This is a genomic window from Hymenobacter sp. HSC-4F20 (assembly GCF_019599275.1).
Taxonomy (GTDB): Bacteria; Bacteroidota; Bacteroidia; order Cytophagales; family Hymenobacteraceae; genus Hymenobacter.
Genome location: NZ_JAHZTD010000003.1, coordinates 457,339 through 512,291 on the forward strand (window position 1 = coordinate 457,339; position 54,953 = coordinate 512,291).

55 protein-coding genes (1 of these 55 running past the window's edge) are annotated in these 54,953 nt (G+C 58.0%); 35 read left to right on the forward strand and 20 right to left on the reverse strand.

The genetic code is table 11. The features are described 5' to 3' along the window. From K3G63_RS17940 to K3G63_RS17950, 3 genes are all read left to right on the forward strand, one after another. Window positions 1-1,359: the 3' portion of an insulinase family protein gene (locus tag K3G63_RS17940; RefSeq protein ID WP_310794608.1), read on the forward strand. Its footprint begins 1,746 nt before the window's first position; the window shows 1,359 of its 3,105 coding nt (coding positions 1,747-3,105); the start codon falls outside the window, past its left edge; the stop codon is at window positions 1,357-1,359. A gap of 201 nt (window positions 1,360-1,560) precedes the next feature. Next, window positions 1,561-2,823: an NADP-dependent isocitrate dehydrogenase gene (gene icd, locus K3G63_RS17945; RefSeq protein ID WP_183404619.1), complete on the forward strand. Its 1,263-nt coding sequence runs from the start codon at window positions 1,561-1,563 to the stop codon at window positions 2,821-2,823. Between the two features lie 81 nt (window positions 2,824-2,904). Next, a complete protein-coding gene (locus K3G63_RS17950; protein ID WP_220615488.1) occupies window positions 2,905-3,399 on the forward strand; it encodes a hypothetical protein in 495 nt (164 codons plus the stop codon). A gap of 516 nt (window positions 3,400-3,915) precedes the next feature. Here the strand turns inward: K3G63_RS17950 and msrB are convergent. Beyond that, entirely contained in the window at window positions 3,916-4,506 is a 591-nt protein-coding gene (gene msrB / locus K3G63_RS17955) for a peptide-methionine (R)-S-oxide reductase MsrB (RefSeq protein ID WP_220615489.1), read from the reverse strand. Window positions 4,507-4,655: 149 nt separating this feature from the next. Between msrB and K3G63_RS17960 the strand changes: the two genes are divergently transcribed. After that, window positions 4,656-5,000: a hypothetical protein gene (locus K3G63_RS17960; RefSeq protein ID WP_220615490.1), complete on the forward strand. Its 345-nt coding sequence runs from the start codon at window positions 4,656-4,658 to the stop codon at window positions 4,998-5,000. A gap of 215 nt (window positions 5,001-5,215) precedes the next feature. On the opposite strand, the gene K3G63_RS17965 is transcribed toward K3G63_RS17960, so the two are convergent. Next, window positions 5,216-6,709 (reverse strand): beta-lactamase family protein, encoded by a 1,494-nt coding sequence (locus K3G63_RS17965; protein ID WP_259404551.1) that lies wholly within the window; start codon window positions 6,707-6,709, stop codon window positions 5,216-5,218. Window positions 6,710-7,031: 322 nt separating this feature from the next. Here K3G63_RS17965 and K3G63_RS17970 point away from each other — a divergent pair, with 322 nt between their 5' ends. Then, the gene (locus K3G63_RS17970; RefSeq protein WP_220615491.1) at window positions 7,032-7,334 is read left to right on the forward strand and encodes a DUF3817 domain-containing protein; all 303 of its coding nucleotides are present in this window, start codon (window positions 7,032-7,034) and stop codon (window positions 7,332-7,334) included. Window positions 7,335-7,629: 295 nt separating this feature from the next. Continuing rightward, entirely contained in the window at window positions 7,630-8,478 is an 849-nt protein-coding gene (locus K3G63_RS17975) for a M12 family metallopeptidase (RefSeq protein WP_220615492.1), read from the forward strand. Between the two features lie 77 nt (window positions 8,479-8,555). On the opposite strand, the gene K3G63_RS17980 is transcribed toward K3G63_RS17975, so the two are convergent. Beyond that, on the reverse strand, window positions 8,556-9,419 hold the full coding sequence (locus tag K3G63_RS17980) for an SDR family oxidoreductase (RefSeq protein WP_220615493.1): 864 nt from the start codon (window positions 9,417-9,419) through the stop codon (window positions 8,556-8,558). Between the two features lie 107 nt (window positions 9,420-9,526). Then, window positions 9,527-10,051, reverse strand: a complete 525-nt coding sequence (locus tag K3G63_RS17985) for a DinB family protein (protein ID WP_220615494.1) — start codon at window positions 10,049-10,051, stop codon at window positions 9,527-9,529. A gap of 135 nt (window positions 10,052-10,186) precedes the next feature. Here K3G63_RS17985 and K3G63_RS17990 point away from each other — a divergent pair, with 135 nt between their 5' ends. Both K3G63_RS17990 and K3G63_RS17995 read left to right on the forward strand, forming a co-directional pair. Then, window positions 10,187-11,383 (forward strand): pyridoxal phosphate-dependent aminotransferase, encoded by a 1,197-nt coding sequence (locus K3G63_RS17990; RefSeq protein WP_220615495.1) that lies wholly within the window; start codon window positions 10,187-10,189, stop codon window positions 11,381-11,383. A 188-nt stretch (window positions 11,384-11,571) separates the two neighbouring features. Continuing rightward, on the forward strand, window positions 11,572-12,063 hold the full coding sequence (locus tag K3G63_RS17995) for a hypothetical protein (protein WP_220615496.1): 492 nt from the start codon (window positions 11,572-11,574) through the stop codon (window positions 12,061-12,063). Window positions 12,064-12,504: 441 nt separating this feature from the next. Here the strand turns inward: K3G63_RS17995 and K3G63_RS18000 are convergent, their stop codons facing one another. Continuing rightward, window positions 12,505-13,545: an NAD(P)-dependent alcohol dehydrogenase gene (locus K3G63_RS18000; protein WP_220615497.1), complete on the reverse strand. Its 1,041-nt coding sequence runs from the start codon at window positions 13,543-13,545 to the stop codon at window positions 12,505-12,507. 164 nt (window positions 13,546-13,709) lie between these two features. On the opposite strand from K3G63_RS18000, the gene K3G63_RS18005 reads away from it, so the two are divergent. Beyond that, window positions 13,710-14,600: a multidrug resistance efflux transporter family protein gene (locus K3G63_RS18005; RefSeq protein WP_220615498.1), complete on the forward strand. Its 891-nt coding sequence runs from the start codon at window positions 13,710-13,712 to the stop codon at window positions 14,598-14,600. 63 nt (window positions 14,601-14,663) lie between these two features. Here the strand turns inward: K3G63_RS18005 and K3G63_RS18010 are convergent, their stop codons facing one another. Both K3G63_RS18010 and K3G63_RS18015 read right to left on the reverse strand, forming a co-directional pair. After that, window positions 14,664-15,389 carry a DUF1990 domain-containing protein gene (locus K3G63_RS18010; protein WP_220615499.1) on the reverse strand — a complete coding sequence of 242 codons (726 nt, stop codon included), beginning with the start codon at window positions 15,387-15,389 and terminating at the stop codon, window positions 14,664-14,666. Further along, complete coding sequence (locus tag K3G63_RS18015; protein WP_220615500.1) at window positions 15,382-15,951, reverse strand: hypothetical protein; 570 nt, start codon at window positions 15,949-15,951, stop codon at window positions 15,382-15,384. The genes K3G63_RS18010 and K3G63_RS18015 overlap by 8 nt, the downstream gene beginning before the upstream one ends. A 120-nt stretch (window positions 15,952-16,071) precedes the next feature. Here K3G63_RS18015 and nfi point away from each other — a divergent pair, with 120 nt between their 5' ends. From nfi to K3G63_RS18030, 3 genes are all read left to right on the forward strand, one after another. Continuing rightward, window positions 16,072-16,758 (forward strand): deoxyribonuclease V, encoded by a 687-nt coding sequence (nfi, locus tag K3G63_RS18020; RefSeq protein ID WP_220615501.1) that lies wholly within the window; start codon window positions 16,072-16,074, stop codon window positions 16,756-16,758. Between the two features lie 325 nt (window positions 16,759-17,083). Further along, a complete protein-coding gene (locus tag K3G63_RS18025; RefSeq protein ID WP_220615502.1) occupies window positions 17,084-20,230 on the forward strand; it encodes a TonB-dependent receptor in 3,147 nt (1,048 codons plus the stop codon). 20 nt (window positions 20,231-20,250) lie between these two features. Continuing rightward, a complete protein-coding gene (locus K3G63_RS18030) occupies window positions 20,251-21,915 on the forward strand; it encodes a RagB/SusD family nutrient uptake outer membrane protein (RefSeq protein WP_259404552.1) in 1,665 nt (554 codons plus the stop codon). 104 nt (window positions 21,916-22,019) lie between these two features. Here the strand turns inward: K3G63_RS18030 and K3G63_RS18035 are convergent, their stop codons facing one another. Both K3G63_RS18035 and K3G63_RS18040 read right to left on the reverse strand, forming a co-directional pair. Continuing rightward, a complete protein-coding gene (locus tag K3G63_RS18035) occupies window positions 22,020-22,934 on the reverse strand; it encodes a glutamate--tRNA ligase family protein (protein WP_220615503.1) in 915 nt (304 codons plus the stop codon). A gap of 157 nt (window positions 22,935-23,091) precedes the next feature. Beyond that, window positions 23,092-23,436, reverse strand: coding sequence for a helix-turn-helix domain-containing protein (locus K3G63_RS18040; RefSeq protein WP_220615504.1), 345 nt, complete (start codon window positions 23,434-23,436; stop codon window positions 23,092-23,094). A 156-nt stretch (window positions 23,437-23,592) separates the two neighbouring features. Here K3G63_RS18040 and K3G63_RS18045 point away from each other — a divergent pair, with 156 nt between their 5' ends. The 5 genes from K3G63_RS18045 (at window position 23,593) to K3G63_RS18065 (ending at window position 28,918) form a co-directional block, all read left to right on the forward strand. Continuing rightward, window positions 23,593-24,306 carry a pirin family protein gene (locus K3G63_RS18045; RefSeq protein WP_220615505.1) on the forward strand — a complete coding sequence of 238 codons (714 nt, stop codon included), beginning with the start codon at window positions 23,593-23,595 and terminating at the stop codon, window positions 24,304-24,306. Window positions 24,307-24,488: 182 nt separating this feature from the next. Continuing rightward, window positions 24,489-25,067, forward strand: a complete 579-nt coding sequence (locus tag K3G63_RS18050; protein WP_220615506.1) for a nitroreductase family protein — start codon at window positions 24,489-24,491, stop codon at window positions 25,065-25,067. 3 nt (window positions 25,068-25,070) lie between these two features. After that, window positions 25,071-25,781, forward strand: coding sequence for a pirin family protein (locus tag K3G63_RS18055; RefSeq protein ID WP_220615507.1), 711 nt, complete (start codon window positions 25,071-25,073; stop codon window positions 25,779-25,781). 199 nt (window positions 25,782-25,980) lie between these two features. Beyond that, window positions 25,981-28,422, forward strand: a complete 2,442-nt coding sequence (locus K3G63_RS18060) for a prolyl oligopeptidase family serine peptidase (protein ID WP_220615508.1) — start codon at window positions 25,981-25,983, stop codon at window positions 28,420-28,422. Window positions 28,423-28,624: 202 nt separating this feature from the next. Continuing rightward, on the forward strand, window positions 28,625-28,918 hold the full coding sequence (locus K3G63_RS18065) for a YMGG-like glycine zipper-containing protein (RefSeq protein WP_220615509.1): 294 nt from the start codon (window positions 28,625-28,627) through the stop codon (window positions 28,916-28,918). 78 nt (window positions 28,919-28,996) lie between these two features. Here the strand turns inward: K3G63_RS18065 and K3G63_RS18070 are convergent, their stop codons facing one another. Beyond that, complete coding sequence (locus K3G63_RS18070; RefSeq protein ID WP_220615510.1) at window positions 28,997-30,049, reverse strand: methyltransferase domain-containing protein; 1,053 nt, start codon at window positions 30,047-30,049, stop codon at window positions 28,997-28,999. Between the two features lie 146 nt (window positions 30,050-30,195). Here K3G63_RS18070 and K3G63_RS18075 point away from each other — a divergent pair, with 146 nt between their 5' ends. Further along, the gene (locus tag K3G63_RS18075) at window positions 30,196-31,128 is read left to right on the forward strand and encodes a D-2-hydroxyacid dehydrogenase (protein ID WP_220615511.1); all 933 of its coding nucleotides are present in this window, start codon (window positions 30,196-30,198) and stop codon (window positions 31,126-31,128) included. 53 nt (window positions 31,129-31,181) lie between these two features. On the opposite strand, the gene K3G63_RS18080 is transcribed toward K3G63_RS18075, so the two are convergent. Next, the gene (locus K3G63_RS18080; RefSeq protein ID WP_220615512.1) at window positions 31,182-32,354 is read right to left on the reverse strand and encodes a T9SS type A sorting domain-containing protein; all 1,173 of its coding nucleotides are present in this window, start codon (window positions 32,352-32,354) and stop codon (window positions 31,182-31,184) included. A 191-nt stretch (window positions 32,355-32,545) separates the two neighbouring features. On the opposite strand from K3G63_RS18080, the gene K3G63_RS18085 reads away from it, so the two are divergent. From K3G63_RS18085 to K3G63_RS18100, 4 genes are all read left to right on the forward strand, one after another. Next, entirely contained in the window at window positions 32,546-33,061 is a 516-nt protein-coding gene (locus K3G63_RS18085) for a hypothetical protein (protein ID WP_220615513.1), read from the forward strand. 19 nt (window positions 33,062-33,080) lie between these two features. Next, a complete protein-coding gene (locus K3G63_RS18090) occupies window positions 33,081-33,854 on the forward strand; it encodes a hypothetical protein (RefSeq protein ID WP_220615514.1) in 774 nt (257 codons plus the stop codon). Beyond that, entirely contained in the window at window positions 33,854-34,531 is a 678-nt protein-coding gene (locus K3G63_RS18095) for a hypothetical protein (protein WP_220615515.1), read from the forward strand. The genes K3G63_RS18090 and K3G63_RS18095 overlap by 1 nt, the downstream gene beginning before the upstream one ends. A 139-nt stretch (window positions 34,532-34,670) precedes the next feature. Further along, on the forward strand, window positions 34,671-35,240 hold the full coding sequence (locus K3G63_RS18100; protein WP_220615516.1) for a hypothetical protein: 570 nt from the start codon (window positions 34,671-34,673) through the stop codon (window positions 35,238-35,240). Between the two features lie 90 nt (window positions 35,241-35,330). Here K3G63_RS18100 and K3G63_RS18105 read toward each other — a convergent pair whose 3' ends face one another. Then, window positions 35,331-35,471 carry a hypothetical protein gene (locus K3G63_RS18105; protein ID WP_220615517.1) on the reverse strand — a complete coding sequence of 47 codons (141 nt, stop codon included), beginning with the start codon at window positions 35,469-35,471 and terminating at the stop codon, window positions 35,331-35,333. A gap of 187 nt (window positions 35,472-35,658) precedes the next feature. Here K3G63_RS18105 and K3G63_RS18110 point away from each other — a divergent pair, with 187 nt between their 5' ends. Further along, entirely contained in the window at window positions 35,659-36,243 is a 585-nt protein-coding gene (locus tag K3G63_RS18110) for an HPP family protein (protein ID WP_220615518.1), read from the forward strand. A 9-nt stretch (window positions 36,244-36,252) separates the two neighbouring features. Here the strand turns inward: K3G63_RS18110 and K3G63_RS18115 are convergent, their stop codons facing one another. From K3G63_RS18115 to K3G63_RS18125, 3 genes are read right to left on the reverse strand one after another with little or no spacing between them, the layout of a single operon-like run. Then, window positions 36,253-37,011, reverse strand: coding sequence for a DUF72 domain-containing protein (locus K3G63_RS18115; protein ID WP_220615519.1), 759 nt, complete (start codon window positions 37,009-37,011; stop codon window positions 36,253-36,255). A gap of 3 nt (window positions 37,012-37,014) precedes the next feature. Beyond that, entirely contained in the window at window positions 37,015-37,512 is a 498-nt protein-coding gene (locus tag K3G63_RS18120; RefSeq protein ID WP_220615520.1) for a DUF2243 domain-containing protein, read from the reverse strand. Then, window positions 37,505-37,738, reverse strand: a complete 234-nt coding sequence (locus K3G63_RS18125) for a hypothetical protein (RefSeq protein WP_220615521.1) — start codon at window positions 37,736-37,738, stop codon at window positions 37,505-37,507. The genes K3G63_RS18120 and K3G63_RS18125 overlap by 8 nt, the downstream gene beginning before the upstream one ends. A 312-nt stretch (window positions 37,739-38,050) precedes the next feature. Here K3G63_RS18125 and K3G63_RS18130 point away from each other — a divergent pair, with 312 nt between their 5' ends. Then, window positions 38,051-38,347, forward strand: coding sequence for a hypothetical protein (locus K3G63_RS18130; RefSeq protein ID WP_220615522.1), 297 nt, complete (start codon window positions 38,051-38,053; stop codon window positions 38,345-38,347). 85 nt (window positions 38,348-38,432) lie between these two features. Here K3G63_RS18130 and K3G63_RS18135 read toward each other — a convergent pair whose 3' ends face one another. Further along, complete coding sequence (locus K3G63_RS18135) at window positions 38,433-39,188, reverse strand: DUF72 domain-containing protein (protein WP_220615523.1); 756 nt, start codon at window positions 39,186-39,188, stop codon at window positions 38,433-38,435. 228 nt (window positions 39,189-39,416) lie between these two features. On the opposite strand from K3G63_RS18135, the gene K3G63_RS18140 reads away from it, so the two are divergent. The 3 genes from K3G63_RS18140 to K3G63_RS18150 all read left to right on the forward strand — a co-directional run bounded on the left by K3G63_RS18140 (window position 39,417) and on the right by K3G63_RS18150 (window position 42,842). Further along, a complete protein-coding gene (locus K3G63_RS18140) occupies window positions 39,417-41,540 on the forward strand; it encodes a prolyl oligopeptidase family protein (RefSeq protein ID WP_220615524.1) in 2,124 nt (707 codons plus the stop codon). A gap of 98 nt (window positions 41,541-41,638) precedes the next feature. Further along, entirely contained in the window at window positions 41,639-42,454 is an 816-nt protein-coding gene (locus tag K3G63_RS18145; protein WP_220615525.1) for a DUF3891 family protein, read from the forward strand. Then, entirely contained in the window at window positions 42,441-42,842 is a 402-nt protein-coding gene (locus tag K3G63_RS18150; RefSeq protein ID WP_220615526.1) for an NUDIX domain-containing protein, read from the forward strand. The genes K3G63_RS18145 and K3G63_RS18150 overlap by 14 nt, the downstream gene beginning before the upstream one ends. A 104-nt stretch (window positions 42,843-42,946) precedes the next feature. Here the strand turns inward: K3G63_RS18150 and K3G63_RS18155 are convergent, their stop codons facing one another. Together K3G63_RS18155 and K3G63_RS18160 are read right to left on the reverse strand one after the other, a co-directional pair. Further along, window positions 42,947-43,333 (reverse strand): DUF3037 domain-containing protein, encoded by a 387-nt coding sequence (locus K3G63_RS18155; protein ID WP_220615527.1) that lies wholly within the window; start codon window positions 43,331-43,333, stop codon window positions 42,947-42,949. Further along, entirely contained in the window at window positions 43,311-44,102 is a 792-nt protein-coding gene (locus tag K3G63_RS18160) for a HipA family kinase (protein ID WP_220615528.1), read from the reverse strand. Before K3G63_RS18160 ends, K3G63_RS18155 begins: the two co-directional genes overlap by 23 nt. A 215-nt stretch (window positions 44,103-44,317) precedes the next feature. Between K3G63_RS18160 and K3G63_RS18165 the strand changes: the two genes are divergently transcribed. Next, window positions 44,318-45,271: a 1-phosphofructokinase family hexose kinase gene (locus K3G63_RS18165; RefSeq protein WP_220615529.1), complete on the forward strand. Its 954-nt coding sequence runs from the start codon at window positions 44,318-44,320 to the stop codon at window positions 45,269-45,271. Between the two features lie 126 nt (window positions 45,272-45,397). On the opposite strand, the gene K3G63_RS18170 is transcribed toward K3G63_RS18165, so the two are convergent. Together K3G63_RS18170 and K3G63_RS18175 are read right to left on the reverse strand one after the other, a co-directional pair. Further along, window positions 45,398-45,649 (reverse strand): hypothetical protein, encoded by a 252-nt coding sequence (locus tag K3G63_RS18170; protein WP_220615530.1) that lies wholly within the window; start codon window positions 45,647-45,649, stop codon window positions 45,398-45,400. Between the two features lie 671 nt (window positions 45,650-46,320). Next, a complete protein-coding gene (locus tag K3G63_RS18175) occupies window positions 46,321-46,812 on the reverse strand; it encodes a hypothetical protein (protein ID WP_220615531.1) in 492 nt (163 codons plus the stop codon). Window positions 46,813-47,593: 781 nt separating this feature from the next. Between K3G63_RS18175 and K3G63_RS18180 the strand changes: the two genes are divergently transcribed. From K3G63_RS18180 to K3G63_RS18210, 7 genes are all read left to right on the forward strand, one after another. Next, window positions 47,594-47,788: a hypothetical protein gene (locus K3G63_RS18180; RefSeq protein ID WP_220615532.1), complete on the forward strand. Its 195-nt coding sequence runs from the start codon at window positions 47,594-47,596 to the stop codon at window positions 47,786-47,788. A 109-nt stretch (window positions 47,789-47,897) separates the two neighbouring features. Continuing rightward, the gene (gene bla, locus K3G63_RS18185) at window positions 47,898-48,827 is read left to right on the forward strand and encodes a subclass B3 metallo-beta-lactamase (protein ID WP_220615533.1); all 930 of its coding nucleotides are present in this window, start codon (window positions 47,898-47,900) and stop codon (window positions 48,825-48,827) included. 84 nt (window positions 48,828-48,911) lie between these two features. Then, window positions 48,912-49,487, forward strand: coding sequence for a hypothetical protein (locus K3G63_RS18190; protein ID WP_220615534.1), 576 nt, complete (start codon window positions 48,912-48,914; stop codon window positions 49,485-49,487). A gap of 45 nt (window positions 49,488-49,532) precedes the next feature. Continuing rightward, entirely contained in the window at window positions 49,533-49,997 is a 465-nt protein-coding gene (locus K3G63_RS18195; RefSeq protein ID WP_220615535.1) for a hypothetical protein, read from the forward strand. 351 nt (window positions 49,998-50,348) lie between these two features. Continuing rightward, on the forward strand, window positions 50,349-52,964 hold the full coding sequence (clpB, locus tag K3G63_RS18200; RefSeq protein WP_220615536.1) for an ATP-dependent chaperone ClpB: 2,616 nt from the start codon (window positions 50,349-50,351) through the stop codon (window positions 52,962-52,964). Window positions 52,965-53,113: 149 nt separating this feature from the next. Beyond that, window positions 53,114-53,443, forward strand: coding sequence for a hypothetical protein (locus K3G63_RS18205; protein ID WP_220615537.1), 330 nt, complete (start codon window positions 53,114-53,116; stop codon window positions 53,441-53,443). Between the two features lie 175 nt (window positions 53,444-53,618). After that, window positions 53,619-54,830 (forward strand): hypothetical protein, encoded by a 1,212-nt coding sequence (locus K3G63_RS18210; RefSeq protein ID WP_220615538.1) that lies wholly within the window; start codon window positions 53,619-53,621, stop codon window positions 54,828-54,830. The last annotated feature ends 123 nt before the right edge of the window (window positions 54,831-54,953 follow it).

Here is a 54,953-nt window from a genome sequence, read left to right on the forward strand (position 1 = left end):
AACCTCTTCAACCTGTACTACGTGCTCGACCTAGGCACGAACCACGACCCCAAGCTGGGCCTCGCCACCGACTACCTGCAGTACCTGGGCACGGGCAAGTACAACGCCGCCCAGCTCCAGCAGGAATTCTACAAACTCGGCTGCTCCTTCTCGGTGCAAAGCGGCCAGGACCGCACCTTCGTCAGCCTCTCCGGCCTCGACACCAACTTTGAAGCGGCGCTGATTCTGTTTGAGAACCTGTTGCATGCTCCCAAACCCGATGCGGCTGCCCTTAAGAACATGGTGGCTGGGGTGCTCAAAGCCCGCCAGGATGCTAAGCTGAACAAAGGCGTGATTCTAAACCAGGCCTTGGTGAACTACGCCAAGTACGGCGCGAAAAATCCTTTCACTAGCCAACTCAGCGAGAAAGAGTTGAAAGCTTTAAAGCCCGAGCAACTCACTGCGCTGATTCAGAAGCTCCCGACCTATCAGCATCGTATTCTATACTACGGTCCACGTCCTTTGTCAAGCAAACAGGGCAAAATCGAGGGTTCGGAGAACCGCGTAGCTACCTCACCTGTATTTGGCTTGGAGCAAGAACTACAAGTTCTATACACAACTCCTATCAAGGAGCTACCCTCGCTGACTACCCAGAAGTTTCGCTCCAACGTTAGGAATTCTGTAGAAGGTCCAGCCCGAACCCTTACCCCCGTTCCGGCCAATAAGGATTTTGCTGAGCAACCGATGACGGACCGCAAGGTGTACTGGGTGGACTACAACATGGTACAGGCCGAAATCTTGTTTTTGAGCAAGGGGCCGGTGTTTGACAAGGGCCTGCTGCCGACGACCAGCCTCTACAACGAGTATTTTGGCGGCTCGATGGGTAGCATTGTGTTCCAGGAGTTGCGCGAGTCGAAGGCGCTGGCGTACTCGGCTTCCTCGCGGTTTGCCTCAGCCGATAAGGTAGGGCGCAGCTCCTACAACCTCAGCTACATTGGCACCCAGAGCGACAAGCTGCCCGAGGCTATGGCCGGCATGAACACCCTGCTCAACGATATGCCCGTGGCCGAAGCCAACCTGCAGATTGCCAAGCAGAGCATCCGCAACAGCATTGCCACCGAGCGCATCACCAAGTCTGACATTCTGTTCAGCTACGAGCGCGCCAAGCGCCTCGGCCTCGACTACGATGTGCGCCGCGACGTGTACGAGCAGACCTCCAACATGAGCTTCCAGGATCTGCAGAAATTCCAGCAGGCCCGCGTGAAAGGTCAGCCCCAAACGATTCTGGTTATCGGTTCTAAAGACCGCCTCAACTTCAAGGAGCTGGCCAAATACGGCCAGGTCCAGCAACTCACGCTGAAAGAGATTTTCGGCTACTAGGTCCCATGTCGTTACTACCATCTTGCCTGTCATCCTGAGCGCAGCGAAGGACCTCTACCGCTTCATTGTAGGGCTACTCAATTACTAACGGTAGAGGTCCTTCGTCGCACTCAGGATGACAGGTGGGGTAGCAGAAGCAACATTTTTCAAAACCCACAATCCTAAATACCTGTCACGTAACACCTGACAATCTTTTCAACAATGGCAGAGAAAATCACCATCAAGAACGGCAAGCTGAATGTGCCCGATCAACCCATCATCCCGTTCATCGAAGGCGACGGCACGGGTCCGGACATCTGGGCGGCTTCCGTCCGCGTGTTCGACGCGGCAGTAGAAAAAGCCTACGGCGGCTCGCGCAAGCTGGTGTGGAAAGAAGTAATGGCCGGCGAGAAGTCGTTCAAGCAGACTGGTAACTGGCTGCCCAACGAAACCCTGGATGCCTTCCGCGACTACCTCGTGGGCATCAAAGGCCCCCTGACTACCCCCGTAGGTGGTGGCATTCGTTCGCTGAACGTTGCCCTGCGCCAGGAACTGGACCTGTACGCCTGCGTACGTCCGGTACGGTGGTTTGAAGGTGTACCTTCGCCGGTGAAGCAGCCGAACCTGACCGACATGGTGATTTTCCGCGAAAACACCGAGGACATCTACGCCGGCATCGAGTACATGAACGGCACGCCCCAGGCTCAGAAAATGCTGGAATTCCTGCAGGATGAGATGGGTGTGAAGAAAATCCGCTTCCCCGAGTCGTCTTCGTTCGGCATTAAGCCTGTGTCGAAAGAAGGCACCGAGCGTCTGGTGCGCGCTGCTATTCAGTACGCCATCGACAACAACAAGCCTTCGGTGACCATTGTGCACAAGGGCAACATCATGAAGTTCACCGAGGGTGCCTTCAAAACCTGGGGTTACGAGCTGGCAGAGCGTGAGTTCGGCGACAAAGTGTACACCTGGGCTCAGTACGACAAGGTAGCGGCCAAGCAAGGCCAGGAAGTAGCCGACGCCCAGCAGAAAGCTGCTCTGGAAAGCGGCAAAATTCTGGTAAAAGACAGCATTGCTGACGCCTTCCTGCAGCAGATCCTGCTCCGCCCCGCCGATTACTCGGTAGTGGCTACCCTGAACCTGAACGGCGACTATATCTCCGACGCCCTGGCCGCCATCGTGGGTGGTATCGGCATTGCGCCCGGTGCTAACATCAACTACGTAACGGGCCACGCCATCTTCGAAGCTACCCACGGCACCGCGCCCAAGTACGCTGGCCTCGACAAAGTGAACCCCGGCTCGGTTATCCTCTCGGGTGCCCTGATGCTGGAGCACATGGGCTGGCAGGAAGCGGCCGACCTGATCTACAAAGGCCTGGAAGCTGCCATTGCCTCGAAGCGCGTAACCTACGACTTCGAGCGCCTAATGGACGGTGCTACCCTGCTGAAGTGCAGCGAGTTCGGCGACGAGATTATCAGCCGGATGTAGTAGCTTGGCACTAGCCAATTAAACCACGAAACCCCGCGTTGGCTGCAAGGCCGGCGCGGGGTTTTTGTTTCATTAACCTACATGAAAGCTTTATATCCAACTGCACTGTTCATTTTATTATCGACAACTACTTGCACTCAACCTGCACATGCACCCGCTGATTTTACGCTTAGAATAGAAGATTATACTGACACTATCAACACATTTCAGGGTACGTTTACTAGGCGAGGAATAGCTTCAAATAAAGCAGGAGAGGTATTCAGAGATACCACTGTCCATTTTGATTTCACCTCCCAACAAAAGGACTCTATCTATAGAATGATGGGAAACACACATTTCTTTACTCTGCCGGCAGTTTTAACTCCACAGTGTAATGGTATAATTCACCCTTCATCAACTGATAATCTAGCCACTCGCTGTAACGGTGTTGAACATAAAGTGAGATTTGAAAATGGCTGTGAAACAGCAGACAATAGGGTAAAAGAATTTCAACGACTTCTGAGCTTTATTTATAAAATGGTATACAGAAATCCACAGATTAGGGCGTTGCCTAATTCTGAATTATTCATATTATAACTACTTACTTCAATCAGATTCTAAGCACACAGCCAATATGACTATGTGCTAAAGAGTCACTAAGGACAACCTATTATCCCTTTTTTTGCATCTTCCGTATGTTTGTGCATCTGATAGATAGTCGGTCTGCCAGATGCACAAACGGCGCCCAGAGCCGAAGCTCTGACCGCCGCCATCCTGAGGATGTCCGAGCCAGTGGCTGACCACAGTTCGAATTGTGCCTGTTAGAACTGCTTTCGTCAGTTTCAACACGACGTGAAACCAATTGGCTTTGTCAACTGATTTCTTTTTCGCACGTTTACCCATAACTGATCAGGTTGAGGGTGCGCTAATCACTCACTTCCTGAAGCCCCGGTTGTTCCCGCAGCCGGGGCTTCGTCTTTTCAGACGACGCGTTGGCGGGGTGACAACCGTGCGAATACAGTAAAGACTGCAACCGCCGGAGTAGCCCAACAACAAACAGAGCGCCCCAGGTGGAGCGCTCTGTGAGGTTTAAGCCAGGTGTAGGGGTAGGCACTAGTTGCCTAGCACACCGAATGCAGGACTTTTACTGGGCACGAAATCGAGGACGATGGAATTCATGCAGTAGCGCTGGCCGGTGGGCGGCGGGCCGTCGTTGAAGATGTGGCCGAGGTGGGAGTCGCAGCGGCCGCAGAGCACTTCGGTGCGCTCCATCCCGAGGGTATTATCGGCCTCGTAGCGCACGGCTTTGGTGCGCAGAGGCTCGAAGAAGCTGGGCCAGCCGCACTCACTGGCAAACTTGGCCGTGGAGCGGAATAGGGCGTTGCCGCAGGCAGCGCAGTAGTAGGTGCCTTTGGCCTCGGCGTTCCAGTATTTGCCGGTGAAGGGGCGCTCGGTGTCTTTGCCGCGGGCTACGCGGTACACCTCGGGCGTGAGCACCTGCTTCCACTGCGCATCGGAGAGGCGCAGGCGGGTAGTATCGGTACGGGAGTAGTAGGGGTTGCGGCCGGTGGCAGAGGTAGCGGGCTTGGCGGCCGTTTTGGTGGCGGCTGAAGCTTTTGCTTTAGCAGGCGAGGTTTGGGCCTGCCCCTCGCAGGAGAAACAGCAGGTGGCGGCCAGCAGCAGCCCAACAATGCGGAATAGCATGGTGCAAATACTAGAGGTGTAGCTACACATACGCAGTTGCTACCCCCATCGGTTCCTCCACACCTGAACCGTTGGGGCCACTGCCTGGAACTAGCACCATTGTTGCGCTCCTAGGCGGGTTCTTCCTTTCTATTCCTCTGCTTATTTCTATGAAATGCTCCCTATTTCCTACCATCCTGCTGCTAGGCAGCCTAACGGCAGCGCAGGCCCAAACCTCCGTAGTGGTTAACCCTGACGGAACCCACTCGGTGCTACACCAAACCGGCAGCTCAGCGGTACTGGTTAATCCGAACGGTACTCATACTGTGGTACCCAATGTGGAAAGCAACCCCACGGTCATCGTCAATCCCGATGGTACGCACTCGGTGCTCCACCGCCATGGCAGCACTAACCTGCTAGTCACACCCAACGGCGCCCACCAGGTTCTGACCACCACTACCCCCGACACCACGCATTACCTGCGTCTGCTGCGCATCAAGAAACGGAAGAAGTAACCACGGAGAATTCCGGAAAGGCTCGTCATACAGAGACGGAGCCGAAACATGGCATCTCACGTTCTTCTACAAAAGGTCCTGTCGAGCTGGTCGAGACATCTCGCGTGCTGACGTTGGGTTAGTATCTCAACGTCAGCACGCGAGATGTCTCGACCAGCTCGACAGGACGTTCTTTACACTCTATATCTATAGCTACTGCAAACCCAACACTCCTGCTAGTTCTGTTGCTTTTTGAGGTAGGCGGCGGCAGCGGCGTTTTTGGGGTTGAGAGCCAGGGCGCGCTTGTAGTTTTTGGTGGCTAGCTCTTGGTTACCCAGGTCAGCGTAGGTTTCGGCGAGGCTGTCGTAAGTGTTGGCGCTCTGGGGGTAGAGGCTGACGTTGAGCTTGAACACCTCTACGGCTTCCCGCGCCATGTTCTGGCGGAGCAGCAGGTAGCCCCAGGCGTTTACTTCATCCTCAGGCAGCTGGTAAGCGGCGTTTTTCTTTTTCTCCTGGTTTACCAGCGCCGAGGCCTGGGCAAAGCCGCGCTTGCGCAACTCGGTGTGCAGGGCCCGGATGGTAGGCGGCAGCCCGAACCCGGCCACGGCGCGCATATCGGGGAGGTAATGGGCGGCTATTTCATCCATAAATACGTCGGGGTTGGCTCCGATGAGGTTAGTCAGGACTACAATGGCCAGGTCATCGTCGGGGTAGATGAACAGGGCGGAGCGGCCCCCTCCTACTGGCGCCACAGCGCGGTGCTCGGGGCGCGTTACCGTGGGCCAGCCCAGGGCGTAGCCGTTCAGCATGCGACTAAAACCGCGCTGGGTGCCGTTGTTGAGGTTGCCGGGCGTCCAGAGGGTAGGGAGACTGGCGGGTTTCAGGAGTTGGCCTTGTTGCAGGGCGATAATCCAGCGGGCTACCTCTTCGGCCGTAGAACTCATGCCGGCCGCCGTGCGCAACATAGGCGGAAACGTCTCGAAGGTATTGCGCAGCTGGTTGCCCCGGCGCATCTGCCCGTTGCTGTTGTGGTAGTAGGTGTAGCCCCGGGCTGCGTGGGGCAGCACGTCGTGGGCGTCGCCGAAGGTGGTGCGCGGCATCCCCACTACCTTCAGCTGGCGCTCCTGGATAAACTCGATGAACGGCTGCCCGCTGAGCTTATCAATGATTTTGCCCAGCAGCAGGTAGTTGGTTTGGTTGTAGGCAAACTTCTCGCCGGGCGCGAAGTCCATCGGCTGGGTTTGCACCTTGGCCCAAGCGGCGCTTTCATTTTCCTCGGTCACCATCTCATCGTCGGGCATGATGTCGGGCAGGCCGGAGGTGTGGGTAAGCAGCTGCCGGACCGTCACGGACTGCCAGGCGGCGGGCAGCCCATCGAGGTAGCGCGAGGCGGGGGCCGTCAGGTCCAGCTTGCCGGCTTCTACCAGCTGCATCACCGCTACCCCCACAAAGGCCTTGGTAATAGAGTTGATGGTAAACCGCGTCTGGCCGGTTACCGGCACCGAGTCTTGCACATTAGCCAGCCCGTACTGCCCCGTCCGGATGATTTTACCATGCCGAATAACCGCTAGCTGCAGCCCAGGAATGCGGAGTTGGCGCATTTTGGCTTGCAGAAACAGGTCGAGGCTATCGGGAGGGGTAGCCGCTTGCGCCTGAGAGGCAGTGCCAAAGCTCAGGAACAGTACAAGCCAGACCAGCGGGGCCCAAGTGGTTGTGCGTGGCGTTTTCATGGGAGAGAAATAAGGAAAGCGTACAGATGCGGTGCGCCCGGCGGGGCTACGTTCGGACAGATGTAGCGTCGTAATATAGGGTTGCCTCTATTTTGAATTTTACTGCTGGTATAGATCCTCTAGGCAGGAGGCTTGCCCCCCCCACTATATGAGAGCTGCGCATCACGCGAGGCAGATGGTACAAACCGTATAGCTACTGCTTCAAAAACTTCTTTACATCAGCAGCGTGGCGCTCGGCTGGGGTAGCCGACCTTTCGCCTAGGATCAAAGGGCCAACCGGCGCGACTGGCGTAACTTGCAGCTTCACTTGGTTACCGGCTGTATGCTTTCTTCTTTGCTGCGAACTTCTCTGGGCCGCCTGCGGGCAATTGGGTTTCTGGAGGGCATTTCCTTTCTGGTGCTGCTGGGCATTGCCATGCCCTTGAAATACCTGGCCGGGCAACCCGCGGCTGTGCGCTACGTGGGCATGGCGCACGGGGTGCTATTTGTGGCCTATGTGTTGCTGGTGCTACAGGTGAGCTTGGAGCATAGCTGGTCGTGGAAGAAGGCGCTGCTGGCCCTAGCTGTGTCGGTAGTGCCTTTCGGCACGTTCTGGGCCGATAAGAAGCTTTTCCGCCCGGAGTAGCGGGCTGCGCTACCTGCCACCACTCAGGTGCCCTCTCCAGGGGAAGCCTGCACCTGAGTGGTGGCCACAACCGGCCTTCTCACTAGCCGTCTAACCACACCCGCCAGCGGCCAAGCGGTGCTCCTTCAGGAAAGACAAGCCAGCAATATTTTAACAAACAGCCAATTTTATTGAATAAACATCAATAAAATTGGCTGTTGTTTTGCAATACTCGCATTTATTCACAACTTACGCTACAGGAGTTTCTCTTGCTTGCGCCGATCTTCACTTATCCACAACCATAACACTTGTATTCATGCTCACATCACACGCAACCCGCTTGGCCCTAGTAGCAGCTATTGGCGCCTTTTCCGTAGCCAGCTGCAGTCAGGAGAATGACTCGGCGGCGGTGCAGCCCGCAGCCAGCAGCAGCCAGAGCGCTAAAGTGGAGGAAGCCTACCCCGGCCAGAACGGGAATAGCCAAGCAGGCTACCTCAGCGGTCAGCCCATTGAGTACCGCAGCATCAACGGCGAAAACATTTACGAAGGCGACATTATCCTGACCTCTGAGCAGGTGGCCAACACGGGAGCCCGGCCGGAAAGCGCCGGCCGCACATCGGGACGCTGGCCCTCGGCGGTGGTGTACTATACCATTGACGCCGCCCTGCCCAGCCAGAACCGCGTAACCGACGCCATTGCCCACTGGCAAACCAACACCGCCATCCGCTTCGTGAAGCGTACTACCCAGGCCAACTACGTTACGTTCCGGGTAGGCTCAGGCTGCTCCTCCAACATTGGCATGATTGGCGGCCGCCAGTATATCAACCTGGCCTCGGGTTGCTCCACGGGTAACACCATTCACGAAATTGGTCATGCCCTGGGCCTGTTCCACGAGCAAACCCGCAACGACCGGGACACCTACGTGAACATTCTCACCCAAAATATTCAGGCAGGCTACGAGAATAACTTCTCGAAGTATTCGGCATCAGGGTACGCCGGCACCGACTACGGAGTGCTTGACTTTGGCTCCATTATGATGTACGGCTCGTTCTCCTTCTCCTCAAATGGGCAGCCCACCATTACCAAGAAGGACGGCTCTACTTTCGACATCCAGCGCAGCGCGCTTTCAACCGGCGACAAGGCTGGTATCGACGCCATGTACTAACCTCTTAACAAGAAGTTACCTTACAAAAAAGGCACCCACTGGTGGGTGCCTTTTTTGGTGATTATGCCCGTGGCTGGCTAGGTATTCAGCACCTCTCCGCCGTTGGGGTGAATGGCCTGTCCCGTGATGTAGGAGGCATCTTCAGAGGCCAGGAACACGTAGGCGGGGGCTACCTCGGAGGGCTGGCCGGGGCGCTTCATGGTCGTATCCTTGCCGAAGGAAGCTACTTTCTCGGCGGGAAACGAAGCCGGAATGAGCGGTGTCCAGATAGGGCCCGGAGCTACGGAGTTTACCCGGATCTTTTTTTCAGCCAGTTGCTGGGCAATGGAGCGGGTGTACGCCGTAATGGCTCCCTTCGTGGAGGTATAGTCTACGAGCTGCTGGTTACCCCGGTAGGCATTGATGGACGAGGTGTTGATGATAGAGTCGCCCTCTTTCAGGTGAGCCAGTGCGGCCCGGGTCACGCGCACAAAGGAGAAAAAGTTGACCTGGAAAGTATCCTGCCACTGCTCGTCCGGTATCTCGGCCACGTCCTGATTCACGAACTGCTCAGCGGCATTGTTCACCAAGACGTTAAGCTGACCCAGTTCCTGTACCGTCTGATCGACAATGGACTGGCAGAACTGCTGGTCGCGCAGGTCCCCGGGCAGCGTCAGGCAGCGGCGACCTTCGGCTTCTACCAGTTGCCGGGTTTCGTAGGCATCCTGCTCCTCCTGGGGCAGGTAGGTGAAGGCCACATCGGCACCCTCGCGGGCAAAGTGCACGGCTACGGCCCGGCCAATGCCGGAGTCGCCGCCGGTAATAAGGGCTACTTTGCCCTGCAGCTTTTCGCTGCCTTTATACCCGGGCCGGATGTATTGCGGCTGAGGCGTCATTTCCTGTTCAATACCAGGCTGTTGCTCTTGCTGTTGAGGGGGCAGGGAGGTTGGCTTGTTTTCCATAGCATTGGTAAAAGATTGAGCTAGTACGAACGAAGGACAAACCGGCGGGTTTCCACTGTGCAGATAGATATTGAAATCTTTACACGAACCCCCATTTGCCCCCTTGCCTAATGAGCCGCGGCCCGTACTATGCGCGCCGTTACCAGCACCTGCCCCACATGGCGCGTAGTGTGCTCGGCTGCGTGTACCAGCAAGCCTATTACGGTGCTGGGTAGCCCTGCCCGCCCTACCGGCCGAAACTCCGGGAGCGTAGCTTCAGGAGTGGCGCGCAGGGTAGCCAGCATGGTTTCTACCTGGGCCGAGAACTGCCGGAGCAACGCGGTGGTAGTAGCAGGCAGAGCGGGTCCGTCTTTCTCAGTGGCCAGAAACTGAAATTGCGCCTCGCTCAGCGGCTCATGACGGGCGTAAGTTTGCATCCGGTCAAGCACTCCGGCCAGGTGCCGCAGGTGAAAGCCCACGGACGCTACCCCGGCCGGCCGCTCTGGCAGGAGGTCGTCGGGGAAATCATGGAGGGCCGCCTGCACTTCTTCCCGGGCTTGCAAGAGCGCATGCGCCAGGGGCTGCAACAAAGGCGAGAGGTCCGGGAGTGGGCCCCGTAGCCACACTTCTGGCTGGGAGAGAGGAGTAGTCATACCCTGGTAACTACCAGTAGGCGGTCTGGGTTTGCGGGCAGCCTCACTCAAGCCCACGGTTCTCGCAACCAAGTGCCAGCGCATGAGCAGGTAAAAAGCCGCTACGTCTGGCCCCGGTAGCCTATCTTTAAGCCCATGCTTCAGATTTCGCAGCGTGGCCTGGCACTGCCGCCCTCCCCTTACCGCCGTCTTACTCCGTACGCCGAAGCCGCCCGTGAGCGGGGCGTTACGGTGCATCCGCTCAACATCGGCCAACCCGATATTGAAACGCCCCCAACTATGCTGGCCGCCGTGCAGCAGGCCAACATCCGAGTGCTGGAGTATGGTCCTACTGCGGGCTACCCCAGCTACCGCCAGAAGCTAGCCGAGTACTACCAGCGGCTGGGGCTGAACATCGTGGCCGACGACATCCTAGTAACCACCGGGGGTAGTGAGTCGATTTCGTTTGCCTTGCTGGCTTGCCTGAACCCTGGCGACGAGTTTATTGTACCTGAGCCGTTTTATGGCCCTTACACCGCGTTTGCCGTTTCTACGGGCACACAGGTGGTACCCGTGGCTTCGTACCTGGAGCAGGACTTTGCCCTTCCACCTATCGAGGAGTTTGAGCGAAGGATTACTCCGCGTACCAAGGCCATTCTTATCTGTAGCCCCAACAACCCCACGGGCTACGTGTACAGCCGCCACGAGCTGGAGCAGCTCAAGGAGCTGTGCCTACGCCACAACCTCTACCTCCTGGCCGACGAGGCGTACCGCGAATTCTGCTACTCCGATGAGTTCACCAGCGCCCTCAGCTTAGAGGGGGCCGATGACCATGTGGTGCTGCTTGATACCATCTCGAAGCGCTACAGCGCCTGCGGAGCCCGCATCGGGGCGCTGGTTACCAAAAATAAAGCCCTGCGCGAGGTGGTGTTTAAGCTGGCCCAACTGCGGGTGTGCCCCCCTGGCCTGGGGCAGCTGCTGGCCGAAGCAGCCGCCGACCTGCCGGAAGACTACTTCGACCATACCAAAGCCGAGTACCAGACCCGCCGCGACCTGATGGTTCGGCGCCTGCGGGCCATGCCCGGCGTACGGTGTCCGCTGCCCCGGGGGGCTTTCTACGTGCTTTGCCACCTCCCCGTCGATGATGCGGAACGCTTTGCCCAGTGGCTTCTGGAGGAGTTTCAGCACCAGGGCCAGACGCTGATGGTGTCTCCGGCCGCTGGCTTCTACGCAACCCAGAGCCTGGGCCGCCAGCAGATGCGCATGGCCTACGTGGTAAACCAAGACATCATCAGCCAGGCCATGGACTGCCTGGAAGTAGCACTACAGCAATACCCTGGCCGCCAGCAGTAACCAGCAAGGCGCTGCAAGCAGCCGGTTCTACGGTGGTTTCCCCAACAGAACCGGCTGCTTGTGTTGGGGAACATTCCTTTTTTACCAAATGCGCCGCTTAGCTGAGCTTGATTGGGTTGCCGGCCAGGTGGTAGCACTACGTGCGCTTTTAGTATCTTCTGGGCTGATTATTGCCTTTTCCCGCTCCGATGAAATGCTACCTGCCTCTTTTGCTGCTGCCGTTGCTGGGTGCCACGCTCCGGTACCCCTACCACCCTACCCCCGATTCAGCCCGCTTACTTACACTGCGCATCAATGGACAGCCGGTGGCAACTGATACCAGCAGCTCCCGCTTTTTCCTCGGCGCCGACCGCGCCCTGCGCCTGAACATTGTGCGGGCCGACGACCCCGATGGGGAGGGTCTGACCATCATCATCGACCGGTTTCCCATTCAGGCTGGCACCTACACGTTTCAGGAGATTCTGAGCGGACGCAACCGCGACGCCTCTTACCGTTTCGGCAGTACCGCCGCCTACTCCAAATCCTGCCCCGACAACCCCGGCTCCGTGACCATTACGGGAGTAAACCCCGGCCGCCACTGGCTGATGGGCACGTACCGCTGCCAAGTCTGCGAATCGGGCCGCGGCGGCCGGCGCCTGACCCTGGAAGGCACGTTTCGCTACCCCGTGGAGCAGGAGTAGCTCTTTACTGTTGGGCAACTATCTGCTGCCAAACGGCTTCCTGCTACTATGCTTTTCGTGTACCCTACGCTTCTTTTTTAGTGGAGTAGGCTAATACCTACTGACGCGCTATTGCTGTACCGGAGAAGAACAGTGCGTTCATCGTCTTTCAAGTTGATGCCGATACCGCAGTTGCCGGGCAAAGATTCCGGAAGGCAGAAGCGCCGCCGGCCTACTTGGCGCAGTACCCCGGTGCGCCCTTGCCCAGCTTTTACCGGGCATCATAACCACTCCTGCCATGAGCAGACGGCTGTACTCTTACGCAAAAGTCCCGGCAAGCTGCCACCTTCTCCTTTCTGAAGAAGCAGCACCCTGCCGGGACTTTCCGTGCCACATAGTCGCTTTCTGGACTACACCAGGGTGTAGCTCACCACGTCACTGGTTTACTTGCGCCTTCACTACTTACAGCGTAGCCAGGTCCAGCACGAAACGGTACTTTACATCGGACTTCAGCATCCGCTCATAGGCTTCGTTGATGTAGTCCATCCGAATCACTTCTACGTCGCTCATAACATTGTGCTCGGCGCAGAAATCCAGCATTTCCTGGGTTTCCTGAATGCCACCAATTAGGGAGCCCGCAATGCGGCGGCGCTTGGCAATGAGGTTGAAGGCGTGCAGCTGCGGGGCTTCCGGCGGTACTCCTAGCAGCACCATAGTACCGTCGCGGCGCAGGGTGTTGATGTAAGGAGCCAAGTCCATGGGCGCCGACACCGTGTTGATAATCAGGTCGAAGTAGTTCGACACCGCCTTCATGGCCTCGGCGTCCTTGGTTACCACGAATTTGTGGGCCCCCAGGGCTTTGGCATCGGCTTCCTTGCCGGGCGAGGTGCTGAGTACAGTTACCTCGCAGCCCAGGGCCGCGGCAAACTTCACAGCCATGTGGCCCAGGCCGCCCAGGCCCATTACGGCCACCCGGTCGCCGGCCTTGGCGTTCCACTGCCGCAGCGGCGACCATGTGGTAATGCCAGCGCAGAGCAGCGGTGCTACCCGGGCCAGATCCAGCTTCTCCGATACATGAAGCACGAATTTCTCCGTTACGACGATGTGGTTGGAGTAGCCGCCGTAGGTAGGCTGCCCGTCTTTGCCAATGCCGTTGTAGGTACCCACGAATCCTTCGTCGCAGTACTGCTCCAGTCCGTCGTTGCACTCGGAGCAGTGCTGGCAGGAATCGACCATGCAGCCTACACCGGCCAGGTCACCAGCTTTAAAGTTTTTTACGTGCGCGCCAACCTCTGTTATACGGCCCACAATTTCGTGACCCGGTACCATAGGAAAGATGGAGCCGCCCCATTCGTCGCGCACCTGGTGCACATCGGAGTGGCACACGCCGCAGTAGAGGATTTCGATGCGCACATCGTGCGGTCCTACCGCACGGCGCTCAAAGTTAAATGGCTCGAGGGGGGCATGCGCGACCGGGGCCGCGTAGCCTTTTGCTTCTGACATGAGAAGGAGTTGGTTGTAGAGAAAGACAAATACCGAACAGAAACGCAACAACGGTTGTAGACCCTGTATTGTTTGTTTAAGGGAGGCTGCGGCAGGCAAGTTGGGCCAACCGCCCGGGGTGGCGCAGTACCTTGCAGCGGGCTCCTTGGCCCACTGCTCCGCGCATGCATTCTACCGCTCCTGCTCCCCCACCCGCTCTCCGTGCCATCTTGCTAGCTACGCTGGGGGCCGTGCTATTTTCCTCTACCTTTCTGCTCAACCGTTTGATGGCTACTACGGGCGGCTTCTGGGTCTGGACAGCGGTACTGCGCTACGTGTATACTGCCCTGCTGCTGACGAGCTGGCTGCTGGTACGCCGACAATGGCACGGCTTCTGGCAGTTCTGGCGGAACTCGTGGCGGGTGTGGGTGCTGTGGGGCAGCGTGGGCATTGGCCTGTTCTACTCCCTGCTGGCCATTGCGGCGCAGTTCAGTCCGGCCTGGCTGATAGCCGGGTCCTTTCAACTCGTGCTGCTGTCGGGAATATTGCTCACTCCTGTTATCTACTCTGACCACCGCGCCAAGCTGAACTTGCGGGCCCTGAGCCGGGCCGGACTAGTGGTGCTGGGGGTGCTGCTGATGCAGGCCGAGAACCTCCTCCGTGGGGTTTCGGGGCGGGCCTCACTCGGGTTTGGGATGGTAGTAGTGGCGACGTTTCTCTACCCCCTGGCCAACCGCAACGTATTGGTGTATCTAGAAACGGCTCCCGTACGTGTATCGGCTACCCAAATGGTGCTGGGGCTGGCTATGGGTAGCCTTCCTTTCTGGGCTCTACTCTCAGTGTGGGGCATGCTGACGGGTCCTGGCCCCACGCCGTCGCAGTGGGGCTACACGCTGGTGGTAGCGTTGCTGGCGGGCGTACTGGCGACGGGGCTGTTTTACTACGCTCTGGCCCTGGCGGGGCAGAATGCTACCCTCCTAGGTGCCGTGGAAGGTACGCAAGCGGTAGAGCTGCTGGCTACTGTAGCCTTGGAGGTTACGCTACTGGGGGCGCCGTTTCCGTCTCTAACCAGCTAGCTCGGCATGGGGCTGGTGGTGCTGGGCATTGGGCTGTACAGCCGGTTATAAAACACCCGGCAGCTACTGCCTACTTTTACCGAGCTGCTCCCGGGCTGCCTGTTCCGTTGAAATGGCCTGTACCGGAGTGGCTTGCTGCGGGACGGGGGCTTGCCAGCCTTTGCGAAGCATTTCGGCTACTTGCTCTTGCAAACGCCGCATCGACTCGCGGGAAAACTTGCGTTGCAACATTCGCCCAAACAGCCGAAAGCCCAGCCAGTAGAAGGGGTTACGAATGCGGCCCGTTTGCGAGAAGGCATGGATACGAAACTGCACACGCCCGGTACTCAGGTGCTTATGAATGGTAAAATCAATCTGCCCCCGCTCGAAGTGCCCTTCCAGCGTGCGGTAGTTGTACCCCCACACCCGCTCCTGGTCTCCGCCGGGTAGGGTCCGCACCTCATCCGTCACCCCCCCGATACGCACCCCAAACCAGAACGTAAAAAACAGGAAACGCCCGCGCAGCACCATCACGCGCTGCTCCAAGGGCTGATCGGGCAGGAAAATACCCGTTATCAAGTCAGGCGGAGGAAACGTGTAGTTGCGCAGCACCTCGCGGGCGGCGGCCCAGGAGCCGTGCGGCTCAGGTGGGCCGGGTGCTTCCAGTGGCAGCTCCGTTTCGTAATCATCCACGCGCCAGCCGTTTTCAACAGTGTACTCACTGGTACGCGTGAGGTCAAAGTTATAGCCCGCCTGGGTGTAGGCATCGAGCCGGGCCTTCTGCAGCTGGTAGAGGGGCGGCTTAGGCATCGTGGGTGACCTCCGTGCCGGCGGTATTCTGCCGGATGGTTTCTACCTGTACCGGACCAAGCTGGAGGCCGCCACTGCGCTCGGCCACGCGCTGGCAGAACGTTTCCCAGGTCTGCTGCTGCACTTTCCGCCCAATTCCCAACGTATCGTACGTCAGGGCCACCAGTCCGTCGCGGGAGCGGGCTCGGGAGTGGATTTCAAACCGCAACGTGTCGGGTAGAGTAGCGTGAGGGCGGAGAGTAAAGCAGATGCAGCCCGCCTCCGGGTGATTTTCCAGCGTAGTCAACTCGAAATAATCGGCTCCTACTTGCGTCACGCGCACTTCTCCATTCCAGGGCCCCAGAATTTTGATGCGGAACTCGTCGCCCACGCTCAGCTCGCCGGGCTGACCCTGGGCTTTCTCGAAATCGGCCAGCATGTCGGGGGAGTACTCGGGCAAATGGCCTTTGATGTGGTGCAGCAGCTCGGCGGCCGGACGGCGTGGGTGCTGCACATCGACCCAGTAACGGCGCTCAAAAAAGGGGCCGCTGCCGGTGTGGGCGGGTTGTTCAGCTTTAGACATAGCGCAAAAAGGTAGTTGCCTGAATAACGTGCCCGGCCCCGTGGGGTTGTAGCATCTGCCGCTCCACAACCCCGCCGGGGCAGCCGTAGTACACGACTTGTCCACCCCTTTTTTTCGCGTATGGCTTACTACCGCCCGCCCGGGCCGCCCCCCGACCCCATCATCGTTCGTGACCTCACGCGCCAGCAAGATGAACTGCGCACCCTGGTACGGCTGGAGCCTCTGGCTCAGGAACCCAGCCTCATTGCCGGCTGCGACTCCTCCTTTCCTACTCCCGAAACCGTGTTGTCGGTGTTTGTAGTACTGCGTTTTCCTACCCTCGAAATAGTGGAGAAAGTGTACCACACCAGCCCCGTCACGCTGCCTTACATTCCGGGCCTGCTCGCTTTCCGCGAAGCGCCCAACCTGCTGCTGGCTTACGAGAAGCTTCGGCACAAGCCCGATGTGATAATGGTGGACGGGCACGGCATTGCCCATCCGCGCCGCATGGGCATCGCCGCACACGTAGGGGTGCAGCTGGACGTTCCTACCTTCGGCGTAGCCAAGCAAAAGCTTACCGGCACTTATCAGGAACCAGCCTTACACAAGGGCAGCATCAGCCCGCTCTTCGACCGCAGCGGCGAGCTACTGGGAGAAGTCATCCGCTCGAAGGACAAGGTGAACCCGTTATTCGTGAGCCCCGGCCACCGCTGTGACCAAGCTACTGCCACCCGCCTCACTTTGTCCTGCCTGCGGAGCTACAAACTTCCCGAACCCACTCGCTTGGCCGACCACTGGGCGGAGGAGTTCAAAAAAGAGTTACGGTAACCAGGGTACTGTGTGTACAGGTTTTCCCTGGTACTACTCCCTGACAGGCACCCACTTATTAGGACAAAAAGGCTTTAACAGCATTCAGCACGACATCTCAGCTGATTCTTTTACGCCACAGACCCCGCAGCCACTAGGAAGTGCTGCGGGGTCTGTCATTTATGAAATCACAGATAAGTACAAAATAAAACAGCGGTTTATGTACCCCATTTGTTTAATCAAATAGATTTAATCCTGAAAATACGCCAACCATTACTTGGTTGAGTTGCGATTTACTCGTTTATTCGCCTTACTCGTTGAGTTTTTAACAATCATAAACGAAAGCATGAAGAAAAGCTTACTCTTGTCGCCTTTAGTGGTGCTGGCACTTACTAGCCAGGGAGCTTGGGCCCAGACTCGTAGTATCTCTGGCCGAGTTACTGATCGGGCTACTGGGGAAGGCCTACCTGGGGTTACTGTGTTGTTGAAAGGCAGCACGAATGGAGTTTCCACAAATTCTGATGGTACCTATACGCTAACGGTGCCTACCACTGGTGGCGCACTGGTATTCTCTTCGGTGGGCTACATCCCCTTAGAGCGCCCTATTGGCACAGATAATACTCTTGATATCGGGCTTGCTTCTGATACCAAGACCCTGAGTGAGGTAGTCGTGACAGGCTACGGCACGCAGGAGCGCCGCGATTTGACAGGCTCTATTACTACTGTACAAGGCGAGGCCATTGCTAATTTGGCTACTCCCAGCTTTGCCCAGCAGTTGGCGGGTCGGTCAGCCGGCGTAAACGTACAAACTCCGTCGGGCTTGCTTGGGCAACAGCCCCGCATCCAAATCCGGGGAACTAACTCTATTTCCTCGGGTACCTACCCGCTGGTAGTAGTGGATGGCCAGCCTATTTTCACGGGCAACACCAGTGCTTTCGCCAACGGATCGAACCCCTTAGCTGACATTAACCCATCAGACATTGAGTCTTATGAAGTGTTAAAGGACGGTTCGGCTACGGCCATTTATGGTTCACGGGCTGCCAACGGGGTAATCCTGATTACGACTAAGCGCGGCCGAGAAGGCAAAGCAGTTGTAACGTACGATACCTATTTGGGTGTTGCCAAGACGCTGAAGCGCTACGATGTACTCGGAGCGGAGGACTTTATCACCATCAGCAACGAGAAAGACCGTAATGCGGGTGGGGCTGGAACCATCGCGGCACCTTTGCTTGAAAATGGCAATCTGGTGCGTACGGACTGGCAGGACGAAATCTTCCGCACGGGTTTCCAACAAAACCATGTAGTCTCGGTATCGGGAGCTTCGGCAAAAACGAATTATTACTTCTCGGGTGGTTTCACTGATCAGACCGGCGTAATCAAGAGCAATGAGTTGCAGCGTCTGAGCTTCCGCTCTAACATTGATACGGAAGTCAAGAAGTGGCTGCGCGTAGGGTTGAGCTTGGGCTTGACTCGCACCCGTACCTTTGGCTTGAACACCAGTGTGAACGGTCTTTCTGGCAACGTGGCGGGGGCTTTGTCTCTTTTCCCAAACGTACCAGCCCGCAATCCTGACGGTACCCCCTACGTGAATGCCGCGGGTATCATCGGCCAAGGCAACAATACCTCCGGCATTGCCTTTAACTACCCGAACATTCTTTTCCCGCTGGAGAACAACATCTACCGCTCCATCAGCTACCGCATCTTGGGTAGCGGTTACCTTGAGGCGGAACCTGTGAAGAACCTCCGGTTGCGCACCTCGCTAAGCACCGACTCACAGTTGCAGGATGACTTCCAGTTCCTGGATCCACGTCAGGGCGACGGCCGCGGTGTTAATGGCTCGGTGTACCAACTGTTCGGCCCTAGTATTCGGTGGAACTGGGTCAACACTGCTACGTACAGCAACGTCATTGGCGAAGACCACAAGATCAATGCCGTAGTAGGTACTGAATATCAGAAAACCACTACCTCTTATTTCTCTGCCAACGGCACGGGTATTTCGGACCGTACGCTAGGTGAAAATGGTATCATCAGCTCTACGCTGGCCACTCCCAGCCTTGGCGGCGACTTCTTAGAGAATGGCCTGCAGTCTTACTTCGGCCGTTTGAACTACTCGCTCAAGGATCGGTACTTGTTGAGCTTTACGCTTCGCTCCGACGCCTTGTCTTCTCTGCCGGCTGATAACCGGCGGGGTCTGTTCCCAGGTGGTTCTATTGGTTGGCGTGTTTCCGAGGAGCCTTTCTTCAAAGGCCTAGGCCTGTCGAGCGTAGTAACTGACTTCAAACTGCGTGCGTCGTATGCCCGAGTAGGTAACGTTGATATTGGGTATTTCCCCTACGTTGGAGCATACTCACCGGCTCAGTATGCCTCGCAAGCTGGTATTGCCTACGGCCGTTTCGGCAACGACCAACTGAAGTGGGAAACGTCCAAGAAAACCGATTTCGGTGTTGACTTAGGTTTCTTCGGTGGTCGTGTGAACCTCAACGTAGATTACTACAAGAACAACGTTGACGACTTGATTCTTGGTGTACGGACCCCGTTGTCGCTGGGGGTGCCGAACAACCGCTACAACGACAACATCGGTTCGCTCTACAACAAGGGTTTCGAGTTTACCCTCACGACGGAGAATATCCGCAAGGACAACTTCACCTGGACAACGAACTTTAACCTGTCCACCAATAAAAACGAAATCACGGCCCTCAACAACAATGAGGACATCATTGAGACTTACAACATCACGCGGGTAGGTGAGTCAATTGGTGCTTTGTTTGGCTATGATTACGTGGGCGTGAACCGAGCCAACGGTAACCCAATCTACCGTAAAGCTGACGGTGTAACGCTGGTACAAGGTAGCACGGCTGCTTCGGGCGCCACGCAGGGCCGCTACTATCTCTATGATGCAGCTAATCCGAATGCCGCTCTTGTGGCCGCAAACGAAAGAACGCTGACGGTTGCGGACAAGAAAATTCTGGGTCGAACCAACCCGAAAATATTCGGGGGCTTTGGCAACACCGTGTCGTACATGGGCTTTGACTTGGACGTGTTCTTCCGCTACAATTTTGGTAACAAAATCATGAACGTGACGCGTCAGCAGCTGCTGCGCACCGACTTCTTGAATAATGGCACCGAAATTTTAGGCCGTTGGCAGTCGCCTGAAAACCCAGGTGATGGACAGACACCGCGCCTTGCATCGGGTACTAGCGCTTTCGTGAACCAAGACAACAATGCTTCGACGCGTTTTGTGGAAAGCGGTGACTTCGTTCGTCTGCAGAATATTACGCTGGGCTACACTATTCCCACCCGTTTTGTTACGCCCATCAATCTGAGCCGAGTACGCATCTTCGTACAGGCCCAGAACGTGGCCACCTTTACTAAGTACAAAGGGGTAGATCCAGAGGTGAATACCAACTTCACCACCAACACCCAAATTGGTGTTGACTACAACAGTAACCCCCAACAGCGAGTGTTTACGGGTGGTCTAAACGTTGCCTTCTAACTCTCGCTTTCGCTGCAATCATGAAAAATTTTCTAACTGTGTTTGCTCCTAGTCGTCAGCGCGTGTTGGCGTTGGCCTTCCTTTCTACCCTAGGGCTCAGCTCATGTGAGGTCACGGATCTGCAACCCAAGAATCAGCTATCCGAAGCCGCTGTCTACAATGATCCTGCCCGTATTGCACTAGCTGTGGCTGGTGTGTATAACGCCGCTCAATCGGGTTTCTATGATCCGCTGAATGGTAGTGCACTGGCCGTACGGGGCTATCCTTTCGGGGCAGCCGCCAACGCGCTGGATGATGCCCGCGGGGAAGACGTTTCGGACATGGCGGGTTTCTTTGGTATTGTTTTTCAAAACCAGATAACCCCATCTAGCCCGAATGTCGTGAACATGTGGTCGAACTGCTACGCAGTAATCAACCAAGCTAACGTTACGATTGAAGGCGTACGCCAAGCCGCCGCTGCCGGCGTTATTACCGCCGCTGAGGCCCAAGTATATGAAGGAGAGCTTCGCTTTTTGCGGGCCCTCTCTCATCATGAGCTGGTTATCCATTTTTCGCGGCCGTACACTGACAAGAATGGATCTAACCCAGGCGTACCCTACCGGGAAGTGGCAGCCAACACCATTGCTGGCATAACTACCGGCCGCGAAGTAGGTCGTGGCACGGTGGCTGAGGTGTATACCAAGATGCTGGCTGACTTGGACTTTGCGGAAAGCAACCTGCCGGCTACTCGTACCATTAGCGGAGCTGCCGCTCCTTCTGTGACGCGTGCTACCAAAGGAGCAGCCATCGCACTCAAACAGCGGCTGCGGCTGCACCAGGCTAACTGGACTGCGGCCGTGGCCGAGGGGAACAAGCTCATTTCAGGTACCAGCGCTCCTTTCACGAGCCCTATCGGAAACTACGCATTAGCTGCTACCCAGCGTGCTGCCTTCCCCGGTGGCACTGGCGTAACTGCTGAAAACGTGTTTTCTGTTGAAAACCGCTCTGATGACAATCCGGGCGTAAACGGTGCGTTGGCAAACGTTTATGGTTCGTCGGCTACTCCAGCCAACGGCGGTATTAACGGCCGTGCACTTCTGGCAGTAAGCCCGAACCTGTACAATGCTCCTTTCTTCACTTGCGGCGACCTGCGCCGTACGGCGATGATGCAGCAGGACGGGGTTCGTCCGGCTTATGTACTTCGCAAGTACACCGACGCAGCTACCAGCTCCGACTTTGCACCCATCATTCGCTACGCTGAAGTACTGTTGAACCAGGCTGAAGCCATCGCCCGCGCTGGTACTAACGATGCCTTGGCCTTGCAACTGCTAAACGCCGTTCGTAACCGCTCGGTTACTACTGCTGCCGACCAGTATGCTGCCGGCTCCCTTACTGGAACTGCGTTGATCCGTGCTATTCTTGACGAGCGCCGTATTGAGTTCGTGGGGGAAGGCAAGCGGTGGGGAGATATTTCTCGTCTGTCGCCGGATCCGACGTACAGCCCAGGCGGTATTCCTGCCAAATTCAGTGGCCTAGTTTCAGGTCAGGTAACGTTGGCACGGTATGCGTGCAACAATACTACTGTTCTGGCAACACCTTCAGTAACCGCTGTACCCTATAGCAGCACTTTGTTCCTGTGGCCCATCCCGGCCATTGAAGTAGCTAACAACCCGACGCTGGCAAGCCAGCAGAACCCTGGCTACTAGTACTTAGGAGAGCTAAAACATAAAAAGCCTGACTGGAATCAGTCAGGCTTTTTATGTTTTGGAGAGCCGCACCTGCATACTGCTCACAATGAGGCGTAGCAGATTCAGGATAGAAGTTCTTGTAACATAGAGGGCAATGCATCAGCAGCTTCTGATGGCAGCGCCAGCAGTTGCGCTACCGCCTGATACACTATTTGCGGCGAGCTGGCCTCGTCCACAACGCCGCGCTGCTTACCGCTTTGCGTCGACTTGGAAAGCTTTTGTCCAGTAGCATCCAGCACCAAACCATGATGCAGAAACTGGGTAGAGGTGAATCTCTCCTGATTGGGCAGGTAGCCAGCCAGCCAGAGTTGCGCAGCCGTACTGGGTAGCAAATCCTGGCCGCGCACTATTAGCGTTATCCCTAGCCGCACGTCATCTATCACCGAAGCAACCTGATATGCGGCAGCACCATTCTTTTTGCGTACCACAAAATCGCCGAGCACCTCCGCCAAAGAAAGCCGTAGGGCCTGCTGAGCTATATCTTGAATATAGACCTGCGTACTAGCTGGCACGTGGGCCCGCCAGGCGGTATCCGGGGCTTCGAAAGGTAAGCTCCGGAAACAGCACGTGCCGGGGTAGCGGCCATCGGGAAGGGTGTGGCTAGCCAGCGCCGAGCGGGAGCAGTTGCAAGCGTAGAATACGCTCGGATGCGTCGTACGGGCGGCCTGCAGCACTGCCTCGTAGTCGGGAAGAAAGTGGCGCTGGGAAAAGTGGCGCTCAAAGTCATCCGGGCCCGTGGGGCCGTGGTCATAATCAAGCCCCAACCACTCAAGAGTTCGGAAGATATTCTCCAGGTAGGCGGGCCGGAACCGGGCCCGATCCAGGTCATCGATGCGCAGGTGTAGGGTGCCGCCGGCGCGGCGCGTGAGCAGCCACGTTAGGGTAAAGTTGATAGCGTTGCCCAAGTGCAGAAAGCCGCTGGGCGTAGGCGCCAGGCGCGAGACAACGGGGACAAGCGGCAGCTGAAACAGCATCATAACGGCGACAAGGTACTACCTCACTCCCATTCCTGAAGCCTATGCCAGCCACGAACCCCATGCCGGTTGCAACTCCGCACACCCGCTGTTTGGTTGACTTTTGCTCCGGAGGGCGTCCTCTTCTGCCTGTTCTTTGGCAAGCGCCTTGCGCGTATGCCTACCCCGCTTTGCTTTGGATAACTGCTTTGTTCTGCTCACCCCACACCTGAATGGCTTCAACTACCGGTAGCAGGCTCCGGCCGCATTCAGTCAAAGAATACTCCACGGTGGGCGGCACAGTGGCGTAGGCCTCGCGCCGTACAATGCCGTGCGCTTCCAGCAGCTTTAGCTCCTTCACCAACATGCGGGCCGTGATGCCGGCTACGTCGCGCTCCAACTCCTTGAAGCGTAGCTTCCGGTGCAGCAGTAAACTATGAATGATGGCAAATTTCCATTTGCCTTCCAGCACATCCAGCGTCTGCCGAAATGCGCACTGCGGAAATTCTTTTGCTCGCGTAGCCATTGTATCTGCCTGATTATCAATAAAAGTTACACATAGGATATTGATATACATCTGTGTAACTACTTGCAAATGTATAGCAAGAGGTGAATCTTTGACCTACAATCTATGTATGTACATATGATTGCAGGTTACAACTCATCTTTCAGCAATACCATCATGCAAACTCTGCTTCATACGGCGGCTTCGCGCGGCCACGCCAACCACGGCTGGTTGAATTCTTACCATACCTTCAGCTTTGCGGGCTACCACAACCCGGAGCGGGTGCATTTTGGGGTGCTGCGCGTACTCAACGATGATACCGTGGCCGGTGGCATGGGCTTCGGCACCCACCCTCACGACAACATGGAAATCATCAGCATTCCGCTTTCCGGGACGCTGGAGCACAAGGACAGTGCCGGCAACCACGGCATTATCCGCAGCGGCGACGTGCAGGTGATGAGCGCCGGCACTGGTATTGCCCATAGCGAGAAAAACCACAGCCAGCACGAGGAAGTAAAATTCCTGCAGATCTGGGTGTTTCCCAACAAGCGTAACGTGTCACCCCGCTACGACCAGCAGACGTTCCGAGTCGAGGACCGCCACAATCAGTTCCAGCAGGTTCTCTCACCCAACCCCGAGGATGCTGGCGTCTGGATTCACCAGGACGCGTGGTTTCATCTGGCCGATTTTGACGCTGACTTCTCTACCACGTATCAAGTAAAAAAGCCCGGTAATGGCGTGTACGCCTTTGTGCTGGAAGGCGACGTAACCGTGGCGGGTCAGCCCTTGCACCGCCGCGACGGGTTTGGCATCTGGGACGCAGAGAGCTTCACGGTGCAGGCTGATTCCAAGGCCCGTTTGCTGCTAATGGAAGTGCCCATGACGGTGTAATTTATTGGTTGCCAACTGGCCCGCCTGCTCCAACGACGAAAAGCATGCGTTGGCCGACTTGCTGCCGGGCTTCCAGTTTTAGCCTCTACTTTTACCTTCACACACCTGATTTTTTGCCTGCTTCCTGCCCTTTGTGATGCCTTGGCTTAAACAAAGGCGGGAAGTATGGTTTTACAGCTACTATGAAACATGCTCCCACTTCCTTTCCGGTTCAGGAAAGTATTCGCAAACGCTGGAGCCCCCGGGCCTTTGCCAGCTACCCCGTAGCCCCTGAAACGCTGCAACAGGTGTTTGAAGCTGCTTCTTGGGCAGCTAGCGCCATGAACGAACAGCCCTGGCGCTACATCTATGCTCATCATGCCGACCAGGAAACCTTTCAGAAGATGGTGGACTGCCTGCTGCCGGGCAACCAGCCCTGGGCCAAACATGCGCCTGTACTGATATTGGCTCTGGCCAAAACGCACTACGACAATGGCAACCCAAACGGCGCCGCCCTGCACGACGTAGGCCTAGCCAACGGCAACCTGATTCTGGAAGCCACCGCCCTGGGCCTGCACGGCCATTTCATGGGCGGGTTTGACGTAGCCAAGACCCGCGAAGTATTCCAGCTGCCCGAAACGCTGCAACCCGTTGTATTCATTGCTCTGGGCTACGCAGGAGCCGCCGAACAACTGGAAGAACCCTTTCTGAGCCGGGAAAAAGCGCCGCGTCAGCGCAAGCCGCTGACTGAAATTGTGTTCCACCAACATCTGCCAGCGTAAGCTATGCCGCACCGCCTCACTCCCGCCGCCGACCGCGGCCTGAAAGACATTGGCTGGCTGCAAAGTCATTTCTCCCTGAGCTTTGGCCCCTACGCCAACCCTGAGCGAGCAGGCTTCGGGCTGCTGCGCGTCTTTAATGATGATTTTGTAAAGCCAGGTAACGGTTTCGGCCTGCACGCCCACGCCAACATGGAAATTATTTCGGTGATGCTGGCGGGGCGCATGAACCACAAGGACTCCCTGGGCTACTCCGAAGAAGTTACCCGGGACTGGGTGCAGATTATGAGCGCCGGCTCAGGCCTGCGGCACGAGGAGCACAACATTGGGGAAGAGGAAGTCAATTTCCTGCAAATCTGGATTGAGCCCAAGCTGCAAAACGTGACGCCCCGCTACCAGCGCCGCCACTTTCCGCGGGAAAAGCGGCGCAACCAGCTTACTACCATCGTCAGCAACGAAGAAGGCACGGCGCACTGCTGGATCAACCAGAACGCCAAGCTCAGTTTAGGCCTGTACGACGCGGGACAGACGGTGGAGTACCGGCTTACCCCGCTGAACAAGTGCGTTTTCATCTTCGTGCTAGAAGGCCAGCTAACCGTGAACGGGCAGTCGGTAGCCCCGCGGGAAAGTCTCGGCCTGTGGGAAACCGACATGGTAACACTTCAGGTAGAAGCAGAAAGCCACTTTCTTGTGATTGAAGCTCCTATCAACCACTAAGCGAATACGACCCTGGTAGTCGGGCCTGGATGCCTTCCGAAGCAGCACGCCTTTGCCAAAGGCAAAGGCGTGCTGCTTTCAGCCCTACCTGGTGGGACGCACCTGTGGCGGATAACTCGGGGCTAAGTAGGACATCTTCTAGAAAATTTGCCGGATTGTACCGTCCTTTGTGGTAATTTTCTGGTGCATACCTTTTTCTATGAAACTACTTCGACTCACAGTAGCGCTGTGCATAGGGGCAACGAGCATGGCTACGGCGCAGGACCTGCCCTACCAAATGCCCCCGCGGGCTATTGCTATGTTGGCGGAAGCCGCGCCTACCCCGCGCGTAAGCTTCTCCTCGAACGGGCAATGGATGCTGCTTATGGACGTGCGCGACATGCCGCCCATTGCGGAGCTTAGCCAGCCTGAGTTGCGCCTAGCCGGCCTGCGCATCAACCCGCGTACGAATGGCCCGAGCCGGGCAGCGTACGTTACCTCCCTACGGCTGCGGCGCCTGCCAGATGGCAAGGAGTTGCTCATCACCGGCCTGCCTGCCAACGCCCGCATCAGCGACGTGCAGTGGTCGCCGGATAACAGTAAGGTCGCCTTCACCCACACCACCAACAACCACGTGGAGCTGTGGATTGCGGATGTAGCCTCCGCCTCGGCCCGGCTAGTGCCCAACCTGTTTCTGAACGCGGTGTTCGGCACCCCCTTCGAGTGGGTATCCGACAACAAAACTATTATCGCCCGGGCCATTGTAGGAGGCCGCGGCGAGGCTCCCAGCCCCACAGAAGCCCCCAAAGGTCCGGCAATTCAGCAAAACATTGGGCGCACGGCCGCGGCCCGCACCTACCAAGATTTGCTGAAGAGCCCCGTGGATGAGCGGTTGTTCGACTACTATGCCCTCTCGCAGGTAGTAAAGGTAGGCCTAGACGGCCGAATGGCGCCGCTGGGGCAGCCCGGCATGATTCAGGAGGCTACTCCCTCGCCGAGCGGGCGCTATGTGCTGGTGCGCACCCGGCACCGCCCTTACTCCTATACTCTGCCGGTCAGCAGCTTCCCCCAGCGAGTAGAAGTACTGAACCTGGAAGGGCTGGTAGTGAAGGAAATGGCTGAACTGCCGCTAGCCGACAACGTGCCCACCAGCTTTGATGCCGTGCCCACCGGGCCGCGTAACTTCGGCTGGCGAGAAGACGCACCCAATACACTGTTCTGGGTGGAAGCCCAGGACGGGGGCAACCCCAAAACCGAAGCGGCCGTGCGCGACAAGATTTTTGTGGTGGGCTCTCCCTTCGACGGGCAGCCCCAGGAGTTGGCCTCCCTGCCCTTGCGCTTCCGCGACATTCACTGGGGCACCGATAAGCTGGCCCTGATAGAAGGCTACCGCTGGGCTGACCGCAAAGAAACCACCTGGACCCTGGACCTGACGGTGAAGACCTCGCTCACACCGCTATTTGAGCGCTCCTCCCAGGACACTTATACTGACCCTGGCACGCCCTACCTCCACCGCAACGCCCAGGGCCGCCCGGTGCTGGAAACCGACGGCGACGTGGTGTACTTCATCGGAACGGGGGCCTCGCCGGAGGGCGACCGACCTTTCATCGACGAGCTGAATGTGCGCACCAAGAAGAGCGTGCGCTGGTGGCGCTCCGAGGCGCCGTATTACGAGATGCCGGTAAGCATTCTGGATATTGGCAAGCGCGTTTTTGTAACCCGCCGGGAGTCGCCGCAGGAGGCGCCCAACTACTTCCTGCGCGATGCCCCGAGCCTGAAAGTAACGCCCCTGACCAAGTTCCCGAACCCGTACGCCAGCATCGGTAACCTGCAAAAGCAGGTACTCAAATACAAGCGCGCCGACGGCGTGGAGCTGACTGCTAACCTTTACCTTCCTCCCAACTACAAGAAAGAAGACGGCCCGCTGCCCACGCTGATGGAGGCCTACCCCGTAGAGTTCAAGGATAAGAAGGATGCCAGCCAGGTGAAAGGCTCGCCCTACACCTTTGCCCGCCTTACCTGGGGCTCGCCGGTGTTCTGGGTAACCCAGGGCTATGCCGTACTGCAAGGCACTAGCATTCCGATTGTGGGTGAGGGCAACAAAGAACCCAACGACACCTACGTAGAGCAGCTCACGGCTTCGGCCAAAGCCGCCATCGACGAAGGCAAGCGCCTGGGCGTAGTAGACCCCAACCGTGTGGCGGTAATGGGCCACAGTTACGGAGCGTTCATGACGGCCAACCTGCTGGCCCATACCAACCTGTTCAAAGCAGGCATTGCCCGCAGCGGCGCGTATAACCGTACGCTCACACCCTTTGGCTTTCAGGGCGAGGAGCGTACATACTGGCAGGCACCAGAAGTGTACAACGCCATGTCGCCCTTCAACTTCGCCAATAAAATCAAAGCACCGATTCTGCTGATCCACGGCGAGGCTGACAATAACTCAGGCACGTTCCCGATTCAGAGCGAGCGGTTCTACAACGCGCTGAAAGGCCACGGTGCCACCGTGCGCTACGTGGTACTACCGGCCGAATCGCATGGCTACGCGGCCCGCGAGTCCATTATGCACATGCTCTGGGAAATGAATACCTGGCTGGACACGTACGTAAAGAAAGCCTCAACTGCTCCGGCCACGGACGCTACCAAAGCTGACGCTCGCTAAGCCCTTTCCTGCCTTCTGGTAGCCTTTATTACCCCCGAGCCAATGGCTCGGGGGTATTTTTTTATAGTTCAGTTCTTATATACCGCCTTACTGATATAAACAATAGCATTTCGTGTAAAATTATGACCACTTTGTAACTCGGCTTGTAGCGTCGCGTTAGAAGGACAAAACCCATCCTGTTAGGATTTTAACCATAGATGCCATGAAAACGCTCAAGATATATGCGGCTATGCTTTCGGCCCTGTTCGTCATGGAAAGCACGGTAGTAGTTTCGGATGCGGCAGCACAAACTACGCCTAAGAAAACCTGGAGTAAAAAAGCAAAAGGAGCCGCCATTGGTGGCGGTGCCGGGGCTGTAACTGGGGCCGTAATTGGCGGTGGTAAAGGGGCCGTGCTAGGTGGCGTAGCGGGTGCTGCGGCCGGCGGTATCATTGGCCGGAAAAAAGACAAGAAAAAGGATCCGGTGCGCTACGAGCAGTATTCGCGCCGCGACTAAATACTTCCATTTAGCTGAAGAAAAGCCCCGAACCTTACGGTACGGGGCTTTTTGTTTGTAGCAAGCAATAAGGTAGACTCAGCAGCCGCAGCCTCCGGAAGCGTCGGCAGTGCTGGCCGATGCAGCCGGCGACGGGCCACAATTAAACAAGCCGAAATGCTGGCTTTGGTCGCCGAGGACGCGGAAATACGGGGCGTAGCGCGTTTGGCTGAGCATGGCTGCGGTATTGCCGCACACGAGCATGGGCCGGCCCGTTTCAAACCGATGGTGGTCGTCGAGCAGGAAAGCGTGGGGCTGGCCGGGCACGGTGCCCAGGTAGGTCGCTACCTGCCCGTGGTCTTCGCACCGGTCTTCCAGTTCGGGGAGCTTAAAAGCCCGCACCGTAAGCGAGTAAAACCCAATGTTGCCCACTTTGGCCTCAATTTCCGGGTTGCCAATGGTAAGGCGTCGGCTGGCTGTAATCCGATGATCGGCTATGCCAATGCGTTGGAGCAGCCGGCGGAAATCCTCGGTGTAGAGGGCTCCGCTTAGGCACTCCCCGTACAGCACGGGGTCCTGGCGCAACGCCTCCGGAATGCGACGGTCGGCAAAGACATCGGCAATGTGCAGCTCCCCTCCCGGCTTGAGCACCCGGAAGATTTCCCGGTAGGTAGCTTCTTTATCGGTGCTGAGGTTGATGACGCAGTTGCTCACCACCACGTCAATGCTATTATCGGCTAGGTCGGCCGTGCGCAAATCCTCAATGTAGCCGTGGCGAAACTCTACGTTGGGTGTGGCATAGCCAAAGCGGTGTGTATGCGCCGCCACATGACGGCGGGCTACCGCGAGTTGTTCTTCCGTCATGTCTACCCCAATGACACGGCCCGACGCGCCAACTAGCTTGGAAAGCAGATAAGCGTCGCGGCCGCTACCCGAACCTAGGTCCAGCACTGTGCAGCCTTCCACGGCGGGCGGCACGCTCACGCCACAGCCATAATATTTCTCCAGCACCTCGGGCTCCAGCTGGGCCAGAATCCGACGGTGCTCTACCGGAATAGCATCGGTACAGCAGGCATTGGTTTGCAAGTCGTGCTGCGTTTGCAGCTGGCGGCCGTAGTAGTCTTGTACCTGCTGTTGGGTAAGTGCCTGCATACACAAATGATTGGGGGCCTGCCGCCGGTAGGGCCTTGGCTGAGCCTGTGCTCATACGGACCGGCAAAGGGGGTAGTTTGTTTGAACGCTTGCCTACGCTAGCATGGCCGTGCAACCTAGCGGCCGCGGTAGCGAATATGGATACCATGTATCTATTTGTTTACTCTGACTTGCACGCTGAAGCCCAGGACCGGCTACGTGCCCATTTGCCTTCGGAGGTTACCGCCGTGTTTCGCACGGAGCTACCCCCTACCGACCAGCAGCCGGCCTTGGCTAACGCCACTTTACTGCTGGGAAATCCGCCTGCCGACTGGCTTACTACCCCGCCGCCTCAGCTGAAGTTCTGGCAAATTGATTCGGCTGGCATTGAGCGGTATCAGCGAGTGCCGGTAGTGTGCCCAGTAGCCAACATGGGCGACTTTTTTGCCTGGCCCTGCGCCGAAACCATGGTGGCCGGCTTGCTGGGTCTGTTGCGCTATGTACCGGAGCTGGCCGTGTTGCAGGCTGAAAAACGGTGGGTAGGCGGGCCATTGCGCCCGAAGCTGGGCCTGCTGCGGGGGAAGCGCGTCATTATTCTGGGCAGCGGCGCTATTGGGCAAGCCGTAGCTCAGCAGCTTACGGGCTTTGGGTGCGCCGTGCAGTTTCTGGCCCGCACCGATCCACGGGCTCAGCTGCACTCCAAGGAGGAGCTACGGGCTGCCCTACCCCATACCGACATCGTAGTGAATTGCCTGCCGGGCAGTGCGGAAGGCTTTTTCTCTCAGGAGCTGATTGCGGCCATGCATTCCGGGGCTTTTTACGCCAGCGTCGGGCGCGGCAACACCACCGATGAGCCCGCCCTGATAGCCGCCCTGCAAGCAGGCAACCTGGCAGGCGCCGTGCTCGACGTAACGGCTCAGGAACCCTTGCCCAGTGAAAGTCCGCTCTGGAGCCTGCCACGCGTATTACTTACTCAGCACAGCGGGGGTGGCCAGCCCGGTGAGGATGAAGGCAAGGTAGATTTGTTTCTGCGCAACCTGCAGCACCTGCGCCAACAGGAGCCCCTGGAAAACCAAGTCGACTTGCCACGCGGCTACTAAGCCCGGAAGCTAAATTAAACGCTGCTTTTCTAAGACGGAATCAGCCGCTCGGGCTACTCCATCTGCTTCAGCAGGCGCTGATGCACTAGCTGCTCCCCGGTTTCTACTTCTACTAAGTAAACCCCGGCGGGCCAGCCGGCCGTGTTCAGCTGTACGCTGGTTGCGCCGGTTACCTGGGGCTGGATGGCTACTTGCCGACCGGTAGTGTCATATACCCGCACACTGCCAGGCCGAATCGGTTGGGCGCTTTGCACCTGCACCCAGCGGGTAGCCGGGTTGGGCACCAGGCGCAACCCCACAGCAGTAGCAGCCGTGCGGGTAGGTAGCGGCGTAAGCTGATTGAGCCGGTAGGGCCGCAGAAACCGCCATATTTCCCGGCTAGCATGAATGTCACGATTTGTGACGCCGATATCTACCGGGGCCCCAGGCCAGGTGTGCCCACCCCCAATGATGCGGTAATGCTCTACCACGCTTCCTGGTTGGCTCCCGCTGTACACCTGCCGCTCGGCCGTGCTGCCATCGGTGGCGGTAAGGTCGGGCACTTGCGTGAGGGTAGGTGTAGGATTGCAGCCATTGCGTTGTACCCAGGCGGCTACCAGCGTAGGAATGGGTACGAAAAGAATATTGCCAGTATAAGGCACCGTGTTGTCGGCAGTACCATGGATTTCAAGCACCGGCACGGGGCGAGTAGCGTTACAAACGGCCAAGCGGCTCGTAGTCATGCTGCCGGCCACCGAGGCAATGGCCGCCACCCGGTTACTAAGCTGGCACGCCAACTCGTAGCTCATAAAGCCGCCGTTGCTCATGCCGGTGCTGTACACCCGGTTCGCATCAATGCGGTAGCGCAGCCGCAGCGAGTCGATAAGGGCAGAGAGAAAGGCTACATCGTCGGGGCCGCCGGTGCCGGGCGGCGTGAAGGTGTTCCAGTACCGGTTGCCAGCAGGGTCGAGGGTGCCGTTAGGATGCACCACCAAGAAGTTGGCCGTGTCGGCAATGGCCCGAAAGTCGCCGTAGAGTTCCTGCTCCTCCTTATTGGAACCGTAGCCATGCAGGTTGAACAAAAGCGGCACGGTAGCAGTGCTGCTAGCATATGCCTGGGGCACGTACAGGCGGTAGTCGCGCACGACCCCTCCGAACCGGATGGTGCCGCTCACGGTAGTTTGGGCGCGCAAAGTCATTGGCAGCAAAACCACCAGAGCCAGCACCAAGCGTAGCGAGTGTAACATAAGCCGCACGTAAAAGAGTGGAAGAAACTACCTACTACCCGTGCTACGACCAAAAGCCTGGGTTGGGTTGCTAGCGTCGACCTCTGATTGGCGGCTCTTTAGCTTCATAGAAGCTTTTATTCTGCTCCTCAGAATGCAACCATTTCACTGGTGGGTGCACTCTGGCCATTATCTACTTCTTTATTCCTGCTATGCGTCAGTTGTATTCTCTCTTAGTAGGCGGCACGCTGCTGCTGAGTCTCACCGCCTGTCCCATGGTGGAGCCTTTTGAACGGGTGCCGCTACCCTCTTACAAGCCCCTGCTGATGGCCCGGACGCAGCTAGAGCAAGCCGTGGCTGTGCTACCGCCGCAGGAGATGCACAACACCGGCAAAATCTACCTGCGCGACCCGTACATCCTTATCAATGAGCGGTATCAGGGCGTACACATCATCAATAACCAGGACCCCACCCACCCGCAGCCGGTAGCCTTTCTGCGCATTCCTGGCAACGTAGACGTGGCAATGAAGGGGAGCCTGCTTTATGCCGACAGCGGCCCCGACCTGCTCACCTTCGACCTTTCGAACGTGCAGGCTGCCCGCCTGCTCCACCGCGTGCGCGAGGCCGTGCCCGAGCTGCCTATGCCCGAAACGGCTGAGGTTCCCGCAGAATACCAGGAACAGAACCGCCCCGCCGATGCGGTGGTGGTAGGCTGGCAGAAGCTATAATCCTATTTTTCTCTTTTGTATGCGTCTACTCTCTACTCTTTTGATTGCTACCCTGGCCGGCGGCCTTGGCTGGGCCGTAAGCGGCTGCTCAACCCAGAGCGACGCCAGCCCCGCCAGCGCCGACCTGGCCCCCGGCAGCGACGGGAAAGGCGGTTCGCTGGCCCGCTTTACTGTGCTCAATAACACCCTCTATGTCGTCGACAACCAGAGCCTGCGCCTCTTCGACCTGACGACGCCTACCGCCCCGGCCCGGAGCACGGTAGTGCCCCTGGGCTTTGGCATTGAAACCATCTATCCACGCGCGCCCTACCTGTTTTTGGGCACCCAACGGGGCATGTATATCTTCGATGCCAGCCAGCCCGCCCAGCCCCAGCAGCTGGCGTTTTATGAGCACGTCATCAGCTGCGACCCGGTGGTGGTAGACGACAAGTACGCCTATGTAACCTTGCGCGACGGCCGCAGCTGCGGGGGTGGCCCCAACCAGCTCCAGGTTATCGACCTGACCAACCTGCGGGCTCCTCGCCTGGCTCAGTCGTACCCCATGACGCATCCACTGGGCCTGGGGGTAGACAGCGCGCTGCTGTTCGTGTGCGACAAAGACGAGCTGAAAGTGTTCAGTACCCGCACGGCACCGGCGCTACCAGCCCCGCAAACGTTCAGTGTCAGCGTATCCGACGTGATTCCGCACCGCGGACAGCTGCTGGCCATCGGGCCCAAGGGGCTGTACCAGTACCGCTACAGCGGCAACACCCTCACGCCCCTCAGCCACCTGCCCATTACCCCCACCAACTAATGCGCGGCTTTCTTACCTGGGGAGTACTGAGTGGAGGGTTGCTGAGTTTGAACGCCGCGGCCGTGGCGCAGTCGGTGGCTACGGGGCAGCCGGTGCGGCTGCACAACGTAAAGCTGGGCCTGATGCCCGTGCTAGCAGGGGGCTTTCATGTCAGCGGGGAAAAAATGTGGGGGCCTTCCTCCCGCAACGCCTGGGTGATTACGCCTCAGCTTTACTACGGCCCCGTTTCCGACTTTACCTCCGACCTGAGCGAGGGCAAAAATGACCGGGTGCGTGGCTTTGGCCTGGAGGCGCAGCACCGCATCTACCTGGGCGAGCAAACTACCGGGGCCGAAGGCTTCTACCTGGCTTACGGACCCAGCTACCAACATTTTCGTATGGCGTTTCAGAGCCGCAGCTGGGCACCCGAGCTAGGAAGCAACGGCCTCACCTACTACGAGTATCGCTTGCGCCCCCAAACTGAAACAATTAATCGGTATGGGGTATGCGCTGTGGTAGGTACGCAGGCGTTTTTACCCCGAACTCCCATCTTTATTGATGCCTTCATTGGGATTGGACTACGGAAAGCGTCTTCTCGTTCTACCGTAAGCGGAAACCAGTACGCGAGCGGCATGAGCGACTATGGCTCCGAGGGAAGCTATTTTCCGGTAGGTCTTCGGATTGGTGCCGCCTGGTAACCCCCACGCGGCGCAGACCATCGGCCCAGCCCCGCAGGAAACGGCCCGCACCGCTTTACCGTAACGGCAGGAACGATAGCGCCATCGTCGGTAGCCGGCCGAGCTGCGGGTTGTCGTATCTGACCTTGCTTTACTACCCATGAGCACCAGCCGCACATATTCTGCCACTACCGAAAACGCCCTGTGGCAACAAGTAGCCGCCGACCTGGCCCAGGAAGAGAACCTGTATGAGTACCGCGCCGAGCTGCGGCAGGGCGGCTACTCAATTCAGTTTGAACTGGATATTGACCTGGGCGGTGGGTTTGAGGGCGGCTACGAGCTAACCACGTTCAGGGCCGCCGTGTCCAACCACCCGGGCTTCCATTTCGCGCTGCACGAGCAGGATTGGGTGCATGAGGTAGGCAAGCTCCTGGGCCTGACGGATGTGGAACTGGGCGACCCTGAGCTGGATGCGGCCTTCATCATTACCACCAACGACGCGGGGGTGCTACGCACCTTGCTAACGGAGCCAAGCGTCCGTGCTACCCTGCTCAAGTACCAGGAGCTACGCCTGAGTCTGGCCCCAACTTCGCACGAGCCCGGCGCGGAGGTTATGCTTGTTTTCACCAAGGAAGAAGGCATCACCGATCCGGCCCAGCTGCAGGAAATTTATCATATGCTGTACGTGCTGTTGCAGCACCTGGCTCCCCAAGCTGCACTGGTGGGGTAGCCTCTTAACTGCGCAGCAAGGCTTGGGGGCAGGCTGGGGGTAGCACGTGCTACCCCCAGCCTGCCCCCAAACCTTTACCAGGTGCTCTGGCTAGTGCCCCGGAATAATATCCGTCAGCCGCATCATCCAGCCTACCAGATACACTCCAATAATCACCAGTACATAGGCCCACCAGGGCATGTGGGTAAGGCGGTAGCCTAAGCCCATGTACCTTCTTGGTCTCGTTTCCATATGGCCGTGTCGGTTAGGTGAGTGTGTTCTCTTAAGGTACCTTTTTAAGGGCAGAAATCATAGCTACTCGCCACTTATTATCTGATATTATCGTCTGGTTTTCAAGCTATTGTAGCTAACGTCCGTATTCTCCTGCTTTCTCTGTCAGGTATGGATTAGTAGTATTGCAGGATGATATAATTCTGGAATGCGAGAGAAGCTACGACAGCGCATGCGCCGGGCGCGCTACATTTTTTATCAGGAAACCCTTTTCGATTATCGGGAACACCTCTGGACTTTTCTGGGCTCGTTTGTGGGCATTGGCTTGCTTGGCTGGCTGAACAGCCAGTTCCTGTCGCCCCACGACAACCTGTTTCTGATTGCCTCCTTCGGGGCGTCGTCCGTCCTGATTTATGGCATTATCAATAGCCCCCTGGCCCAGCCCCGCAACCTGCTAGGCGGGCACCTGGTTAGTGCCGTGGTGGGGGTTACGGTGCAGCAGGTGCTACCGCACCCCATGTGGCTGGCGGCGGCCCTGGCCGTTTCGCTCTCTATTGTGCTGATGCAGATAACCCGCACGCTGCACCCACCCGGCGGAGCGACGGCCCTGATGGCGGTAATCGGCTCCGAAAAGCTAAAGGCAATGGGCTACCTCTACGTGCTCTGCCCCGTGTTTTCGGGGGTGCTGATCTTATTCCTGGTAGCCATCGTGTTCAACAATGCCACTTCGCACCGCAGCTACCCGGCCAACAAAAGCTGGTTTAAATTCTGGCAGCGCCGGTATCCGCACTAGCGCAGGACGCTACAAGCCGGCCAATGCCAGCATCTGGCGGGCGTTGCCAATGGCCGAGGCGTCGATGTCGTTATTGAAGTAGAGGTAGGCTTCCCGGACGTGGCTGGCCGCCTCAATATCGTGCAGCACCCGCCGCAGAAACTCTTCCGGGTAGGGCGACTTGTACAGCTCCGGCACCCCGTGAAAGCGGTAGTAGACCAGCCCCGAGTTAGTCACTACCTCATCGGGTAGGGCCGGGTGGCTCTGGCCTACAAAGGCGATGCGGCGCCGGGCCAGCTCCTGATACACGTGGCCCAGCCACCAGCTCGGATGCCGGAACTCCACCACGTTCTGAAAGGCCGGGTCCAGGCTTTCCGTAATGCGGACCAGGCGTTCTTCGGTATAATTCATCCGGGGTGGAAGCTGAAACAGCACGGGCCCCAGCTTTTCGCGCAGGCCTTCCTGCACCGTTCCGTAGAAATCGGCGAGCAGCTGGGTGCAGTCGTGAAACTGCTTGTAGTGCGTGATAAGCCGCGGCGCCTTTACCGAGAAGCGAAAGTCCTCGGGGCTCTGCTGGTACCAGCTTTCCAGGGCCGAAAGCTGCGGGAAACGGTAAAACGTGACGTTTAGCTCCAGGGTCCGGAAGTGCTGATGGTAAAACTCAAACCACCGGCGTTGGGGTAGCTTTTCGGGGTAGAAAGTGCCTTTCCAGTGCTTGTAGTGGAAGCCAGAGCAGCCAATATGGTAGGCCGTTGCCGATGGCTGATCCGCTGGTGCGTGCAGGTCCATAGGCTAGGCGGCGTAGGCAGCTCGGGGGGCAGCATCGTGGCGGCCCGCCCGAATCAGGCCCCAGCCAGCCAGCAACAGCAGCACTCCAAAAGCCAGGAAAGCCATATCCCAGGGCATTTTCGCGTCGGTGTATTCGTACACGTGATGCAGCCCCAGAAGCGTGTGGTCGATAATTCCTTCGACTACGTTAAATAAGCCCCAGCCCAGCAGCAAGCTACCCACGAGCGTGCGCCCCGACCACGGCACGTCGGCCCGGCGGCTGGCGGCCCACAGCACCCGCAGCCCAATAACGGTAAGCACCCACACCCCGGCATGAAAGATTCCGTCCCAGTACATATTCACCTTGGCAGCCACCAGGTTATCGGGGGGTAGCTGGTTGGAAAGCATGTTGTGCCACTGCAAAATCTGGTGCAGCACAATGCCATCCACGAAACCACCCAGCCCGGCGCCCAGCAGCAGGCCGGCAGCAATCAGCGGGGTACGGTGCAGGGGCTCAGTCATGGGCAGGAGGTAAGGAGGAACGCGAGGTGAGAGCAGAAGCGAAATACACCCCTACCCCAATGAGCAGCAGCAGGACCACCGGGAGCAGCAGGAGCAGCAGGTTGGCCGTATACTCAGTATTGTGGATGCCGGCCTGCACCCGCGGCCGGCACACTCGGCAGGCCTGAGCCCCCGGGCCGGTCAGCAGCAAGCAACAGGTCAGCCAGACAGCAACCACTGGTTTCATCTTCGAAGGGAGGCAGGAGATACAAAGCAAGTACGTACCAGCTGGGCCGAAATGTTATGTCGAGCTTACCCCTGGCTGCGCCGCCACGCTCGCACGCCACCCCGGTGCAGACGGGCCGGCGCACCAACTCAACCTTAACCTCCCCCCCTGACGGCTAGCTGTTGAGCTACCCCAGTTTTTCGGATGGTAACGCAACTGAGGCGGCCCGGCAGCGTACCACTACCAGGCCCGACGCGGTACGTATGCCGCAGGACCGGGTCTTTTTTTCGGCCGCTCGTTGGCCGTTTTTCCACCACCCTAACCCCCACGAGCATGTCTAATCAATCTGGCAAACGCAGCCAAAACGACCCCAATGCCGGGCCGAATAAAAACGAAAAAATCAGCAACCAGTCTTCGGAAGAAGCCCAGCACCTGGGCTCCACCGACCAGGACCGCTCGGTACGCAGCGGCCTGCCGGGCCAGGCCAGCCAGCCGCACGTAGCCGCGGGCAACCGCCCCGAATCCTTCGAAAACAAGCTAGCCGGCGACCTGGAAAGCGGTACGGGCCTGACTGCTCCCTCCGATAAAGGTGGCAACCGCTCCAACTCCTCCCAAAGCAACCAAGAGTAGTTGCTTTCTGACAAGTCACCAAGGCGGCCTTCCTCTGCACGTATGCGGAGGAAGGCCGCTTTGTGTTGCAGAACAGGGGTAGCGCTTAAGCTGGTGGGGGTGCTGCATCACTACCGGGTAGCAGCTGCTGCAGTTGCTGGGCATTCAGGGCTCCTACCCCACCAATGCCGTTGTTGAAGTACAGATAGGCCTCCTTCACCTCGGGCGTGCTCCGTATTTCAGTAGCTATCCGCGCCAGAAACTCCTCGGAGTACGACGACTTGTACAGCTCCGGCACGCCGTGGAAGCGGTAGTACACGGCGGGCGTGTTGATGATGACCTCGTCGGGGAGGGGCTGCGGGTGGCTTTGGCCCACGAAGCTGACCCCGTGCCGGGCCAAGCGCCGGAACACTTCCCCATCCCACCAGCTCGGGTGCCGAAACTCCAGCACATTAAGGAATGCCGGGTCGAGGTGGTCCAGAATTCGGGTGAGGTAGTCTTCGGAGTAAGCAGATTTCGGGGGTAGCTGAAACAGTACGGGGCCCAGCTTCTCGCGCAAGCCTTCCTGCACTGTCCCGTAAAAATCGGCGAGGATGGGACCTGCTTCCGGCCCGAACTTCTTGTAGTGCGTAACCTGGCGCGGCGCTTTCACGGCAAACCGAAAATCAGCGGGACTTTGCTCGTACCACTGCTCAAAGGCCGTTAGCTCGGGCATACGGTAAAAGGTTACGTTCAGCTCCAGGGTGTTAAACTGGGTGCAGTAGTAGGCAAACCACTTGCGCGGGGGTAGGTCGGCGGGGTAGAACACGCCCTTCCAGTCGCGGTAGGAAAAGCCGGAGCAGCCGATGTAAAGGGTGGGCATAAGAGGGGGAAGACAAGCCGGTTGACGGGCGCTTGAGTCTGGGCAGTACGCAACTCCGCCCGAATTCGGCCACTACCGCCCAGCTTTACAGCCACAGCCAGGACGTGTTTTCCGCTGCCCCTACCTGATAAGCAAGCAGGTACCCGCAGGTTGATGCAGCTTTCTTATCTTGCCCATGACAGTTTGTCGACCTTCGAAGTCTATTCTCCTGCATATTTCCCCTTTCCTATGAGAAACATAGTCCCGACGCTGGCGGCGCTACTGGCCGGTACGGCGGCCCTGGCCCAGGCCCCCATCAAAACCCTACCCTACCCCCAGACCCGGAAGGTAGACACCGTTACCACCTACTTCGGGACCAAAGTGGCCGACCCGTACCGCTGGCTGGAAAACGACCAGGCCGCCGACACCAAAGGCTGGGTGCAGGAAGAAAACAAGGTGACGCAGGCCTATCTGAGCCAGATTCCGTACCGCGACGCCATTCGGAAGCGCCTGGAAACGCTGTGGAACTACGAGAAATACGGCGCCCCCTTCAAGGAAGGCAAGTACACCTACTTCTCGAAGAACACGGGCCTGCAAAGCCAGTCGGTGCTGTACCGGCAGGTAGGCACCGGCACCCCGGAAGTGTTCCTCGACCCGAACCAGTTTTCCAAGGATGGCACTACCTCCCTGGCGGGCATCAACTTTACCAAGGACGGCTCCCTGGCCGCCTACCAGATTTCCGAAGGTGGCTCCGACTGGCGCAAAGTGATTGTGCTGAAAACCGCCGATAAGAGCCTCGTGGGCGATACGCTCAAGGATGTGAAGTTCTCGGGCCTGGCCTGGAAGGGCAACGACGGGTTCTACTACAGCTCCTACGACAAGCCCACGGCCGGCAGCCAACTGGCCGGTAAAACCCAGATTCACAAGCTCTACTACCATAAGCTCGGCACCAAGCAAGGCACCGACAAGCTGATTTTCGGAGGCGAGAAAATGCCGCGCCGCTACATCGGGGCTTCCCTGACCGAGGACGAGCGGTTCCTGGTGATTAGCGCCGCCAACACCACCACCGGCAACGAGCTGTATATCCAGGACCTGAGCAAGCCCGGCAGCGCCATTGTGCAGGTCATTGACCACGAGAAAAACGAGGTGAACGTGGTAGATAACGTAGGCAGCAAGCTCTACATCGTTACTAACCTCAGTGCGCCCAACAACCGCGTGGTTACCGTGGATGCGGCCAACCCTACCCCCGCCAACTGGAAAAACCTGATTCCGGAAACGCAGAACGTGCTGCACGTAAGCACCAGCGGCGGCAAGCTGTTCGCCAACTACCTCAAGGACGCTACCTCCCTCATTGAGCAGTACGACATGAACGGCAAGAAGGAGCGCGCCATTACGCTGCCTTCGGTGGGCACGGCCGGCGGCTTCTACGGCAAGAAAGAGGAAAAGGAAACCTACTACACCTTTACTTCTTACATCTACCCGCCCACTATCTTCAAGTACGACATTGCCACCGGCAAATCCACGGTGTACAAGAAAGCCGGCGTGCAGTTCGACCCCACCAAGTACGAGTCGAAGCAGGTGTTTTACACTTCCAAGGACGGCACTAAGGTTCCGATGATCATCACCCACAAAAAAGGCCTGGTGATGAACGGCAAGAACCCGACCCTGCTTTACGCCTACGGCGGCTTCAACTCCAGCGTAACGCCCGGTTTCAGCACCAGCAACATCATTTTGCTGGAAAATGGCGGCATCTACGCCGTGCCCAACATCCGGGGCGGCGGCGAGTACGGCGAGAAGTGGCACCTGGCCGGCACCAAGCTGCAGAAGCAGAACGTGTTCGACGACTTTATTGCCGCCGCTGAGTACCTGACCAAAAACAACTACACCTCCAAAGACTACCTGGCTATTTCGGGTGCTTCGAACGGGGGTTTGCTGGTAGGCGCTACCATGGCCCAGCGCCCTGAGCTGTTCAAGGTAGCCTTCCCGGCCGTGGGCGTGATGGACATGCTGCGCTACAACCAGTTTACGGCCGGCGCCGGCTGGGCCTACGACTACGGCACGGCCCAGGACTCCAAGGAAATGTTTGAGTACCTCTACAAATACTCGCCCTACCACGCCCTGAAGCCCGCTTCCTACCCCGCCACCCTGGTTACCACCGCCGACCACGACGACCGGGTAGTGCCCGCGCACTCCTTCAAGTTTGCCTCCAAGCTGCAGGAAAGCCAGAAGGGCAGCGCTCCGGTGCTCATCCGCATTGAAACGAAGGCCGGCCACGGCGCCGGCCGCTCTACGGCCCAGGTTATCAGTGAGCAGACCGACAAATGGGCCTTCCTGTTCCAGAATATGGGCGTGCCCTACCAGGCAGTAAACTAAGCCGCCCTGGTTTCCTACCCTTGCCAACCGGCCGAACCCTCATAGGTTCGGCCGGTTTATTTACGTAGCGTATGTGTCTTGCGTAGCCTGTAGTCTGTATGATTGTCCGCGAAACGCCCGCCAGCTTTATCTACCTTACCCAGCACGACCACGCCCAGGTAGCTGCGGTACTGGCCCAGCACTGGCGGGCTGAGTATTTTGAGGATGCGGGCCGCCGGCCGGAGGTGGAACTGGCTGTACGCCAGCATGACCGGGCCTGGATTCCGCTGGATGCCGCGCCCATCTGGAATGAGACGGCGCATCGTCCGCACTCCTTTCTCGACTACCCCGCCCCGCCCAAAGTGCAGCACTACCAGCAAGGCCTTGATGAAACCGAGCAGCTGAGCCCGTATGCCGCCCTGCTGTGCAGCCTGCACTACACCTCCTTCCCCGATGTAGCCAAGCACGAAGCCGGCCGCCATTTTCTGGCTTATGAAGCGCAGCGCCAGCAACGCCTACGACACCAGCTAAGCCTCACCACCCTGGCTGCGGAAGCCACACTGACGTTTCATCTGCACCTGCTCAAATTCTGCGACAACCTTTCGCTTTACCTCTGCCTGAATGAGCCGGGCGTCAGCAAAGCCCGCGAGTATCCGTGGTTTACAAACGGCATTCCACTTTCTGACTTCTTTGCTTTCACCCAAGGTACGCTAGTACAAGCTTCCTGGGCCACCAAAAACCGCGTGCAGATTACTCCTTCGCCCTTTGCGCGTAACTTTCCCGTGACACTGCGCTACCGGGAGCTACCCAAAGACCACGTATCCGGTGGCAGCTTGGCTGCAGGCTTAGAGCGCGCCTCCTGGCAGAAGCTGGACATTTGGATAGCAACAGAACCCGATTCCACTACCCCCACCCTGGCCCATGAGCTTCATTGATAAAATTGCCTGGCTGCACCTGCGTGAAGGCCGCGTGCTGAGTACCCGCAGCCGGGGCAAAGACCGGTACTACTTCCCCGGCGGCAAGCGCGAGCCCGGCGAAACCGACGCCCAAACCCTCATTCGGGAAATCAAGGAAGAGCTAACCGTGGACTTGGCCCCCGCTACCCTGCTCCACGCCGGCACCTTCACGGCCCCCGCCCACGGCCACCCGACGGGCGTGCTGGTGCAGATGACGTGCTACTACGGCGCGTACTCCGGCCACCTGCAACCCGCCGCCGAAATTGAGGAAGTAGCGTGGCTGACGTACAACGACCGGCCCCGGGTTTCGGCGGTAGACCAACTGATTTTCGATTGGCTGAAAGAACAGCAGCTTCTAGCTGAGTAGCCCGTAGCGCCAGGCCCGGACCTCACGTAGCGTTGCTAATGCTGCGCTACCCGTAGCAAACTTGCTTACTGATACGCCAAGCCGGGGCTGTGCGCTACCAGCGACTACTCTACCAATTGGGCGTATAGGCGCGCCAGCGTGTCCATAGGGTCTTCGCAGAGGCCGGGGTGCACGGGGGACGTTTGCACAATGGTGCTGCGCGTAGCCGTAAGCCAGCGAAAGCGCGAGGCCAGCGGCAGCTGCCCAATGGGGCCGCCCTCCTTCCTACCCTTGCAAATCCGCTCGAAGGAGCGCAGCCGCTCGGTTAGCTCCGGTAGGTCGAGCTGGTCGCCGGCGAAGGCCCGCAGCCGGGCTTCGGGCACCTCGAAGCGGGCCTGCAAAAACCCCTGCGACGAGCAGTACAAAATCACGCCGACGTTCAGAAACTCTTCGCGCTCCACGCGGGGCACCACGCGCAGCACGGCATACTCAAACAAGTGCTTTTCGGGCATTTTCGGCTTCCTGAACAAAGGTTTCTGATGCGGCAAGGCGGGCCGTGAGAAAGCGCACGTAGTTCTCGCGCTGCTCCTCCGCCGATACTCCTGATTCCGCCAGCCAGTCGGCCGGCACCAGCTCCACAATGGCGCGGATGCGCTCCGGGGTGAGGCGGGCGCGGCCTTCGGCATCGGCAAGGGGTAGCTCCTTGGCCTGCGGTAGCAGTACATGGTCTTTCACCTGAGGAAAAGGACGAGGCTTGGGCTCGGCCCACCCAGGGCCGGCGTGGTGCACATAGAGGGCCGCGCCGTGGTCAATCAGCCACAGCTCTTTGTGCCACATCAGCAGGTTGGTGTTGCGGGCGGTGCGGTCCACATTCATGGTCAGGCAGTCGAGCCACACAATGCGGGAAGCCAAGCCGGGCTCAATGGTGTTTACCAGCGGGTCGTAAGTGCTGGCGCCGGAGAGGTAGTGCAGGGCTAGGTTCAGGCCGGTGCTGAAGCGCAGCAGGTCCTGAATTTCCTCGTCGGGCTCGGTGCGGCCAAAGGCTTCATCCAGCTGGCAGAACACCAGCTCCGGTACCCGCAGGCCCAGGGCCCGTGCCATTTCGCCCACAATCAACTCGGCAATCAGCGCCTTTACGCCCTGGCCTGCTCCCCGGAATTTCACCACGTACATGAAACCGTCGTTGGCTTCTACGAGGGCAGGCAGCGAGCCGCCTTCGCGCAATGGAGTGACGTAGCGCGTCACGTCAACGGTCCTCAGAGAAAGGTTGGTGGCCTGCATAGAGCACGGGAAAGGTGAAATAGGCCCGGCAAAGGACGAACAATTCCGCCAGTTTGGGAAGAATTGCGGGCCGCGGGTCTGCTGCGTAGCTCAGCCGTGGCCCGCACCGAGTGGCTGTGGCATGCAACCAAGCGGCCAACTACCAGTACACTGCACTACTACCTGCCCGGCCTCTGCGAAGGCACCGGGCCTGTTCACCTGCCACTTCTGCGCTTATGAAGCCTATTGTCACGCTGACCTTGAACCCTACCGTGGACAAGAGTACCACGGCCGACCAAATTATTCCCGACCAAAAACTACGCTGCGCGGCTCCCAAATTTGAGCCCGGAGGCGGAGGCATCAACGTTTCCCGGGCCCTGAAGCGCCTCGGCGCCGAGTCAGTGGCCGTCTTTCCGGTTGGGGGCCCCACCGGTACGCTGTTGCGGGAATTGTTGGAGCAGGAGCACATTCAGCAGCAGCCTGTGGAAACCGTGAGCCGCACCCGCGAGAATTTCATCGTGGTAGATGCCTCTACCGGGCAGCAGTACCGCTTCGGCATGCCCGGCACCCCGCTCTCCGCGGAGGAACAGCAACAAATTCTGACTACCCTGAAAAGCCTGGCCAACCTCCCTGAGTTTTTGGTTATCAGTGGCAGCTTGCCCCCTGGTGTAGAGCCCGAGTTTCTGGTGCGGATTGTGCGCGCTGCCAAAGGGTTGGGCATCAAGGTAGTCATCGATACCTCGGGGCCGGCTTTGCACCGCGTGCTGGAAGAAGGCGTGTACTTGGCTAAGCCCAACGTAGGCGAGCTAAGCAAAATGGCGGGCGTGGACGAGCTAGACAGCGCAGCCGTAGCCGAGGCCGCCCGCGCCCTGGTGCGCGACAATAAGTGCGAAATTGTGGTAACCTCCCTCGGCCCACAGGGCGCCTGCGTTGTAACCGACGACTTCGTAGACCACGTACCAGCTCCTTCCGTGAAAAAGCGCAGCACCGTGGGCGCGGGCGACAGTATGGTGGCCGGCTTGGTGTACGGACTGGCCACCGGCCTCTCGGTACGGGAAACCGTGCGCCTGGGCGTGGCTTGCGGCACGGCGGCTACCATGAACCCCGGCACCGAGCTATTCCGAAAAGACGACGTGGACAAGCTCTACCAGTGGCTCTTGCAACAAACCCTGCCCGCGGCGGCGGCCTAGTCTGCCGCGTTAGTACTACGTCAGAAACGTAACACGACGGGCCCGGTACATGCTGTACCGGGCCCGTCGTTGTTAGTTACTTTTTTCCTGTCCGAGGACTCAGCCCACCGCAGGCACCCCAGCGGGCTACGCCGCCGACCAGTAATCGCGCAACAAGGATTGCAGGTGCGAGAGTGTCAGGAGGGAAGAACGAAAGTGCAGCAGCGGAGAATGAACCGGGCCCACCAAAACTTCAATTTCAGAAGAGTCGGAATACCACAGCACGCTGATCAGGGCTTTGTCGAAGTGCCGGCATACCACGCGCCCTTTGTCCTGCCAGGCGGGCGGGCACTCCGAGGAATCACGAAAGCCTAATTCCAGTAAATCAGCGAGCAACATGAGCAAAAACGGTACAGAATAAGAGAATGCGGACACAAATTTATCGGCTGGCGCGCTGTAGTCCAAAGAAATAAGTGTCAGCCGGCGGTCTATTCCCAGGCACCGGGCGCACGTGCGTAGCTCAGCTATAACTAGCTTCTCAAAGCCGGCTCCGTGCAAGCACTCGTCTCTATCGTGTACACGCTGGAAATACGCTGCCCTGAGCACTGGTAGCCTCCGGTAAGCCCAACTACTTTTGCCCGCTGACTCCTTTAATTTGGTTCTGTCTTTCGTCCCCGTGCCACTGGATCAGGCAAGCGTCTGTTGTGTATCCCCGGGCACTATTCTCGCTTTGCATGCTTCCTTCTCGTCTGGTTGCTTGATGCGCGCTGGCAACTGTTGCCGCGCTGCTGCCTACCCTATCCTTCGCCCAAGGTCGTATCTACAACCAACCGGGCTACCTTGTGAGGGCTACCGAAGGCACTTTACAGGGCCAGCTGACAATACCACAGTTCGCTACCGATAACGGCCTCGTATTCCGGACCGATGCGCAAGTGTCTGGCCGCAAGTATGAGGTAGCTAAGCTACGGGCCCTGCGCCTGCACGATGGCCGCTACTCCGTACGGCACAAGCTGGCAGCCGCTCGCAACCCGAAAACGGGAGCCGTTGATTCGGCCACGGTTCTACCCGGACTACACTGCCTGAGTCGGGCGCAGATACTGGTACAACAAACCAGCAGCAGCTTGCAGCAGCGGCAGGTCGGAAGTACGCTCCTCACAGCGCTGCATGTCGTAATGGCACAGGGTGCCGAAGGGTCTGCTCACCGCGTCCCGGATGAGCACACCGCAGTACGAAACAACTGGGGTGACTATCAAGCCTTTCACGTGGGCATCAACCTGAGCATCTTTAATTTCCAGCGGAGCTTGCTGCTGACCTACTAGGGAGCAGAAAGTGGCTTCCATGGGCGTATCCCCACCTTTTTCTACCGTGGGGTGGTAGCGGTCAAACAAAACCTCATTGCGCAGCATATCGCCATCGAACCGAAAAACCCCCGTGTACTGGTGCGGCGTACGGCTGTTAAGGTACTTAAGCGCCGCGTGTACTCCCTGCTGCTGCAAAATGCCGGAAAACTCACCGATTTCGCGCTGCATTGACATATCCTGCGCCTGGGATGAAGTAGTCATAGCCACAAATAAAAAGAGAGTCGCTTCACATCAGGCAACCAGCAAGTGGCGTCCTGCACCCTACTGGAGGCTAGAGGAGAAACCCAAAAAATACGTTGCAAGATACCATATCCGCACCTGACAACCGAATGAAAGTCGGCGAGCCGTAGTGCGCAGGACCCTGGCGGAGCAGTTGTGCGGTTTAGCTCCCGGGCGTACTTCCGTATTTCGGCCGCTGCAGCAGCTTCGGTATCAGGGCACTCGCATTCCGGCAAAAACGCGTTGTTTACCCAACTGGACGCGGTAGTTACCTCACCCAAAAAAGCTTGCCCTGGTGGGGCAGCGGCGTACGTGTGAGCCGCGACGGGAAGTATCCGGTACCGATGACTTCGGTCAGTCCAGCCTGCCCGCAAGGCAAGATTCTGGTTTCGGCCCCCGGCCTGAAGTACAGCTACGGCCCTACGTGTTGTGGTCCGCATCCCTGACCTTCCAGATTCGAAGCAGGGAGCAACTGAGGCTGCGTGGACCGGAAAGCTCGCGCAACAGCACGTTAAGCAGGCTCTTGCTGGACAAGCTGGAGTCTACGCACCACATGCCGGCTTGGGCCGTGAATAAGGCAGTATCCAGTGATTCGGAGTGTTCCCTTCTCCACTTCCAAGATCAGCTTCCGGTGCACGAAAAAGCCCAGCTACTTACTACTGTTGGGCTCCAGGAGCACGAAGTAACTAGGTGGCTGCCCCGCTTCCTGTTTACCAAAGCGTACTGAGCCAAATGCCGCAACACGTTGAGCAGAGCCAAGAAAATGCAGTTGCTGCTGTGCTACCTGCTGGTCGGCCCCCAAGCCCCCTACCTCTTCTTGCCTGATAAGCTCACCGACAACCCGGACATTCGGGAGCTGGAAATCCTGACGGCTACCCTCCATCACTACCCTAGCCCCTTGCTGGTAGCATCCCACAACGCGTACTTCTTAGGGCAACTACCTGAGCCGATAGGCTAAAGAAACAAAATTCGTCTGCTTAGCTTTGTAAACTTTGAAAAACAAAGTACTTTTGGTGGCGTACTTAAGGCAACAAGCTGACCTGGCAGAATCCGCCCTATTGTTTCTCATGACGAGCCTCAAGATAAAAAGCGGCAGGAGCCAACAGCGCCAAGTACTGGCAGGCATTGCCGTTCTGCTTACCGTGGCGGCCATGCTGATTATTCCGAAGTGGAAGGCCGCCATTAACAACGGCGGACAGCTGCCCCGGGAACCGTTTTGCATTGCCGGCAACCTTTACTACGTAGGCACCCGCGACGTAACGTCCTTTTTGCTCACCGGCCCCGCGGGCCACGTGCTGATCGACGGCGGTTACCCCGGCACTGCCCCAATGATTCTGAAGAATATTGCAACGCTTGGCTTTCGCATCACCGACGTAAAAATCCTGCTCAACTCGCACGCCCACTTTGACCATGCCGGCGGCCTGGCAGCGCTGCAGCAAGCATCCGGGGCGCAGCTGTGGGCAAGTGAGGGAGATGCCGATATACTTTTGTCGGGAGGGGCCAGCGACCGAAACATGGCGCCGGTGAACTGGCTGGTCTACCTCGGGCTGATGAAATATCCGGCACCCCGCGTAGACCACCGGTTCCGGGATGGCGCGCAGATCAGGCTGGGATCTATCCGCCTTACGGCACACGTTACGGCGGGCCACACGCCGGGCTGTACTACGTGGGAGTTTCCCGTCCGCGACGGCAACCGGGAGCTGCTAGCAGTTAGCATCGGGAGTCTCTCGTTACCCATGCCCACCTCCTTGTTTGATTGGACATACGATGCGGCGCTGCGGCAAGAGCTGGAACGCAGCTTTGTCACACTCCGGAGCCTTCCGGCCGACATCTACCTTTCCTCCCATGCACGCTCGTTTAGCTTGAAGCGCAAGGGAGAGGAACGCACCACGGCCCCCGATCCGGTGGTGCCATTTATTGACCGGGGCGGGTACTTGGCGGACATTACCAAGGCGGAAGCAGCTTTTCGCAGAGCGCTTAAAGAACAGCAGATGTAGCTGTTACCCTTCTAAAGGCAAAGAATACCTACCAGCAACAAAAGTGTTTTCCCAGCTCATGTTACACCTCAATTAATTCCTGTCATGACACTCAGCAAAAGTATTCTTCGCGTTGCCCTGGCTACTGGCCTCCTGTTGCTTGTTCCTCTGGCTGGTAAGCTGTTTCTTCCGGGCATGGCCTGGAGCGGCGGCGACTTCATAGCCGCTGGTATCTTGCTGTTCGGAGCAGGGCTCACCTTTGTTCTGATTTCCAGGATGGGCAACAACACTGCCTACAAACTGGCCGCCGGCGTGGGGGTAGCCGCCGGACTTCTGCTCGTGTGGGCAAATCTGGCGGTGGGGCTTGTGGGAAGTGAAGAAAACCCGGCTAATCTGCTGTATCTCGGAGTACTGGCCGTTGCGCTCATTGGGGCCTTTGCAGCCCGTTTTCGCCCCCTGGGCATGTCCAATGCTATGTTCGCGGCGGCAGTAACCTATGTGGCGGTTACGGCTGTAGCCCTGTTTATCTGGACGCCCACGGGCGCCGCTGCCGAGCCCCAAGTACGGCTGGTGAATGTGCTGGTAGCCAATGGAGCCTTCGCCGCTATATGGGCCGTTTCGGGCTGGCTGTTCCGGCGCGCCAGCGCCACCAGCTCGGGCTCGACCCGGCAGTTGGCCTAGAGGTGTATAGTACCATACCATCCCTGAACCTTACATACTATTCACATGACCACATCCCACTTGGTAATGGCTGGCATCCTGCTGCTTGTCGCAGGGCTTTTGTATCTGTTGATAGCAAGCCGGGGACGCAATGGTGCGTATAAACTGGCTGCGGGCGTAGCAGTAGCCGCTTCCCTCCTGCTCGTGTGGGGCAACCTGGCCGTAGGATTTATTGGTAGCGAAGATAACCCGGCCAACCTACTATATGCTGGCGTGCTGGCCGTCGGCTTCATTGGGGCCATTGTGGCGAAACTCCAGCCGCAGGGCATGGCCAAGGCCATGTTCGCTGCCGCGCTTACGCAGTTTGCGGTTCCGTTCGTGGCCATGGCTATCTGGCGGCCTGAGCTGAACCTGGGGGTACTGTGGGTGATTGTGCTGAACACCGTCTTCGCCGGGCTGTGGGTAGTAGCAGGGTGGCTGTTTCGGCGGGCCAGCGTTAATGGTTTGGGCTCGAAACAGCAGGTAGCTTAGTGGCGAAAGGTCGGTGGTTCAAGCCTGAACATATCAACTTAGGACTCAGAAGGGAATACCCTTCATCACTCAGGCTCTGAGGCATTCCTTTCACTATTTTAGCCACTACTGCACTCACGCTCATTATGACTACGTTGAGGTTGTCAGTTGCCGGATTAGGCGAAGGGTAAGCCCTGAATTATGACAACTTGCTTTATATGAGCAGGCCTTTCATATGCAATTATGACACATTCAATTTAGCTGATTTACAATTTTTCAGACAAAACGTCAGCATAAGCTCTTCTGCACCCCGTTTGCTAAGCATCTCGTAGAACTTCCTAACCCGAAGCACCTACCTAGACCCTAGCAACCATGAACTTTAATAACTATACCATCAAGGCACAGGAGGCCGTGCAGAAGGCCACTGAAATTGCCGGGGGCAACCAGCAGCAGGCCATTGAAACCGGCCACCTGCTGAAGGGCCTCTTCCAGAGCGACGAGAACGTTCTGTCGTTTCTGGCTAAGAAGCTGGGCGTGAACCTGAACATCCTCACGCCCCGCCTCGATGCACTAGTAGCGGGCTACCCCAAAGTAAGCGGAGGCTCACCTTACCTCTCCAACGAAGCCGCCGCCGCTCTGCAGCGCGCTACCGGCTTCCTGAAGGAGTTCGATGATGAGTACGTGTCGGTGGAGCACCTGCTGCTGGGGCTGCTGGGCGGCAAAGACGCTGTAGCTACCCTGATGAAGGACGCCGGCTTCAACGAGAAAGACCTGAAAGCGGCCATCAAGGAGCTGCGCGGGGGCCGCAAGGTGACCTCACAGACCGCCGAAGACCAATACCAGAGCCTCAACCGCTACGCCCGCAACCTCAACGAGCAGGTACGAACCGGCAAGATGGACCCGGTTATCGGCCGCGACGAGGAAATCCGCCGCGTCCTCCAGATCCTGAGCCGCCGCACCAAGAACAACCCCGTCCTGCTGGGCGAGCCGGGCGTCGGTAAAACTGCCATTGTGGAGGGCCTGGCCCAGCGCATTGTGGCCGGCGACGTACCTGAGAACCTAAAGGATAAAGTCATTATGTCCCTGGACATGGGCCTGCTTATTGCCGGCGCCAAGTACAAGGGTGAGTTTGAGGAGCGCCTCAAGTCCGTTATCAAAGAAGTAACCGACTCCGAAGGCCAGATCATCCTGTTCATCGACGAGATGCACACGCTGATTGGCGCCGGTGCCGGCGGCGAGGGTGCCATGGATGCGGCCAACCTGCTCAAGCCGGCTCTGGCGCGCGGTGAGCTGCACTCCATCGGGGCCACTACCCTTAAGGAGTACCAGAAGTATATCGAGAAGGATAAGGCTCTGGAGCGCCGTTTCCAGGCCGTGATGGTGGATGAGCCGACCGTAGAGGACGCCATCAGCATCATGCGCGGCATCAAGGAAAAGTACGAGCTGCACCACGGGGTGCGGATTACGGACGACGCCGTTATTGCCGCCGTAGAGCTATCGAGCCGCTACATCACCGACCGGTTCCTGCCCGACAAGGCCATCGACCTGATGGACGAAGCTGCGGCTAAACTGCGCATTGAGCTGAACTCCATGCCAGTGGAGCTGGATGAGGTGCAGCGCCGCATTATGCAGCTGGAAATTGAGCGCGAAGCCATCCGCCGGGAAGAAAACCACGACCGGGAGAACGTGCTCAACAAGGAAATTGCCGACCTCTCCAGCCAGCGCGACGCCCTGAAGGCGCAGTGGGAAAATGAGAAATCGGTGCTGACCAACATCCAGGAGCAGAAGGAAGCCATTGAACGCTACAAGCTGGAAGCCGAGCAAGCCGAGCGCCAGGGCGACTACGGCCGCGTGGCCGAGCTGCGCTACGGTAAAATCCAGGAAGCCGAAGCCAAGCTCAAAACCCTGCAGGATGAAGCCAACGCCAACAAAGACGGCGGCCATATGCTGCAGGAAGTGGTAACCCACGAGGACATTGCCGAAGTGGTAGCCAAGTGGACGGGCATTCCGGTAAGCAAGATGTTACAGTCGGACCGCGAGAAGCTCCTGAACCTCGAAACTGAGCTGGGCAAGCGGGTAGCGGGTCAGTCGGAAGCCATTGCGGCTATTTCGGATGCCGTGCGTCGTTCGCGGGCTGGCCTCCAGGACCCCAAGCGGCCGATTGGCTCGTTTATCTTCCTGGGTACAACAGGGGTAGGGAAAACCGAGCTGGCGAAGGCGTTGGCCGAGTACCTGTTCAACGATGAGAACAGCATGGTTCGCATCGATATGAGTGAGTACCAGGAGCGTCATGCCGTGTCGCGCCTGATTGGGGCGCCTCCCGGCTACGTAGGCTACGACGAAGGTGGGCAGCTAACGGAGGCCGTGCGCCGCAAGCCGTACTCGGTAATTCTGCTCGACGAAATCGAGAAGGCCCACCCCGACGTGTTCAACATCCTGCTGCAAGTGCTGGATGATGGCCGCCTCACCGACAACAAAGGCCGGGTGGCGAACTTCAAGAACACCATCATCATTATGACCTCCAACACGGGTGCCGACATCATTCAGCGCAATTTCAAGGAGCTGAACGAGTACAACCATGACGAAGTGGTAGACCGCACCCGCGAGGAAGTGGTGGAGCGCCTAAAAGGTCACATGCGCCCCGAGTTCCTGAACCGCATTGATGAAATTGTGATGTTCCAGCCCCTGAAGCGTCGCGAAATCCGCCGCATCGTGGACATTCAGTTCCGTCAGATTCAGCAGCGCCTGGAAGAAGCGGGCATCCGTCTGGAAGCTACCGACGAGGTGCTGGACTACCTCGGCGAGCAAGGCTTCGACCCGCAGTTCGGGGCTCGCCCCTTGAAGCGGGTGCTGCAGCGCCTGGTGCTCAACGAACTGTCGAAAGACATCCTGTCCGGCCGCGTAAGCAAGGATGCCGTAGTAGAAGCCACTCTGGAAGACGACCAGATTCGCTTCGTGAATGTGGACGTGGAAATACCGGGCGTGTAAGCGCCGTTCGACTACGCTACGGAAAAGCCCCGCTGGCAGTGCGCCGGCGGGGCTTTTTGTTGGTATGGCGGCGCACATTCCGTACGAGAAATCTGGTAAATCCACCGCCTCAGCAGTATCTAGCGGCTTATACCTACCCTCTACTCCCCATGAAAACCTTTCTCAGCGCCCTGGCCCTATGCGTGGGCCTCAGCTTTTTGCCCGCCGCCAGCCGGGCGCAAACCCCCAGCCCTACCGTTGTGGTGCGCGTATATGAGATTATCAATCATCGGAACCTGGTAATCAGCTACGGCAACGGCAAAACCGAAACGGTCAAAACACCGGGAGCAGTAGGAGATAAAGACCAGCAGGAAAGTGCTGCCCAGATTCAGCAGGTTGTCGACCGCCTCTACCAGGAAGGCTACCACATCGTAAGCACGGCTGGGGGTGGTACCCAGGGTGGCCCTGTTACTACCTATATCTTCCGCCGCAATCAATAACGTGGGGTGCTACCCGTATAAGGTCAGGCATCTTATCCACTGTAGCCTCCTGGTCTTAGCGCCATTAAAAAACCTGTCAGCACTGGCTGACAGGTTTTTTAATGGCATATTAATATTTGCAACAATGTTTCATATATACATTTGCGCATTATTCATCTTACTCCTTTCCGCTTCTATGAAGACCTTGACCCGCACGGTTATTTACTCGTCCTTTCTCCTGGCCGGCTCCCTTTCTTCGTGCGATAAAAACGACACGGAAAGCGCCGCACCTGAGCCAGCCCGAACAGAAAGCCAGCACGTACGCCTGCTGGTGACTGACCAAACGAGCCGGGCCGTTACCCTGCTCACGCCCAGCAAGCAGACGCAGGAAAGCTTTCAGGCCAGCTTTGGCGGCGCTACCATGTACCCCACGGGCAGCGGCCGCTTTGCCGCTTTTGTATCGGGGGCGAACAATTCGGTCGAGTTTTTCGACAGTGGCATTGAAGCTCACGGCGACCACGCTCACGTGAAGGGCACGCCCAAATGGGCTCTCACCAAATCGGGGGCCGTGAAGCCGGCTCACTTTAGCGTGCAGGGCAGCAGCATTGCTATTTTCGGGGATGGGGACGGCCACCTGCATCTAACTGATGAAGCCAGCTTGCACACGGCGGCTTCTACTACTCCTGTTCCGGTGGGCGCAGCGCACCACGGTGCCGTTGTCACGTTCAGCAACAACACGTTTGCCGTTTCCGATAAGGCAGCCACCGGCGCGACGCCTTGGCGGGTGAAAATCGTCAATACGCAGGGCCAGGAAGTGGGCGGCGCTGCTACTATTGCGGTTACCAACATCCATGGCAACGCTACCAATGGTACGCTGGCCCTGTTCGGCACACCGCAGGGTATTCTTAAGGTACGGGACGGGGGCCAGCAGGAGCTGTTGCCCTACCCCGCGGCTTTTGGCTCCAACTGGCTGTCCAGCCTTAGTTACGGCGCATCTGCCAAAGCTTTCCTGGGGATGAGTGCCACGGCGGGGCTGCACCTAGTTAACCCAACGACCAACACCTTCACGAGCGTAGGCGGCATCACGCACTATACCCGGGCATTGTATGACGCGGCAGGCCAGGATATTCTGGTGCTGCAGGCTGACGGCAAGCTGCTGGTTTTTGACGGGACTACGGGGGCGAAGAAAGTGGAGAAGTCGGTTTCCACCCTTATTCCGGACGTAACGGCCACCGCCCCTTTCCTGACAGCCTCCAAAACCAACGTGTACCTGACCAACCCCACTCAGGGCAAGGTGCACATGCTGGACAAAGCCACCCTCCAGGAAAAGCACACCTTCAGCGTAGGGGGCGCCCCTTCCCGCATCGTCATGATTGGGGCGGACCTAAGCGGCGAGGGCGACCATTAAACGGATTGTGCACTACCCAGGCAGGGTGCGACTACGCCCCGCCGGCCCCACTGCCGGCGGGGCTTTGCGTTTTTTATCCGACTACCCGCAGTCTTGACAATACATTCTTCCGGTAGCGGACCG

What these genes read in the sequence shown, in the direction of transcription:
- K3G63_RS18065 (WP_220615509.1), top strand. Translation starts at nt 28,625, where the DNA reads ATGAAAACGCTCAAGATATATGCGGCTATGCTTTCGGCCCTGTTCGTC.
- clpB (WP_220615536.1), top strand. Translation starts at nt 50,349, where the DNA reads ATGAACTTTAATAACTATACCATCAAGGCACAGGAGGCCGTGCAGAAG.
- K3G63_RS18210 (WP_220615538.1), top strand. Translation starts at nt 53,619, where the DNA reads ATGAAGACCTTGACCCGCACGGTTATTTACTCGTCCTTTCTCCTGGCC.
- K3G63_RS18100 (WP_220615516.1), top strand. Translation starts at nt 34,671, where the DNA reads ATGAGCACCAGCCGCACATATTCTGCCACTACCGAAAACGCCCTGTGG.
- K3G63_RS18145 (WP_220615525.1), top strand. Translation starts at nt 41,639, where the DNA reads ATGATTGTCCGCGAAACGCCCGCCAGCTTTATCTACCTTACCCAGCAC.
- K3G63_RS18090 (WP_220615514.1), top strand. Translation starts at nt 33,081, where the DNA reads ATGCGTCTACTCTCTACTCTTTTGATTGCTACCCTGGCCGGCGGCCTT.
- K3G63_RS18075 (WP_220615511.1), top strand. Translation starts at nt 30,196, where the DNA reads ATGTATCTATTTGTTTACTCTGACTTGCACGCTGAAGCCCAGGACCGG.
- K3G63_RS18080 (WP_220615512.1), bottom strand. Translation starts at nt 32,354, where the DNA reads ATGTTACACTCGCTACGCTTGGTGCTGGCTCTGGTGGTTTTGCTGCCA.
- K3G63_RS18060 (WP_220615508.1), top strand. Translation starts at nt 25,981, where the DNA reads ATGAAACTACTTCGACTCACAGTAGCGCTGTGCATAGGGGCAACGAGC.
- K3G63_RS17950 (WP_220615488.1), top strand. Translation starts at nt 2,905, where the DNA reads ATGAAAGCTTTATATCCAACTGCACTGTTCATTTTATTATCGACAACT.
- K3G63_RS17990 (WP_220615495.1), top strand. Translation starts at nt 10,187, where the DNA reads ATGCTTCAGATTTCGCAGCGTGGCCTGGCACTGCCGCCCTCCCCTTAC.
- K3G63_RS18120 (WP_220615520.1), bottom strand. Translation starts at nt 37,512, where the DNA reads ATGACTGAGCCCCTGCACCGTACCCCGCTGATTGCTGCCGGCCTGCTG.
- K3G63_RS18165 (WP_220615529.1), top strand. Translation starts at nt 44,318, where the DNA reads ATGAAGCCTATTGTCACGCTGACCTTGAACCCTACCGTGGACAAGAGT.
- K3G63_RS17985 (WP_220615494.1), bottom strand. Translation starts at nt 10,051, where the DNA reads ATGACTACTCCTCTCTCCCAGCCAGAAGTGTGGCTACGGGGCCCACTC.
- K3G63_RS17960 (WP_220615490.1), top strand. Translation starts at nt 4,656, where the DNA reads ATGAAATGCTCCCTATTTCCTACCATCCTGCTGCTAGGCAGCCTAACG.
- bla (WP_220615533.1), top strand. Translation starts at nt 47,898, where the DNA reads ATGACGAGCCTCAAGATAAAAAGCGGCAGGAGCCAACAGCGCCAAGTA.
- K3G63_RS18000 (WP_220615497.1), bottom strand. Translation starts at nt 13,545, where the DNA reads ATGTCAGAAGCAAAAGGCTACGCGGCCCCGGTCGCGCATGCCCCCCTC.
- K3G63_RS18140 (WP_220615524.1), top strand. Translation starts at nt 39,417, where the DNA reads ATGAGAAACATAGTCCCGACGCTGGCGGCGCTACTGGCCGGTACGGCG.
- K3G63_RS18105 (WP_220615517.1), bottom strand. Translation starts at nt 35,471, where the DNA reads ATGGAAACGAGACCAAGAAGGTACATGGGCTTAGGCTACCGCCTTACC.
- K3G63_RS18155 (WP_220615527.1), bottom strand. Translation starts at nt 43,333, where the DNA reads ATGCCCGAAAAGCACTTGTTTGAGTATGCCGTGCTGCGCGTGGTGCCC.
- K3G63_RS18170 (WP_220615530.1), bottom strand. Translation starts at nt 45,649, where the DNA reads ATGTTGCTCGCTGATTTACTGGAATTAGGCTTTCGTGATTCCTCGGAG.
- icd (WP_183404619.1), top strand. Translation starts at nt 1,561, where the DNA reads ATGGCAGAGAAAATCACCATCAAGAACGGCAAGCTGAATGTGCCCGAT.
- K3G63_RS17965 (WP_259404551.1), bottom strand. Translation starts at nt 6,709, where the DNA reads ATGAAAACGCCACGCACAACCACTTGGGCCCCGCTGGTCTGGCTTGTA.
- K3G63_RS18070 (WP_220615510.1), bottom strand. Translation starts at nt 30,049, where the DNA reads ATGCAGGCACTTACCCAACAGCAGGTACAAGACTACTACGGCCGCCAG.
- K3G63_RS18030 (WP_259404552.1), top strand. Translation starts at nt 20,251, where the DNA reads ATGAAAAATTTTCTAACTGTGTTTGCTCCTAGTCGTCAGCGCGTGTTG.
- K3G63_RS18050 (WP_220615506.1), top strand. Translation starts at nt 24,489, where the DNA reads ATGAAACATGCTCCCACTTCCTTTCCGGTTCAGGAAAGTATTCGCAAA.
- K3G63_RS18160 (WP_220615528.1), bottom strand. Translation starts at nt 44,102, where the DNA reads ATGCAGGCCACCAACCTTTCTCTGAGGACCGTTGACGTGACGCGCTAC.
- K3G63_RS18125 (WP_220615521.1), bottom strand. Translation starts at nt 37,738, where the DNA reads ATGAAACCAGTGGTTGCTGTCTGGCTGACCTGTTGCTTGCTGCTGACC.
- K3G63_RS18040 (WP_220615504.1), bottom strand. Translation starts at nt 23,436, where the DNA reads ATGGCTACGCGAGCAAAAGAATTTCCGCAGTGCGCATTTCGGCAGACG.
- K3G63_RS18045 (WP_220615505.1), top strand. Translation starts at nt 23,593, where the DNA reads ATGCAAACTCTGCTTCATACGGCGGCTTCGCGCGGCCACGCCAACCAC.
- K3G63_RS18175 (WP_220615531.1), bottom strand. Translation starts at nt 46,812, where the DNA reads ATGACTACTTCATCCCAGGCGCAGGATATGTCAATGCAGCGCGAAATC.
- K3G63_RS18180 (WP_220615532.1), top strand. Translation starts at nt 47,594, where the DNA reads ATGCAGTTGCTGCTGTGCTACCTGCTGGTCGGCCCCCAAGCCCCCTAC.
- K3G63_RS18130 (WP_220615522.1), top strand. Translation starts at nt 38,051, where the DNA reads ATGTCTAATCAATCTGGCAAACGCAGCCAAAACGACCCCAATGCCGGG.
- K3G63_RS18190 (WP_220615534.1), top strand. Translation starts at nt 48,912, where the DNA reads ATGACACTCAGCAAAAGTATTCTTCGCGTTGCCCTGGCTACTGGCCTC.
- K3G63_RS18205 (WP_220615537.1), top strand. Translation starts at nt 53,114, where the DNA reads ATGAAAACCTTTCTCAGCGCCCTGGCCCTATGCGTGGGCCTCAGCTTT.
- K3G63_RS18085 (WP_220615513.1), top strand. Translation starts at nt 32,546, where the DNA reads ATGCGTCAGTTGTATTCTCTCTTAGTAGGCGGCACGCTGCTGCTGAGT.
- K3G63_RS18110 (WP_220615518.1), top strand. Translation starts at nt 35,659, where the DNA reads ATGCGAGAGAAGCTACGACAGCGCATGCGCCGGGCGCGCTACATTTTT.
- K3G63_RS18055 (WP_220615507.1), top strand. Translation starts at nt 25,071, where the DNA reads ATGCCGCACCGCCTCACTCCCGCCGCCGACCGCGGCCTGAAAGACATT.
- K3G63_RS17975 (WP_220615492.1), top strand. Translation starts at nt 7,630, where the DNA reads ATGCTCACATCACACGCAACCCGCTTGGCCCTAGTAGCAGCTATTGGC.
- K3G63_RS18135 (WP_220615523.1), bottom strand. Translation starts at nt 39,188, where the DNA reads ATGCCCACCCTTTACATCGGCTGCTCCGGCTTTTCCTACCGCGACTGG.
- K3G63_RS18035 (WP_220615503.1), bottom strand. Translation starts at nt 22,934, where the DNA reads ATGATGCTGTTTCAGCTGCCGCTTGTCCCCGTTGTCTCGCGCCTGGCG.
- K3G63_RS17980 (WP_220615493.1), bottom strand. Translation starts at nt 9,419, where the DNA reads ATGGAAAACAAGCCAACCTCCCTGCCCCCTCAACAGCAAGAGCAACAG.
- K3G63_RS18005 (WP_220615498.1), top strand. Translation starts at nt 13,710, where the DNA reads ATGCATTCTACCGCTCCTGCTCCCCCACCCGCTCTCCGTGCCATCTTG.
- K3G63_RS18195 (WP_220615535.1), top strand. Translation starts at nt 49,533, where the DNA reads ATGACCACATCCCACTTGGTAATGGCTGGCATCCTGCTGCTTGTCGCA.
- K3G63_RS18010 (WP_220615499.1), bottom strand. Translation starts at nt 15,389, where the DNA reads ATGCCTAAGCCGCCCCTCTACCAGCTGCAGAAGGCCCGGCTCGATGCC.
- K3G63_RS18015 (WP_220615500.1), bottom strand. Translation starts at nt 15,951, where the DNA reads ATGTCTAAAGCTGAACAACCCGCCCACACCGGCAGCGGCCCCTTTTTT.
- K3G63_RS18095 (WP_220615515.1), top strand. Translation starts at nt 33,854, where the DNA reads ATGCGCGGCTTTCTTACCTGGGGAGTACTGAGTGGAGGGTTGCTGAGT.
- K3G63_RS17970 (WP_220615491.1), top strand. Translation starts at nt 7,032, where the DNA reads ATGCTTTCTTCTTTGCTGCGAACTTCTCTGGGCCGCCTGCGGGCAATT.
- K3G63_RS18025 (WP_220615502.1), top strand. Translation starts at nt 17,084, where the DNA reads ATGAAGAAAAGCTTACTCTTGTCGCCTTTAGTGGTGCTGGCACTTACT.
- K3G63_RS18115 (WP_220615519.1), bottom strand. Translation starts at nt 37,011, where the DNA reads ATGGACCTGCACGCACCAGCGGATCAGCCATCGGCAACGGCCTACCAT.
- K3G63_RS17995 (WP_220615496.1), top strand. Translation starts at nt 11,572, where the DNA reads ATGAAATGCTACCTGCCTCTTTTGCTGCTGCCGTTGCTGGGTGCCACG.
- msrB (WP_220615489.1), bottom strand. Translation starts at nt 4,506, where the DNA reads ATGCTATTCCGCATTGTTGGGCTGCTGCTGGCCGCCACCTGCTGTTTC.
- K3G63_RS18150 (WP_220615526.1), top strand. Translation starts at nt 42,441, where the DNA reads ATGAGCTTCATTGATAAAATTGCCTGGCTGCACCTGCGTGAAGGCCGC.
- nfi (WP_220615501.1), top strand. Translation starts at nt 16,072, where the DNA reads ATGGCTTACTACCGCCCGCCCGGGCCGCCCCCCGACCCCATCATCGTT.